53 protein-coding genes, 1 tRNA gene and 1 riboswitch (2 of these 55 running past the window's edge) are annotated in these 57,671 nt (G+C 42.0%); of the genes, 24 read left to right on the forward strand and 30 right to left on the reverse strand.

All coding sequences use genetic code 11. The features are described from left to right. Together FNW02_RS39895 and FNW02_RS08155 are read right to left on the reverse strand one after the other, a co-directional pair. Positions 1 to 1,629, reverse strand: the 5' end (the start) of a protein-coding gene (locus FNW02_RS39895; protein WP_191757039.1) for an FkbM family methyltransferase. 4,080 nt of this gene lie to the left of the window's left edge; 1,629 of the gene's 5,709 nt are visible here — the first part of the coding sequence; its start codon is at positions 1,627 to 1,629; its stop codon lies off the left edge, out of view. Positions 1,630 to 1,737: 108 nt separating this feature from the next. Continuing rightward, positions 1,738 to 2,136, reverse strand: coding sequence for a tetratricopeptide repeat protein (locus tag FNW02_RS08155; RefSeq protein ID WP_191757040.1), 399 nt, complete (start codon positions 2,134 to 2,136; stop codon positions 1,738 to 1,740). Positions 2,137 to 3,029: 893 nt separating this feature from the next. Between FNW02_RS08155 and FNW02_RS08165 the strand changes: the two genes are divergently transcribed. Beyond that, on the forward strand, positions 3,030 to 3,248 hold the full coding sequence (locus FNW02_RS08165) for a DUF4327 family protein (RefSeq protein ID WP_191757042.1): 219 nt from the start codon (positions 3,030 to 3,032) through the stop codon (positions 3,246 to 3,248). 62 nt (positions 3,249 to 3,310) lie between these two features. Here the strand turns inward: FNW02_RS08165 and FNW02_RS08170 are convergent, their stop codons facing one another. The 4 genes from FNW02_RS08170 to FNW02_RS08185 all read right to left on the reverse strand — a co-directional run bounded on the left by FNW02_RS08170 (position 3,311) and on the right by FNW02_RS08185 (position 9,487). Further along, positions 3,311 to 4,579, reverse strand: a complete 1,269-nt coding sequence (locus FNW02_RS08170) for a protein kinase domain-containing protein (RefSeq protein ID WP_191757043.1) — start codon at positions 4,577 to 4,579, stop codon at positions 3,311 to 3,313. A 107-nt stretch (positions 4,580 to 4,686) separates the two neighbouring features. Next, positions 4,687 to 6,654: a serine/threonine phosphatase gene (locus FNW02_RS08175; RefSeq protein WP_191757044.1), complete on the reverse strand. Its 1,968-nt coding sequence runs from the start codon at positions 6,652 to 6,654 to the stop codon at positions 4,687 to 4,689. A 645-nt stretch (positions 6,655 to 7,299) separates the two neighbouring features. Further along, positions 7,300 to 8,682 carry a PAS domain-containing sensor histidine kinase gene (locus tag FNW02_RS08180; RefSeq protein WP_191757045.1) on the reverse strand — a complete coding sequence of 461 codons (1,383 nt, stop codon included), beginning with the start codon at positions 8,680 to 8,682 and terminating at the stop codon, positions 7,300 to 7,302. Positions 8,683 to 8,866: 184 nt separating this feature from the next. Next, positions 8,867 to 9,487, reverse strand: a complete 621-nt coding sequence (locus FNW02_RS08185; protein ID WP_191757046.1) for an rRNA large subunit pseudouridine synthase E — start codon at positions 9,485 to 9,487, stop codon at positions 8,867 to 8,869. A gap of 42 nt (positions 9,488 to 9,529) precedes the next feature. Here FNW02_RS08185 and FNW02_RS08190 point away from each other — a divergent pair, with 42 nt between their 5' ends. The 4 genes from FNW02_RS08190 to thiC all read left to right on the forward strand — a co-directional run bounded on the left by FNW02_RS08190 (position 9,530) and on the right by thiC (position 11,742). Further along, complete coding sequence (locus tag FNW02_RS08190) at positions 9,530 to 9,688, forward strand: phosphodiester glycosidase family protein (RefSeq protein ID WP_191757047.1); 159 nt, start codon at positions 9,530 to 9,532, stop codon at positions 9,686 to 9,688. An 87-nt stretch (positions 9,689 to 9,775) separates the two neighbouring features. Further along, complete coding sequence (locus FNW02_RS39510; RefSeq protein WP_431356800.1) at positions 9,776 to 9,952, forward strand: DUF6888 family protein; 177 nt, start codon at positions 9,776 to 9,778, stop codon at positions 9,950 to 9,952. Next, a complete protein-coding gene (locus tag FNW02_RS08195) occupies positions 9,949 to 10,194 on the forward strand; it encodes a DUF6887 family protein (RefSeq protein WP_191757048.1) in 246 nt (81 codons plus the stop codon). The genes FNW02_RS39510 and FNW02_RS08195 overlap by 4 nt, the downstream gene beginning before the upstream one ends. A gap of 71 nt (positions 10,195 to 10,265) precedes the next feature. Beyond that, a riboswitch (TPP riboswitch) is annotated at positions 10,266 to 10,362 on the forward strand. A 6-nt stretch (positions 10,363 to 10,368) separates the two neighbouring features. Further along, positions 10,369 to 11,742, forward strand: coding sequence for a phosphomethylpyrimidine synthase (gene thiC / locus FNW02_RS08200; protein WP_191757049.1), 1,374 nt, complete (start codon positions 10,369 to 10,371; stop codon positions 11,740 to 11,742). Between the two features lie 105 nt (positions 11,743 to 11,847). On the opposite strand, the gene pyrE is transcribed toward thiC, so the two are convergent. After that, positions 11,848 to 12,465 carry an orotate phosphoribosyltransferase gene (gene pyrE, locus FNW02_RS08205; RefSeq protein WP_191757050.1) on the reverse strand — a complete coding sequence of 206 codons (618 nt, stop codon included), beginning with the start codon at positions 12,463 to 12,465 and terminating at the stop codon, positions 11,848 to 11,850. Positions 12,466 to 12,566: 101 nt separating this feature from the next. On the opposite strand from pyrE, the gene FNW02_RS08210 reads away from it, so the two are divergent. Beyond that, positions 12,567 to 12,998 (forward strand): hypothetical protein, encoded by a 432-nt coding sequence (locus FNW02_RS08210; protein ID WP_191757051.1) that lies wholly within the window; start codon positions 12,567 to 12,569, stop codon positions 12,996 to 12,998. Between the two features lie 173 nt (positions 12,999 to 13,171). Here the strand turns inward: FNW02_RS08210 and FNW02_RS08215 are convergent. After that, positions 13,172 to 13,244, reverse strand: a tRNA-Ile gene (locus FNW02_RS08215). 281 nt (positions 13,245 to 13,525) lie between these two features. Here FNW02_RS08215 and FNW02_RS08220 point away from each other — a divergent pair. Both FNW02_RS08220 and FNW02_RS08225 read left to right on the forward strand, forming a co-directional pair. After that, complete coding sequence (locus tag FNW02_RS08220; RefSeq protein ID WP_191757052.1) at positions 13,526 to 14,224, forward strand: hypothetical protein; 699 nt, start codon at positions 13,526 to 13,528, stop codon at positions 14,222 to 14,224. 202 nt (positions 14,225 to 14,426) lie between these two features. After that, on the forward strand, positions 14,427 to 15,812 hold the full coding sequence (locus FNW02_RS08225; RefSeq protein ID WP_431356799.1) for a hemolysin family protein: 1,386 nt from the start codon (positions 14,427 to 14,429) through the stop codon (positions 15,810 to 15,812). Positions 15,813 to 15,893: 81 nt separating this feature from the next. On the opposite strand, the gene queC is transcribed toward FNW02_RS08225, so the two are convergent. After that, complete coding sequence (queC, locus tag FNW02_RS08230; protein ID WP_191757053.1) at positions 15,894 to 16,568, reverse strand: 7-cyano-7-deazaguanine synthase QueC; 675 nt, start codon at positions 16,566 to 16,568, stop codon at positions 15,894 to 15,896. A gap of 671 nt (positions 16,569 to 17,239) precedes the next feature. Here queC and FNW02_RS08235 point away from each other — a divergent pair. The 6 genes from FNW02_RS08235 to rdgB all read left to right on the forward strand — a co-directional run bounded on the left by FNW02_RS08235 (position 17,240) and on the right by rdgB (position 23,980). Continuing rightward, a complete protein-coding gene (locus FNW02_RS08235; RefSeq protein WP_191757054.1) occupies positions 17,240 to 18,322 on the forward strand; it encodes a Gfo/Idh/MocA family oxidoreductase in 1,083 nt (360 codons plus the stop codon). Positions 18,323 to 18,651: 329 nt separating this feature from the next. Next, positions 18,652 to 19,266, forward strand: coding sequence for a DedA family protein (locus tag FNW02_RS08240; RefSeq protein ID WP_191757055.1), 615 nt, complete (start codon positions 18,652 to 18,654; stop codon positions 19,264 to 19,266). A 292-nt stretch (positions 19,267 to 19,558) separates the two neighbouring features. Beyond that, entirely contained in the window at positions 19,559 to 20,713 is a 1,155-nt protein-coding gene (gene fcmB / locus FNW02_RS08245; RefSeq protein ID WP_191757056.1) for a filament morphology actin-like protein FcmB, read from the forward strand. A gap of 5 nt (positions 20,714 to 20,718) precedes the next feature. Beyond that, positions 20,719 to 21,210 (forward strand): filament morphology membrane protein FcmC, encoded by a 492-nt coding sequence (gene fcmC, locus FNW02_RS08250; protein ID WP_191757057.1) that lies wholly within the window; start codon positions 20,719 to 20,721, stop codon positions 21,208 to 21,210. Between the two features lie 655 nt (positions 21,211 to 21,865). After that, positions 21,866 to 23,302 carry a phosphoglucomutase/phosphomannomutase family protein gene (locus tag FNW02_RS08255; protein ID WP_191757058.1) on the forward strand — a complete coding sequence of 479 codons (1,437 nt, stop codon included), beginning with the start codon at positions 21,866 to 21,868 and terminating at the stop codon, positions 23,300 to 23,302. An 87-nt stretch (positions 23,303 to 23,389) separates the two neighbouring features. Beyond that, positions 23,390 to 23,980 (forward strand): RdgB/HAM1 family non-canonical purine NTP pyrophosphatase, encoded by a 591-nt coding sequence (rdgB, locus tag FNW02_RS08260; RefSeq protein ID WP_191757059.1) that lies wholly within the window; start codon positions 23,390 to 23,392, stop codon positions 23,978 to 23,980. Between the two features lie 295 nt (positions 23,981 to 24,275). On the opposite strand, the gene FNW02_RS08265 is transcribed toward rdgB, so the two are convergent. From FNW02_RS08265 to FNW02_RS08285, 5 genes are all read right to left on the reverse strand, one after another. Continuing rightward, positions 24,276 to 24,614 carry a P-II family nitrogen regulator gene (locus FNW02_RS08265; RefSeq protein ID WP_012410794.1) on the reverse strand — a complete coding sequence of 113 codons (339 nt, stop codon included), beginning with the start codon at positions 24,612 to 24,614 and terminating at the stop codon, positions 24,276 to 24,278. A 349-nt stretch (positions 24,615 to 24,963) separates the two neighbouring features. Next, on the reverse strand, positions 24,964 to 25,569 hold the full coding sequence (locus tag FNW02_RS08270; RefSeq protein WP_191757060.1) for a bZIP transcription factor: 606 nt from the start codon (positions 25,567 to 25,569) through the stop codon (positions 24,964 to 24,966). Between the two features lie 184 nt (positions 25,570 to 25,753). Then, a complete protein-coding gene (thiD, locus tag FNW02_RS08275; protein ID WP_191757061.1) occupies positions 25,754 to 26,575 on the reverse strand; it encodes a bifunctional hydroxymethylpyrimidine kinase/phosphomethylpyrimidine kinase in 822 nt (273 codons plus the stop codon). Positions 26,576 to 26,584: 9 nt separating this feature from the next. After that, positions 26,585 to 28,225, reverse strand: a complete 1,641-nt coding sequence (locus tag FNW02_RS08280; RefSeq protein ID WP_191757062.1) for a hypothetical protein — start codon at positions 28,223 to 28,225, stop codon at positions 26,585 to 26,587. Positions 28,226 to 28,656: 431 nt separating this feature from the next. After that, positions 28,657 to 29,088 carry a hypothetical protein gene (locus FNW02_RS08285; RefSeq protein ID WP_191757063.1) on the reverse strand — a complete coding sequence of 144 codons (432 nt, stop codon included), beginning with the start codon at positions 29,086 to 29,088 and terminating at the stop codon, positions 28,657 to 28,659. Positions 29,089 to 29,208: 120 nt separating this feature from the next. On the opposite strand from FNW02_RS08285, the gene FNW02_RS08290 reads away from it, so the two are divergent. Together FNW02_RS08290 and FNW02_RS08295 are read left to right on the forward strand one after the other, a co-directional pair. Continuing rightward, positions 29,209 to 31,053, forward strand: a complete 1,845-nt coding sequence (locus FNW02_RS08290) for a S8 family peptidase (protein WP_191757064.1) — start codon at positions 29,209 to 29,211, stop codon at positions 31,051 to 31,053. 204 nt (positions 31,054 to 31,257) lie between these two features. Further along, positions 31,258 to 31,491, forward strand: a complete 234-nt coding sequence (locus FNW02_RS08295) for a hypothetical protein (protein WP_191757065.1) — start codon at positions 31,258 to 31,260, stop codon at positions 31,489 to 31,491. On the opposite strand, the gene FNW02_RS08300 is transcribed toward FNW02_RS08295, so the two are convergent. Continuing rightward, the gene (locus FNW02_RS08300) at positions 31,478 to 31,801 is read right to left on the reverse strand and encodes a thioredoxin family protein (protein WP_162395087.1); all 324 of its coding nucleotides are present in this window, start codon (positions 31,799 to 31,801) and stop codon (positions 31,478 to 31,480) included. The two genes, FNW02_RS08295 and FNW02_RS08300, sit on opposite strands and share 14 nt — an antisense overlap. A gap of 1,798 nt (positions 31,802 to 33,599) precedes the next feature. Here FNW02_RS08300 and hetF point away from each other — a divergent pair. Further along, positions 33,600 to 36,158 carry a cell division protein HetF gene (gene hetF, locus FNW02_RS08305; RefSeq protein WP_191757066.1) on the forward strand — a complete coding sequence of 853 codons (2,559 nt, stop codon included), beginning with the start codon at positions 33,600 to 33,602 and terminating at the stop codon, positions 36,156 to 36,158. A gap of 34 nt (positions 36,159 to 36,192) precedes the next feature. Here hetF and FNW02_RS08310 read toward each other — a convergent pair whose 3' ends face one another. Both FNW02_RS08310 and FNW02_RS08315 read right to left on the reverse strand, forming a co-directional pair. Then, entirely contained in the window at positions 36,193 to 36,852 is a 660-nt protein-coding gene (locus FNW02_RS08310; protein WP_191757067.1) for a SanA/YdcF family protein, read from the reverse strand. Between the two features lie 191 nt (positions 36,853 to 37,043). Then, a complete protein-coding gene (locus FNW02_RS08315) occupies positions 37,044 to 37,841 on the reverse strand; it encodes a type 1 glutamine amidotransferase (protein ID WP_191757068.1) in 798 nt (265 codons plus the stop codon). 451 nt (positions 37,842 to 38,292) lie between these two features. On the opposite strand from FNW02_RS08315, the gene FNW02_RS08320 reads away from it, so the two are divergent. Continuing rightward, complete coding sequence (locus FNW02_RS08320; protein ID WP_191757069.1) at positions 38,293 to 38,694, forward strand: hypothetical protein; 402 nt, start codon at positions 38,293 to 38,295, stop codon at positions 38,692 to 38,694. Positions 38,695 to 38,791: 97 nt separating this feature from the next. On the opposite strand, the gene FNW02_RS08325 is transcribed toward FNW02_RS08320, so the two are convergent. The 3 genes from FNW02_RS08325 to FNW02_RS08335 form a co-directional block, all read right to left on the reverse strand. Further along, on the reverse strand, positions 38,792 to 38,935 hold the full coding sequence (locus tag FNW02_RS08325; RefSeq protein WP_225225511.1) for a four helix bundle protein: 144 nt from the start codon (positions 38,933 to 38,935) through the stop codon (positions 38,792 to 38,794). Between the two features lie 128 nt (positions 38,936 to 39,063). Next, positions 39,064 to 40,401, reverse strand: coding sequence for a MurT ligase domain-containing protein (locus tag FNW02_RS08330; protein ID WP_191757070.1), 1,338 nt, complete (start codon positions 40,399 to 40,401; stop codon positions 39,064 to 39,066). 371 nt (positions 40,402 to 40,772) lie between these two features. Further along, a complete protein-coding gene (locus FNW02_RS08335; protein ID WP_191757071.1) occupies positions 40,773 to 41,651 on the reverse strand; it encodes a bile acid:sodium symporter family protein in 879 nt (292 codons plus the stop codon). A 429-nt stretch (positions 41,652 to 42,080) separates the two neighbouring features. On the opposite strand from FNW02_RS08335, the gene FNW02_RS08340 reads away from it, so the two are divergent. Further along, positions 42,081 to 42,668 carry a thylakoid membrane photosystem I accumulation factor gene (locus FNW02_RS08340; protein ID WP_191757072.1) on the forward strand — a complete coding sequence of 196 codons (588 nt, stop codon included), beginning with the start codon at positions 42,081 to 42,083 and terminating at the stop codon, positions 42,666 to 42,668. A gap of 206 nt (positions 42,669 to 42,874) precedes the next feature. Further along, the gene (locus tag FNW02_RS08345; protein ID WP_191757073.1) at positions 42,875 to 43,483 is read left to right on the forward strand and encodes a hypothetical protein; all 609 of its coding nucleotides are present in this window, start codon (positions 42,875 to 42,877) and stop codon (positions 43,481 to 43,483) included. Positions 43,484 to 43,748: 265 nt separating this feature from the next. Here FNW02_RS08345 and FNW02_RS08350 read toward each other — a convergent pair whose 3' ends face one another. Together FNW02_RS08350 and FNW02_RS08355 are read right to left on the reverse strand one after the other, a co-directional pair. Then, positions 43,749 to 44,759 carry an SPFH domain-containing protein gene (locus FNW02_RS08350; protein ID WP_191757074.1) on the reverse strand — a complete coding sequence of 337 codons (1,011 nt, stop codon included), beginning with the start codon at positions 44,757 to 44,759 and terminating at the stop codon, positions 43,749 to 43,751. Between the two features lie 239 nt (positions 44,760 to 44,998). Then, the gene (locus FNW02_RS08355; RefSeq protein WP_191757075.1) at positions 44,999 to 45,430 is read right to left on the reverse strand and encodes an NfeD family protein; all 432 of its coding nucleotides are present in this window, start codon (positions 45,428 to 45,430) and stop codon (positions 44,999 to 45,001) included. A gap of 233 nt (positions 45,431 to 45,663) precedes the next feature. Between FNW02_RS08355 and FNW02_RS08360 the strand changes: the two genes are divergently transcribed. The 3 genes from FNW02_RS08360 to FNW02_RS08370 all read left to right on the forward strand — a co-directional run bounded on the left by FNW02_RS08360 (position 45,664) and on the right by FNW02_RS08370 (position 48,960). After that, positions 45,664 to 47,643, forward strand: a complete 1,980-nt coding sequence (locus FNW02_RS08360) for a protein phosphatase 2C domain-containing protein (protein WP_191757076.1) — start codon at positions 45,664 to 45,666, stop codon at positions 47,641 to 47,643. Between the two features lie 96 nt (positions 47,644 to 47,739). Continuing rightward, positions 47,740 to 47,988 (forward strand): hypothetical protein, encoded by a 249-nt coding sequence (locus tag FNW02_RS08365; RefSeq protein WP_191757077.1) that lies wholly within the window; start codon positions 47,740 to 47,742, stop codon positions 47,986 to 47,988. A gap of 750 nt (positions 47,989 to 48,738) precedes the next feature. Further along, the gene (locus tag FNW02_RS08370; RefSeq protein WP_191757109.1) at positions 48,739 to 48,960 is read left to right on the forward strand and encodes a ferredoxin-thioredoxin reductase variable chain; all 222 of its coding nucleotides are present in this window, start codon (positions 48,739 to 48,741) and stop codon (positions 48,958 to 48,960) included. Positions 48,961 to 48,964: 4 nt separating this feature from the next. Here the strand turns inward: FNW02_RS08370 and FNW02_RS08375 are convergent, their stop codons facing one another. The 8 genes from FNW02_RS08375 to FNW02_RS08410 form a co-directional block, all read right to left on the reverse strand. After that, complete coding sequence (locus tag FNW02_RS08375; protein ID WP_191757078.1) at positions 48,965 to 49,186, reverse strand: hypothetical protein; 222 nt, start codon at positions 49,184 to 49,186, stop codon at positions 48,965 to 48,967. A 120-nt stretch (positions 49,187 to 49,306) separates the two neighbouring features. Continuing rightward, positions 49,307 to 50,098 carry a YdcF family protein gene (locus FNW02_RS08380; protein WP_191757079.1) on the reverse strand — a complete coding sequence of 264 codons (792 nt, stop codon included), beginning with the start codon at positions 50,096 to 50,098 and terminating at the stop codon, positions 49,307 to 49,309. Positions 50,099 to 50,437: 339 nt separating this feature from the next. Next, on the reverse strand, positions 50,438 to 50,938 hold the full coding sequence (locus FNW02_RS08385; RefSeq protein WP_191757080.1) for a hypothetical protein: 501 nt from the start codon (positions 50,936 to 50,938) through the stop codon (positions 50,438 to 50,440). A gap of 13 nt (positions 50,939 to 50,951) precedes the next feature. Continuing rightward, entirely contained in the window at positions 50,952 to 52,496 is a 1,545-nt protein-coding gene (locus tag FNW02_RS08390; protein ID WP_191757081.1) for a bifunctional aminoglycoside phosphotransferase/ATP-binding protein, read from the reverse strand. Positions 52,497 to 52,577: 81 nt separating this feature from the next. Next, positions 52,578 to 53,171, reverse strand: coding sequence for a 50S ribosomal protein L25/general stress protein Ctc (locus tag FNW02_RS08395; RefSeq protein WP_191757082.1), 594 nt, complete (start codon positions 53,169 to 53,171; stop codon positions 52,578 to 52,580). Between the two features lie 136 nt (positions 53,172 to 53,307). After that, entirely contained in the window at positions 53,308 to 54,660 is a 1,353-nt protein-coding gene (locus tag FNW02_RS08400; protein WP_191757083.1) for an adenylosuccinate synthase, read from the reverse strand. A 214-nt stretch (positions 54,661 to 54,874) separates the two neighbouring features. Then, positions 54,875 to 55,069 carry a hypothetical protein gene (locus FNW02_RS08405; RefSeq protein WP_225225512.1) on the reverse strand — a complete coding sequence of 65 codons (195 nt, stop codon included), beginning with the start codon at positions 55,067 to 55,069 and terminating at the stop codon, positions 54,875 to 54,877. Between the two features lie 269 nt (positions 55,070 to 55,338). After that, entirely contained in the window at positions 55,339 to 56,331 is a 993-nt protein-coding gene (locus tag FNW02_RS08410) for a hypothetical protein (protein WP_191757085.1), read from the reverse strand. A gap of 853 nt (positions 56,332 to 57,184) precedes the next feature. On the opposite strand from FNW02_RS08410, the gene FNW02_RS08415 reads away from it, so the two are divergent. Then, positions 57,185 to 57,671, forward strand: the 5' portion of a protein-coding gene (locus FNW02_RS08415) for a class I SAM-dependent methyltransferase (protein WP_191757086.1). The gene runs 338 nt beyond the window's last position; only the first 487 of its 825 coding nucleotides appear in the window; the start codon lies at positions 57,185 to 57,187; its stop codon lies off the right edge, out of view.

A 57,671-nucleotide genomic window follows, 5' to 3' on the forward strand; every position in this document is an offset into this window, starting at 1 on the left:
AGTAATAATAATTCTGTTTTCTAATTCTTTAGCTCGATCTATTTCCGCAAAAATTTCTTCATATTGCCATCCTTTTGTACCTATCAATACTAGATTAAGATCATCAATATGCTGTTTTTTAATTAGTGTCAAAAAACAACGGATAACATGAGCTATATTTTTTCTTGGCTCTAGGGTTGATAAAGTTAAGAGATAAGGTTGGTCTGGTATTTCATATTTTTGTTTCGTTTTGATAATTAATTTCTGATCATCGCAAGGATAAAATTTTTCTTGATCAGCCGCTAAATATGTAACAAATACTTGCTTTTCATCAAGATTTGGTTGATATTTACAAATATCTTGTTTTGTTGATTCAGAAATACAGCATACAAAATCATTCTTATCTATTTGATCTATAGTATTTATAACTAAGTGCTGTGAATTATGAGTAAAATACTCTGGAAAAAGAATAGGAATTAAATCACAAACAGTGACAATTCTGGTAGCAAAGTAAATATTATTGGGCAGTGGATAATGTGTAGATTGATAAATATCTATATTTTGATATTTGAGTTCTGATAAGTGAAGTAAAGGAAGATTTTTATATTCAAAATTTTGATTTATATAACTTTGACAAGCATCAAATAAATCATGAATACTTGTACATAAATAAATCTGATACTGAGGATATTTTATTAGTCCTTTTAAAAGATACTCTGTTACTCTAAAAACTCCTGTTTTGGCAGTTTCAAACATAGTTCCTAAACCTAGTACAGCAATATCTAAGGCTATTTTTATTTGCCTTCTGTTATTTACAACTGGTAAATAATATTGTCTATTTAAAGATTCATATATTGTTGTTATTTTTCTAGACTCAGATGTAATTAATCTTTCAAAATGTGTATCTATATTATTTTGACTACTTAGTTGTATTACCCTCTCTGCTATTTGTTTTTCGATCAATCTGGAATCTATATAATCATCTAAAGCATTAACAGGAAAAGAGAAATAATTTGCTAAGCTGCCTGATTCTTCAGATACATAATAATCATTAATTCCATCAAAAAAAACTTTTTGATAACCTTTTCCCATTAAAAAAATAGGAATATTCTTTTCACAGCGAACGTTCGTACCTGGTAAAGTAGTTTCTATTACTAATATTGTTGGTCTAAATCTCTCCCAATTACCACCTAAAACAACTTGATCTTCTACTCCTTCAACATCAATTTTGAGAAAATCAATTTTTTGATTCACATATTCTCTACATACTTCTGCTAAAGTTTTAACGAAAACAGTATATTGAGAAATATCTAAACCTTTATCCTTGGCAAGTTTATAAGCTATTTCTTTATTTAAAGTAGAGTTACCAGGTTGTCCTACTATTTGAAAAAACTCTAGATACCCTTCTGAATTACTTAGAGCAACATTCAGATTAATATCTCTCGGACGCTCTTGCTCAAATAAGTTATGGCATTCTTTTATTGGTTCTATATTTATTCCTGACCATCCAAGATCATAAAAAGCTTTGGTTACTGAACAAAAAGTTGGATGCAAAGCTCCTACATCAATATAAAACCCCTTTGTTTTATGTTTAAATACTCTATTAAGTAAAACATCTTCAAAATTTTGGGCATAAGAAATAAATGTCATTTTTACTAACTTCGCTCCTATAAATGTTCAACACTTAATTTAGTGATGATAATTTTAGTTAAATAGTCTAATTAGACAATATCAGTGAAGTTTTTTTTGGCTATTTGTCTACCGATCGCTCTTACTCTCTTGCTTCTTAATCTGCTCCAATACAACTTTGTAATCTTGTCGATTCGGGTGCAACTTCACCAGCTTCTCTAAAAGTTCCATCGCACCTTTAGCATCTTTCAATTGCAGCCGCAGCAAAGATAGTTTCTCCAATGCTGTTCGGTTTTCTGGTTCCCGCTGTAAAACTAGCTCGTAACCTCGCGCCTGTTGCTGTAATGCTGACTCAGCAGAAGGAGATGCAATTGCTGACTTAGGTTGGCTAGCTTGTTGGATTGCAGGAATTACTGCAAACACCGTAGAACCAAGGAACGATATTATCGAGACTATTGTTAAAAACTTTTTTCGCCGCTCAATCTGCTTTTTGCGGGAAATTAAGTATTCTTCCCCCGGATTAGGCATGTCTCAATAGCTGCTGTGGTAAATACTTAGGTAACAGCTAGCCTCCCGTTCTGAGGATACCCACCCGCTCAACAGAAACTATCATCTTGGCTGCAAATTTTTTACACAAAATTCAAAAAACTAATTCTGAATATAAGAAAGCTTTATGGTAATGCAATGATGCACCAATATCTTTGTCATGCGATCGCCTCCGGCGGGGCGTAGCCCATCGCCCCCATCCTACCAAGGCTTTTTCTTTGAGAAAATCCCTTCCTACGTGTTTTCTACAAGATTTATTCTTCAGGTAAAGTATTAAAAATATATAAAGTTTTGCTTTGAATTTGTCTAATTCCCGATGTTTGCGATAATCTAAAGAACATTTTAATAAAAATAAAAAGTTTAAAATCAATTGCAAATTTCACCGTTAGCCAAAAACATTCAAAATAGCCCGTATTGCATAGATTTTTCAATAAGCAGACATATTGTGACTAAAACAAATATAAGTTTATCAGTCGTATTTGGCTGCGCTACTGGTGCAAGTTCCCGGATGGCTAGATTTTTTCGCTTGGCGTCCATGAGAACTTATACTTTCCCTTATAAGCACTTCTTATCTCTTTTTTGAGTTGTGTAAAGGTTAAGGCGTAAGGAGTAGATTTCAGCCTTTCCCCTTTTCCCTTTCCTTCTTAACCGAAAGGTGTTGCATGAGAACTGCTTTGCAAAATTTAAGTTTTCTGGTGGTGATTACCGTACAAAACCGAAATTAAGAGCAAATTAATAGAGTTTGTTATGGTATAGTTAAAAAGTTAAGACTAGCTTTACCAAAATACAGCACTCTACGGGCCGGCAACAATTGCAAAACGGAAAGCAGTTTTGATTAAGTATTTACCAAACAAAATCTGAATTCAATCGAGGTTATGACTCAGCAAGTGATTCACCCAATGGTGAAATTGCAGCGTAACGTGCAATCACTCGTGGAATCGAATATTATCAAGCAAACTGATAGTATCTGGAAAATTGCCTTACTCTACGGCAATGAGTGGCAGCACTGGAAACAAGAACTGCAAGACTTTGGGTTTAGTATGCAAGATCCAATTAGCGAATTGCTAGCTGTAGAAGCTTGGGATGAAGAATAAAAACTGGAGATGAGGGGGATAAGGAAGAGTAATAATTGCTTCCCCTGCTCCCTCATCGCTCTTTATTGGCAAGCAGCTAACGCAGCAGCCAAATGCTTTGCAGTTTGATAGCGATCGCGTGGCAGTGGTTCTGTAACTTTGTCAATAATATCTCTTAATTGGGAACTAATAGTCGGAACCTTTGCCACATCAAATTTGAAATTTCGTCCCCGTTGGCGATAGTACTTAAAAGGGTTTTCGCCAGTGAGCAGAAAAATTAACGTTGGCCCAATCGCATATAAATCAGATTGAGTCAAAGGCTGTCCCCGTTCTTGTTCGGGAGCACAGTAACCTTCTGCACCAATACGAGTTCCAGGTGCCGTACCAATTTCCTTAACAGCGCCAAAATCCAGTACTACTATACGATTATTAAAATTCCGCACCATTAAGTTTGCGGGTTTGATATCGCGGTGAATTAATGGAGGTTCTTGGCTATGAAGATAGTCTAAGATATCACAAGTTTGAATCATCCAGGCGATCGCTTGGTTTGGCGTCACTGGCCCAGTCGTATAGACACGTTTTTCTAAATCTTGTCCGTGGATTAACTCCATTGCCAAGTATTTTTTTCCGTCTTCTACAAAAAAGTCATAATACTTAGGAATTCCAGGATGGTTAAGGGATTTGAGAGTGTGCGCCTCGCGTTCAAATAACTCTTGAGCTTTGGCAATCCTAACCATATCAGCATTCATCTGCTTCAACACCAGCAGTTGAGGGATACCCGCAATTAAACCTGCTGCATCCCAAGCAAGATACGTAGTACCCATACCCCCTTGTCCCAGGGTTCGCAACACCTGATAGTAGCGAATCGTCTGTTGTACAGACAGGGGTTGACCACAATGGATACAAAACAAATTGTTTGCAGAGTTTCCCTCGTGCGTGCAAGTGCTTGCAAGGTTATTCTTTGAAGAGAGTGTTGCAGTAGCATTTTCCACTGTCTCTTGAATATCTGGCGATCGCGACCAAGTATTTGATTTTGTTACCTGCTGTTGGAATTGTAATATTGGGCCTCCTTGTGCCAGTTGCAGGAGAGAATTATCTGGTAGCGGACTTTGAGTAACAAGCACGCCATTGAGAAAAGTCCCATTTGTACCTGTACTAGTTACCTTCCAAGAAACGCCATTGCTAACAGAACTGACTCGCTTAAGTTCTAAATGATGCCGAGAAACCAAATTATCAGTCAAAACAACGTGATTATCCGCTGCTCGGCCAATCCGAATCACAGAGGAATTTTCAAAGCACCACTGCTTAAGCGGCGTTTTTTGTTGCGGTTCCAACAGTGTTAGAGTAACCACAATACGACCTAAAAGGTAAAAGGATAGGAATTGACGATTGGGGACTAGGGATTAGGATGAGGTATTAGGCATTAGGAAAACTTTCCCCAGTCCTAGTTCCCTCATTACTAACTTTCCAGATTTGGGCGCACTTTTGCCCGGATCAGTATACCAGTAATATTGTCATGACCATTGTATTGGTTTGCCAAATCAATTAAGTCTGTGACGCCTCGCTCTAGGTTTGCGCCAGAACTAAGCAAGGGTTCTAAGTGAGTCTGCCAATGGGTTTCTAGCAAATTATTATCTGATAGACCATCGGATACCAAAAGCAGAATGGTATCTTCATTTATCTCAAAAAACTCCACATCGGGATTAATCGAGTGTTTATCACGGGGGCCCAAGGCTTGGGTAAGTTGGTAGGCATCCGGGCGGGCATAAGCTATGCTCTCTTCAACTCCTCTGGCTATTTCTCGTTGACCAACTTCGTGATCTACAGTGATTTGTTCTAGTCCTTGCTTGCGCGTCAGGCAGTAGAGGCGGCTATCTCCCACATGAGCAACTGCTGCTTGATTGCCTTGAATTAACAGCATCACTAGAGTTGTACCCATGCGCCCGACTCCAGAACGAGCATCTTGTTGATTGAGTTCGTAAATTGCTTCATTAGCTAAATAAACTGCTTCACGAATGCTATGTTCTGTTGGCAGTTGGTTAGTAATCCAGTGTTGTTGAAAATATTGCCGCAGGGTGTTGACTGCTAACTCACTAGCTATCTCGCCACCGGCGTGTCCACCCATACCATCGCAGAGAATATATAAACCCTGTGCTTGGAGGATGCGGCTTTTGGGAAATTCTAGCTTGTGAATTTTAGTTTCAATACCAAAGTAGTCTTCATTATGATCACGTTGTCGCCCTACATCTGTACGTCCTGCGTCCTCCAAGCTGCTTAATTGCATTGCAAGCACGATTGTTGGCAGCTCATCAGTTCTGGCATTGATATCTTCTGGCTCATCTAATTGCATGATTGTAGGCGCAGTAGGATGTTTCTGTTGTGTTGCAGGTATTGCATCGGATGCTTCTAATTCTGAGGAAATTGCCTCCAAACGCGATCGCAACTGTGCGATCGTCTTAATATTACCCAGTTCCAAATCCCCCAACATCTGGACTACAGAACCAAATTGAGTGCGTTGAGACTGTCTAAATAGTGCCTGCCAAACCCGCCCCAAAGCTTGGATTGTTAACGGCGGTTCTTGTTGGGCTTCTGTATCTTCTGGTGATTCAGTAGCAGGCTGAGAATTCCATGGTTCCAGATATAACTGTCTAATCGCTAGTGTTTGGTCTTCATCCAAGCGTAAATTCGATAAATCCAAAAGACTTTGACGACAACCCACTGGTTCCAGTAGTACCCAGAGTTGAGTCATCTGATAACACCAGTGTAAAAGCTGTAATAAACTCGTTGACTCTTCTTGCCACAGATCAAGTAAATACTGCCAATTCGAGCGGTCTTCAATTAATACCACCTGGGTATCACCCTGCTGCCAAGCATCGTGAATTAGCGGTATTTCTGGATGAGTTTGAGATTGTAAGTCAATATAAAGTTTAGCAAGGCTAGGTATTTCGTTTGCTCCCTCTGATAGTGCTATCACTCCCTGTTGCTGATTTCCTAGCATTGCCTCAATGAGTGATATTTGATACGGTTGACAATCTAAAACTCGCACACACACTTCAGTAGGGGTTGCAATTTCCTTTTGGCTCAACGGCGGATCTAACAATTGATAGCGCTGCTGAGGGTCTAAATAGGAGCCAACCAAGAGTTCAGAAAAGGGGTTAGGAGGAAGAGAAGATGAGAGGGATAAGCTAGGATTTTCTCCCCCTGCTTCCCCTGCTCCCCCTACTTCCCTCCCTCCCAAAGCTTTCTTGGCAATAATTGCCCACCACACTGTTCCGCACTCCGCGCCGCAGTTTTGACAACTTTGTGCATCTACGGGTACTTCAGTACTGCATTCAGGACAAACTTTGTGAGTCAGAGACGTACCACAGTTTTGACAAAATTTGTTTGTATTGGGGTTTTCAAATTTACACTGAGGGCAAATCAGCATAGTGGAAGTTCCTTAATTCCCGTTCCAAAGTGCTTTTAGCCACTAAGATCCAAAGTGCCACAATTGGCTACCCCTGCCTACATCAGACCTACAAGAGATTGTGGTTTCACCAGTGAATTTTGGTGGCAGTATTAATTGTGACGCATATTAGCTAAATATTTCAGATATTGGCATTTAATTCCTCACAAATGCGAGAACACAGAAGTATGGGAAGGGGGAGTAATTTTGTATTAGGACTTACGCACACTCTACGACTTCTTCTCTACGAGAGGCTTCGCGTTGGCGGAAGCCTCTCGTAGAGAAGGCGTCTTGGCGGTATGCCTCCGGCACGCTACGCGAACGATAAATTAAGCTTTTGGGCGATTTTTGCGTAAGTCCTATGTATTTTAAATGAGTGGGCGATTTTTAACAGTTATCAGTCAAGAATGAGGTGTTTATCCTTGGGTTTAAGTCCCCCACCAATTGGTGGTAGGTATTGTTTGACAGTTATTCAGTCAGTCATCAGTTTTTTCTGACCACTGTTTACTGTTTACTGTTTACTGTTGACTGTTGACTGTTGACTGTTGACTGTTGACTGTTCACTGTTTTAAATTATTCCTTTCCCCTTGTCTTTCCATCTCCCCCTCCTCTTGTGTGCCTCACCTTTCAGTTCATTGCTAGTTGGATAATAAAACAGGTACGGTTTGACCCACTTTCAACCTTAATTGTTCCTCCCATGTGTTTGATGAGTTTTTGTACTAGTGCTAACCCTAATCCTGTGCCACCCTGCTTCCAAGGATCATTACTGGGAATGCGGTAAAATTTCCCGAAAATGCGTAATAATTCAACGGCAGGAATTTCAACGCCAGAATTAATCACTTGGAATTGGATGTTTTGAGATTTTAGTTGAGCAATCACGGTGATTTCTGCATTTGGGGGGCTGAATTTGCAAGCATTGGTGAGTAGTTCTATCAAGATACGTTCTAGACTAAATGGATCGCACGCAAGTAGAGGAAGATTAGGAGCCACCTGGAGGTGGAAATTTTGCTGATGGGAGTTGCGCTTTCGTGCTTTAAACATCTCTAGCACCCGCCAAAGCCATTCCTGTACTTGAATTGTTTCCAGTACCCAGGGTTTAGCGCCTGCATCTAGCCGTTGCAAATCTAGGAAGTTATTAATGAGATTAATTTCTCGCTCACACTCGTTGTCTAAAATTTCAAAATAGCGGGAAGCTTTCGAGCGTTCTGCTTGTGGCTTTGCCATTTGTGACAAAAAGTTTTGCTCTTGATCGAGTGCGATTCCTAGCATTTGAATCGCCATTTTCATATTAGTTAATGGTGTGCGTAATTCGTGGGAAACTGTACTGAGAAATTCATCCTTTAAGCGGTTGAGGCTGTTGATTTCCTTTAATTGCGATCGCGCCACTTCCTGAATCTGTTTCAAGGCATCTGGAAATTTGTGCTCTGTGATGTCAGCAGCCTTAGTAATAGGATCAAAGCTTTGTTTGCTTTCTTTTAAAGCATCTTGCGTCTGCTTGTGAGCAGTGATATCCTCACAAACCATAAGAATGACTGGATTTTTATAATGTCCCTCGCCAGTAGGCAATATTCGCATCACGATTCTTACCCAGACAATCTTGCTGGCTGGGCAATTCAAGCGAAATTCCCAATTAGCAACTTCACTATTGGGCAAAGCGTTAAATAAATTTATAAATGCATCAGAAAGCTTTTGTTGATCTGATTGATCAAACAAATTAAAAATAGGTTTATTGAGCAATTGTTCAGAAGTGTAACCAAGACAATTTGCACCAAAGTTGTTTACAGACAAAATTATCCCTGTCGCATCTAGACTAAAGTAAATAGAGGGGATATTTTCATAAAGCCTACGATACCACTGAAGTTCCTCTTGAGTATTACGCAAGGTTTCTATTGTGCAAAGTTCTGAATCGGTAGCTCGTTCAGGCACAAGTTCTAGGCGTTTAGGTATTGTAGATAAAATATCTTGTTGTTGGCGATTGTGATACCAGATCGATTGCTGATTACGGCTCATAAAACTTCAACTTGCACACAAGCGCTGATTTTTACTAGGTAGGAATAAAAAAATAACATCATACTGCTTTTGACTTAAATTGTGTCATTCGCTAAACACTTATTTCAGTAGTGCTGAGTATCGTTGGCGTAGCCCTGTTGAGAAGCCGACTGTGTAGGCAAATCTCACTGCTGGCTTTTAGCAATCAGAACTTTAGTAATTTAGAATTGCTTTTATGTGCTTTAGGGGAATTATGCAGCGATTTGAGTTCAGATGATGTAAGGTCACGCCATTGACCAGGCTGTAATCCATCTAGTTGTAGGTGGACGATGCTCACCCTGATCAATCGCAATGTTGGAAAACCCACAGCCGCAGTCATTCGCCGCACCTGGCGGTTTTTTCCCTCTGTTAAAGCCATTTCCAGCCAAGCTGTCGGTACATTTTTGCGAAATCTAATTGGCGGATTGCGATCGCATACTAGTGGTTCTTGTAACAATAGCCTCACTTTTGCTGGTAGAGTGCGGTAATCTTGAATTTCCACACCTGTTTGCAACTTGTTTATAGCATCTGCATCAGGAATACGCTCTACTTGCACCCAGTAAGTACGTTCATGCCCAAACCGCGGATGAGCAAGGCGATGTTGCAATTGTCCGTCGTTCGTCAACAACAAGAACCCTTCACTGTCCCAGTCCAAACGTCCCACAGGATAAACATCAGGCACATCGATATAATCTTTCAGAGTGCTATGTTTGGGTGATTCCTGTGTAAACTGGCTGAGAACACCGTAGGGTTTATGAAAAATAATATATCTATAGTGATTAGTCATTTGTCAGTAGCAAGAAACAAACAACTGACAACTAACTAGCCAATGCAGACTAGGCATCATAATAAATTTGATAGTAGGCTAACTTTACAGCAACTAGCAGAAGCGATGAAAGCGCTCGGCTGTTACGAAACAATGAACTTAGATGGCAGTGCATCAAAAACCTTAGCTACCAACAGTAAAATTTTAGTCCCTGCTGGATGACCACTGACTAACGTGATTGTATGTATCGCTTTTGCTCCATTAAATTACTCTAAAATATAGATCAGCTTTTATATCAAAGGCACAGCTATTCTTCCTACAGCAGCACAAGCCCTAAAATGTGTCTACCTGTGTCAATTATTGACGACTGTCTACAAACCAATTTACATGGTGCGTCTGGATGAGCGCACTGGAAAAATATTTATCTTGGCTGGAGAAGATATAAAAATTCTGATTAGTCGTGATGGCAACTGGGAATATCCATGAGCAAACCAAACTTTGATGCTATGACCAAGGCAGAATTATGCGCCTACGTTATTGCACACCAAGATGATCAAGAAGCTTTTTACGCACTTGTGGATCGTTTAACAGCAAAACCACCCTCTGGGACTTATCCCGCTTCCATGACCCCAGAAGAAATCCACAAAGCAATATTAGACATTATTCAACAGAAGCAGCGATGTCTACGACGGGCTGCGCCTACGCAAGACTCCGAAAAAACTGCTTAACACCCACCGCCTTCACCTCAAGGAATTGTTAACACCTTTGCTTGCAGCCACATCCAAGGTGGTACAATCAACAACCATGCTAGGGGTGCCTACACAATCAGGCTGAGATCACACCCTTAACACCTGAGTCTGGGTAATACCAGCGGAGGGAAGCTGTTTATTGAGGATTTTAATATGCGGATAGAATGGGTTGCTAAGCGTCGTGGGCAGAGCAATGTATCTCAAATGCACTATGCTCGCCAAGGTGTCATCACCGAAGAAATGCACCATGTCGCCCAGCGGGAAAATCTTCCCGCTGATCTCATTCGTGAGGAAGTAGCGCGGGGACGAATGATTATCCCTGCTAATATTAATCACACTAACCTAGAGCCGATGTGCATTGGCATCGCCTCCAAATGTAAGGTAAATGCTAATATCGGCGCTTCACCCAACTCTTCCAATCTTCAAGAAGAGGTAGATAAGCTGATACTGTCGGTGAAGTACGGTGCTGATACCGTCATGGACTTGTCCACAGGTGGCGGTAACTTAGATGAAATCCGTACTGCAATTATCAAGGCTTCGTCTGTTCCCATTGGCACAGTTCCAGTTTACCAAGCCTTAGAAAGCGTCCACGGCACAATCGAAAACCTGACGGCTGATGACTTTCTCCATGTCATCGAAAAACACGCCCAGCAAGGAGTAGACTATCAAACTATCCACGCCGGGATTTTGATTGAGCATTTACCCTTAGTGAGAAACCGCATCACTGGTATTGTCTCTCGTGGCGGCGGTATTTTAGCGCGGTGGATGCTACATCATCACAAACAAAACCCGCTTTACACCCACTTCCAAGACATCATTGAGATTTTCAAAAAGTACGATGTCTCCTTCAGTTTAGGGGATTCCCTGCGTCCTGGCTGTACACACGACGCTTCAGACGAAGCACAATTAGCTGAACTTAAAACCCTCGGAAAGCTAACTCGCAAAGCCTGGGAACATGACGTACAAGTTATGGTAGAAGGGCCCGGACACGTTCCAATGGATCAAATTGAGTTCAATGTCCGCAAACAAATGGAAGAGTGTTCTGAAGCACCTTTCTACGTGTTGGGGCCATTGGTGACAGATATTGCTCCCGGTTATGACCATATCACTTCAGCGATCGGGGCAGCGATGGCTGGATGGTACGGTACAGCAATGCTATGCTATGTCACACCAAAAGAACATTTAGGACTACCCAATGCCGAAGATGTACGAAATGGGTTGATTGCCTACAAAATAGCAGCTCATGCAGCAGATATTGCTAGACATCGCCCTGGAGCAAGAGACAGAGACGATGAACTTTCACGCGCTCGTTATAATTTCGACTGGAACCGTCAGTTTGAATTATCCCTTGACCCAGAAAGAGCCAAGGAATATCATGACGAAACCCTGCCAGCAGACATTTACAAAACGGCTGAGTTTTGTTCCATGTGTGGGCCTAAGTTTTGCCCGATGCAAACCAAAGTTGATGCTGATGCGCTGACAGAACTAGAGAAGTTCTTGGCGAAAGAAAAAGTGCCTCAAGGTTAACTGCCTTTTAAACGCAGAGGCATGCTGAGGAAATCGCAAAGGTTCGCTAAAAGTTCCTCTGCGTTACTCTGCGCTTACCTCTGTGTTCCTTTGCGTTTAAAAAAATTACTTAATCTGCTGATACCGTTGTTGAATCTCCTCAATCGAAAACAAAGCTTCAAATTTCAAACCAGCTGACTGGTACAACTCTGCTCCCCCTTGCTGGCGATCTACCAGTGCAATTACTTGATTTACGGTATAACCTGCCGCTTTAAGCCGTTCAACTGCTTTCAAAGCAGATTGTCCAGTAGTGACGACATCTTCCAACACCACCACTTTCGCACCTTCTGGCAAAATAGGCCCTTCAATATAAGCCTTCGTTCCATACCCCTTGGCTTCTTTACGAATAATCAGCGCTGGTATTGGTCGGTTTTCATAGACAGAAACCACACTCACTGCTGTCACCATTGGGTCAGCTCCCAGTGTTAAACCCCCAACTGCCTGGGTATCTACAGATAGCAGAGGGAACAGCAACCGTCCAACTGCCAAAGCACCTTGGGGATGGAGTGTTACTTGCGTCTTGTTGACGTAATAAGAGCTACGCAGCCCAGAAGAGAGGACAAAATCACCCTCTTGATAAGCAAGTTGGCAAAATAAATCTAGTAACTTGTGGCGCAGGGTAGTTAAATCAGCGGTAGCTGCCCAAATATCTGAGTGGGTAAGAGTTTCAGTAGGATACGTCATTACAAAACATTAAAAGTTGTGCTACACCAAAGGTTGAACTCATAAGAGTTCTGAAATTAAGCATAAGTTAAGATTCACCCATAAATTGAGGAGTAAAGAACATGGGTATAAAATTAAAAACCCTGAGTGGTTTATTGGTACTAACTGTTGGTATTGCTTTTCCCTCTGTTGCATCTGCTCAGACGGAAACACCCAATTATGAAACTACGAATGATGTATTTGAACGAGCTTTTTTTCGACACGATCGCAATTTCTACGACAACGGTAGTCTCAGGCGTCAGCTAGATTCGTTTCTTGGCCCTGGTTCGGGTTTCCGAAATTCTTTCCCAGAAAATGAAATTGCCCGAGATGCTGAATTGGTTAATACTGTCTATCACGATGTCCTTACTCAGCAAGTTGGCAATGATCCATATATTCGTACCCCCGATTTACCAAATCCTTACGACACATCTCTGTTGATGTCTCCTCGCTTGAATACCAACAAACTCAAAGTCGGGACTGAATTTCGGTTTGAAACTTTACCACCTCGATAACGTCCTAGGGTTTAGTCATTAGTCTTTGTCATTTGTCAGCAACTAATGACTAAATTACCAAATTTAGTTTTTCTTTAGAGACTAAGAATGTTAATGTTCAATAGAATTTAGTATTGTTTCGTCACAACCATCATTGGAGTTAAATAATGGATTGCTTTTTATAATTTAGTTAGTGCGCCCTGCTGGAATCGAACCAGCCTGAAGGCGAATTATGAGTTCGCTGCCTCCCCAATCGGCCAAAGGCGCTTGCTTTGTTGGGTTCTAGGTTAGTATAAATTGATTTACCTAAATTTTTAAGTTAACCCTATTGTGAGTATGGTACTTCACACAACTAATAACCCAATTTTATTATTTTAGCATGATTTTGTAGCTTGTAAATACTCGAAAATAATTTGCTATATTTTTATACTACATAATTTAATAATGAAATAGTGCAAACTAATATTTATTAAGTTCCTTGAAGGATTGAGGTAACAGCTTCAATACTCTTAAGTAGACCAGCATTCTTTTGCAATAGCTTGTCAGCGATGAAACTAAATTCCACTGTACTTCTTACATTGATTTTATTAACCCTGATGTTGGGAGCTGGTTCTGTGAGTGCGTTTTTAGGATTTAATATAGGGAGTTCAGCACTCAAAGGTATTACCACACCAGACGGTCGCCCCGCAACTAAATTTGCTAGCAGCAAGACTAACTCTCAACAAGGAGGGTTAGCGCTATTAAAAGAGCAAGAGATCCTGAAAATTGTCAAGGCGCGAATTGAAGGTAAGACCAAAGCTGCTAAATCAGAAAACCTAGAGGAAGATGATGAAGAAACTAATAGCAGCAAGCAAAAACCAGAGGAAAAACCTCCAGAAGTGACTGAAGAAAAACTTCAACCTGGTTTTCCGATTACCGCCCAGAGTGAAGGCGTCACACTCTCTGTACAATCTGCTCGCTACTCTGGCGGTGATTTACTGCTGAAAGTAAAAATGCAGAATAAAGGTACTGATTCTGTACGCTTCTTGTACAGTTTTTTGGATGTCACAGATGACAAAGGGCGAACTCTGAGTGCTAGTACAGAGGGTTTACCAGCAGAATTGCCTTTAAATGGGCCAACATTTTCAGGTACAGTGAGTATTCCCACAGCTTTATTAGATGATGTAAAGAAGGTATCACTTGCTCTAACTGATTATCCTGCTCAAAAATTGAAGCTAGAGGTATCAGATATTCCTGTAGAAAAGTAGGAGTCTGGGGACTGGGGACTGGGGACTGGGGACTGGGGACTGGGAACTGGGGACTGGGAACTGGGGACTGGGAACTGGGAACTGGGGACTGGGAACTGGGAACTGGGGACTGGGTGACAAGGTGAATAAATAATCAATACCCAATATCCAATACTCAATATCCAATCCCTAATACCCAATACCCAATCCCTCTCAATGGGGCGTGAGTATTACACGAGCTTTTGTAGTGAGTGGTTTTCCTAGATTGATTTGGACAGATGTGGGGCTGCGATTGTTGTCGGTGCTACTGTTGATTGCGATAAATGCCTTTTTTGTAACGGCAGAGTTTTCGATGGTGAGTGTGCGGCGATCGCGCATTCACCAGCTAGTTGAGGCTGGTGATATCCCAGCGATCGCTGTCGAAACACTGCAACGCAGTATTGATAGACTGCTATCTACAACCCAGTTAGGAATCACCCTCTCTAGTTTGGCGTTGGGATGGATTGGAGAAAGTACTATTGTCGTGCTGGTGGATGCATGGCTAAAATCCTTGCCTTTACCCAGTGGAATGAGTACCTTCATGGCTCATTCTTTATCAATTCCGATCGCCTTTTTTTTAATTGCTTATTTGCAAATTGTTTTAGGAGAACTATGCCCCAAATCGTTAGCTATGCTCTACTCAGAAGAGCTGGCTCGGTTTCTGGGGCCTTCAGTAAAAGCGATCGTACGTTTTTTTAGACCATTCATTTGGATTCTTAACCAATCAACCCGCTGTCTATTACGAATTTTTGGCATCCAATACACAGGTCAAAGCTGGAGACCACCTGTTACTCCAGAAGAATTGCAACTGATTATTTCTACAGAACGCGAATCTACTGGTTTAGAACTCTCAGAGCGAGAACTGCTCAATAATGTCTTTGAGTTTAGCGATGTAACAGCGCAAGCTGTAATGATTCCTCGCACCAGCATTGTAGCACTGCCAAAAGACGCTACTTTCCAGACATTACTCACAGAAATGGCTTCTACTGGTCACTCCCGCTATCCTGTGATTGGTGAATCTTTAGATAACATTTGTGGTATTGTCTACTTTAAAGATCTGGCAAAACCTCTTGCTGTAGGAAAGTTATCTTTAGAAACACAGATCCAACCTTGGATGCGTCCCGCTCAGTTTGTACCAGAACACACGTCCTTGAGTGAACTTTTGCCAATGATGCAGCAAGAGAAATCAGCTATGGTCATGGTAGTAAATGAATTTGGCGGTACTGTGGGACTGGTGACAATCAAAGACGTTATTGCTGAAATCATTGGCGATGCTAGTGAACCAGAAAGCAGCGATGACTTGCTAATCCAGATGTTAGATGAGCAGAAATTTTTGGTACAAGCGCAGATTAACCTCGAAGACCTCAACGAAGTTTTGCATCTCAATTTGCCTTTGACGAGAGAATACCAGACATTGGGAGGTTTTTTGCTCTACCAGTTGCAGAAAATTCCCGCCAAAGGCGAAACGTTATTCTATGAAAATCTCGAATTTACTGTGATGTCTGTTGTTGGGCCACGTCTGCACCAAATTCAATTGCGACGTTTGGAGGAGAAAGGAGACAGGAGTTAGGAGGTAGGAGCTTGGGTGAGTGGGGAGTGCGAGAGTGCGAGAGTAGGGGAATAGGGGAAGTTCATACTCATCACTCATCACTCAAGCATAGGGAAGCGGGTCTTTTAACTGCAATTCGGCAAAAGCTGCTAATCGTAAGCGGCAAGAATCACAGACACCACAAGCGATATCACCACCGGCATAGCAAGACCAAGTGAGTTCCCAGGGGACGCCCAATTGGTTGCCCAATTGGATAATTTCGGTTTTTTTCAGATTTATTAGGGGTGCAACAATACTTATTGGTTGTCCTTCACGCCCTTGTTTGGTTCCCAGACGAAAAACTTCTTGCATTGCTTGGATATAGTCGGGACGACAGTCAGGGTATCCAGAGTAGTCTAAAGCGTTAACACCTATATAGACACGTTCAGCAGCGATCGCCTCGGCGTAGCCAAGAGCAAAGCTTAAGAATATAGTATTACGAGCAGGCACATAGGTAACAGGAATATTTTGAGACATTTCATCTAGGGAACGCTCCTGGGGTAAATCAATAGCGTCGTCTGTAAGTGCAGATCCACCCCATTGCCGTAAGTCAAAATTAACTACCTGATGTTTTACGACTCCAGCTTTTTGAGCAACGAGAAGGGCTGACTGTAACTCTCGCCGATGTCGCTGCTGGTAATCAAAGGAAATAGCATGGCATTCACAGCCATCAGCTTTCGCTTTGTACAAAATTGTGGAAGAGTCTAATCCACCCGACAACAGAATTACAGCTTTCATCTCAGTTTTCAATTTTGGATTTAAAATCGCTCAATCACACTTCAAGAAAATGCCGAAAACTAATGCTAAAGACGCTTTAAAACTAGTATTAATCAAGGAAACTATCTATACAAGTTTCTCTCAAAATGTGGTGCGATTATCTTTGCCACTGCACCTTGGGCAATCGCTGGATACTGCAAATAATTATGCAAGAATAATTTTAGGTATTAACCGCGGCCATTCATCATACAAGCTCACTGTATAAACTGATTTCGGTGTGTTATTTTGATTGTTTTGTGATTTTACTAACAAACAATTTCTCCATTCTAAATAGTGTTAATTGAATATTGAGTCTGGCAATTAATTATCTAACTTTCAACTAAAGAAAAGTTAAATATAAAACTTTTAGTGAGTATAAATTTAGAAAATTTTCCCTGAGGTATTACGTACTTTTAAAAGTTAATAAAGAGACATCTAGTTTTTGTACTTCATACAAAAAATTGCTTAATCTTGACTTGTTTATACAAAAGACAGTCAGATTGCGGGAACTGATCGCAAACTTTGAAATTCTTCATAAACAGAGCCTCTATGTTACCATCTGGATGGTTTTAGACGGATCACAACTGGCCGTTTAAGTATAAACGCCAACGACCGTAGCGTCTCTAAATTTGGTGGTTGAGGAGAGAATAATAGTGCAAGATAGCATGTCAGTGGCAGAACCGAATCCATATACACAGCGCAACCAGCCACGACCGATCCGCATAGGCGTGATTGGAGTGGGTAACATGGGACAACATCACGCTCGCGTGCTCAGTTCAATGAAAGATGTTGAACTGGTCGGAGTGGCAGATATCAACGTCGAGCGGGGGTTAGAAACCGCCAGTAAGTACAAAGTGCGTTTTTTTGAAGACTATTGTGATTTGCTGCCCCTTGTGGAAGCAGTTTGCGTAGCCGTTCCAACTCGCCTGCACTACGCTGTAGGCATTAACTGTCTTTTGGCAGGAATTCATGTTTTAGTTGAAAAACCGATCGCTGCAAGTATTTCTGAGGCAGAATCCCTGGTAAATGCCGCAGCTGAATCTCAGTGTATCCTGCAAGTAGGTCATATTGAGCGTTTCAATCCAGCATTTAGGGAACTGAGCCAAGTGCTGAAAACTGAGGAACTGCTGGCGCTGGAAGCTCATCGGATGAGTCCTTACTCAGATCGGGCAAATGATGTGTCGGTTGTGTTGGATTTAATGATCCACGACATTGATCTGCTTTTAGAATTAGCCGCCTCCCCAGTAGTAAAATTAACAGCTAGCGGTTCTCGTGCCCTAGACTCTGGTTATTTAGATTACGTCACTGCCACTTTGGGATTTGCTAATGGCATTGTCGCTACTTTAACTGCCAGTAAAGTAACTCACCGAAAAATCCGCCGGATTGTCGCCCATTGTAAAAACTCATTTACTGAAGCAGATTTTCTCAAAAATGAAATTTTGATTCACCGACAAACAACAGCTAATTCTCTGAACGACCACCGACAAGTACTTTACAGGCAGGATGGTGTGATTGAAAAAGTCTACACCAGTAACATTCAACCTCTAAGTGCAGAGTTAGAACATTTTGTCAACTGCGTACATGGTGGCAATCAACCCTCAGTGGGTGGTGAGCAAGCTCTTAAAGCTCTCAGATTGGCAAGTTTAATTGAGCAGATGGCTTTGGAAGATCGAGTTTGGAATCCATTAGACTGGCAATCGGAACAGAGAGTACAATCGTTGACGCCGACAGTCTAAAAAAGAAAGGGAAGATGGAAAGATGGAGAAACATAGTCGCTATCTACTTTCCTCTCCCATAACTCCAGTCTCAGAAAAACTCTGGAGTATATTTTCAAATTTTCTGTATGTTAGATCCCCCCTAGCCTTTTTAATGAAGTGGGCTAAGGGGGATCTAAGTTTTGAAACTAAAACTACCTTTCCACTTCCTTCCTCTATGTCTGAGGTCAATGCCAATTTGATTGCAGCTAAGTTACTTTGACTCTAACAAGCGTGGATGATTAACTTTTACGAAAGCTAACACTGAATTTAACAATAAAATTAGTGCAACAATTTTAGGAATTGTTTCGATGCTTGAATGGATAACCAATACTATCAACTACATGGGTTATTTGGGAATCGCCCTGCTGATGTTCGTAGAGAACCTCTTTCCCCCCATCCCTTCAGAATTGATTATGCCACTGGCAGGATTTACAGCACGAGCAACTCCAGACAAGCTCAATATCATTGGCGTATTTTTGGCGGGGCTGGTAGGTTCTGTGCTGGGGGCATTAATTTGGTACTATCCAGGTAAATTCTTAGGTGAAGAACGTTTGAAAGCCTGGGCTGATAAGTACGGCAGATGGCTAGCTATATCCAGCAAAGATATTGCCAAGGCAACGCGCTGGTTTGATAGACGAGGCAACAAAGCAGTACTTATTGGTCGGCTTGTGCCAGGAATCCGTACCTTGATTTCCGTTCCAGCAGGTATCACCAATATGCACTTGCTGCCGTTCTTATTTTATACAACCCTAGGTAGCGCTATCTGGGTAGGTTTGCTAACATACTCAGGGTACGTATTAGGTAGTCAGTATGAACTTGTGGATAAGTACCTTGCTCCGGTATCTAAAATCGTGCTTGGGAGTCTGGTTCTAGTATTTGTTGCTTGGATACTCAAGCGCCAGTTAAAACGTATTAGAAGATGAAACACAGCCGCTTTTGCTTTGAAGGCAGGGGTTACATCCGGCCAAAATTCGCATACACTATGCCAAATAATACTAAATGCGTGTTGACATCCACTGTATTCCTTCCCTACGGAACGCTGCTCGAATGGGGAAGCAAGCTACGAAGCAGCGTCTCGCAGAGAAGGTATCGCCTAAATTAATTTTTGGCGTGTTTCTAGCTACACTTGACGCAACCAAAAATTTCTGGTTGCTCGCATTTTTGTAAGATGAGCATTGACAACTTTTTACAGTTAAGTTCAGACTAGGAGCTTTCATGACAGACCAACCTTCCGCCGCTACCCCAATGAATGCCGCAGCTATACCAATGAATAGAGTATCGGCGTCTACTCCCATAAATGCTGTTAATACTCCCAAGCCAGGCGGCGGCATCGGTTCCGGGAAAACTATTCTCAGTGTTGATTTAGGCAGAACTTCGACAAAGACTTGTGTAAGTCGCGAACCTAATAGTGTGGTGTTTATACCTGCCAACGTCAAGCAAATGTCGATAGAACAGGTGCGTGGGGGCGTTTTTGAAGCTAGGGCTACTGACCCTCTAATGGATTTGTGGCTGGAATATCAAGGCAATGGATATGCTGTAGGTCAGCTGGCAGCCGATTTTGGAGCGAATCTAGGAGTCGGACAATCTAAGGTAGAGGCTGCACTAGTAAAAGTCTTGGCATGTGCTGGCTACTTCAAACTCAAAGATGAGATTTCTGTTGTACTTGGTCTACCTTTCCTCTCGTTGGAGCAGTTTGAAAAGGAAAAAGCACAATTAATCAGCCAAGTTGGTGGCCCTCATGTATTGAACTTCCGAGGCGAATCTGTGTCTTTGAACGTCAATAAGGTATGGGTAATGCCAGAAGGCTACGGCAGCCTACTGTGGTCTGAAGCTCAACCGAAAAAGAGCACTACCGTTCCCGATTTTACGAAAATATCGGTGGCGATCGTCGATATTGGGCATCAAACCGTCGATCTTTTGATGGTAGATAACTTTCGCTTTGCACGAGGTGCTTCTAAGAGTGAAGACTTCGGAATGAACAAGTTTTATGAACTGGTAGCTGCCGAAATCCAAGGAGCAGATAGTCAATCTTTAGCATTGATTTCCGCTGTTAATAAACCCAGGGGAGAGCGTTTTTATCGTCCTAAAGGCGCTAGCAAGCCCGCCAATCTGGATGATTTTCTCCCCAACCTCACAGAGATGTTTTCTCGTGAAATCTGTAGCCGCGTGCTAGCCTGGTTGCCAGAGCGCGTCACTGACGTGATTCTCACTGGAGGAGGTGGTGAATTCTTCTGGGAAGACGTTCAACGTCTGCTCAAGGAGGCAAAGATTAATGCCCATCTAGCCGCACCTTCTAGGCAAGCTAACGCCTTGGGGCAGTATATTTATGGAGAGGCGCAATTGTCCGCCGTTCGCGCTGCTAGGGCATAAAACTGATGTTCCAATGGTCAAAAAAGGTAGTTAAATCCGTCACGTTCAACCCAGGGGTTGCTGATGAAAGCTTGTTAGCACAAGTAGAAAGCCATTTAGAAAAACAACCCGACAAGACTTTCAGTGACCTCTGTAAAGAAGCCCTTTGGCAATCTTTATGTGTACCGGAATCTGGAAGACCTGGTTCAAAAACCGCAGCAACAGCATCGGTTGAACAACAAATCGGTGAACTGCAACGTCAAGTGGCTGGCCTTGAAGAACGTTTTTTTGCCAAGGAATCCAATCGTTTGGAGGCGATGGAACGCCATATGATGCAACTTAGTCAACAAGTTGCACAATTGGCGCTCATTGTCAACGAGCGATCAATTATTCAGTCCTCAAGTCAATCAGTATCAGATGTATCAATAGCAAATAATACTTCTTATACTGCTGCTACCCCTCCTCAAGAGGTTGACCCTGTCATCAGTCGCCTTAGCCAGTTTCTTGATGATTTCTAAGGAACAATTAGGTTTGTAAGCATCTTTTGCTCTAGTCAACAATCCTTAATAGTAGATACTATTAAGGATTATTAATATTTACTATATAAATTATTTTAGAGATGCCATGTTTGGCGATAAGCTGCTCTATGTTTAAGTGCATAGGCATCTCATCACATGATAGAAAAGAGCAATTATACAAAAAAGGAGTTTTGGAATTGTTAAAGTTTTTATAGGTGTAGTGATCGCTTACAATAACAAATCATTAAGATCATCTCAGTTTAATTGTTCGACTATGCCTGTTATTTGATCCCAAAGTCCTATTAAATAACAAATTTTGGATAAATCTAAATCTTCATTAGTTAATCACTTCAGACCTCTTGTCATCTTCTCAGAGCGGCGACCCTTTGCACAATTAATGCTGACGACTACTATGTAGCTATGAGCCGACATACATTAACTATTTATACTAATTAAAATACAGCATACATGAATACACTAAATATTACAATAAACTTGCATTTACCAGGCGATCGCACTTAAATATTGCACAAATCTGCTTATTTTCGTTTCAAAACAGCCTAATCTTATCCGTACATATTTTTACTATATCTTTTTTTTACATTGCACCCTGTATAAATGCTAAAATCTTCAAGTAGACAGTTAGGATACTTAGATGCCAGTTGTAGCTAACTCAATCAAGTTTGGTACAGACGGCTGGCGGGGCATTATTGGTGATGAATTCACCTTTGAACGTCTAGCCCTGGTCGCGCCAGTCGCAGCACAAGTATTATATAATACATATTACTCTACGGTCGGTAGCCGGACGATTATTGTCGGTTATGATCGCCGATTTATGGCGGAAGACTTTGCTCGTGCTGTTGCCGATACTGTTACTGCTATCGGATTTGATGTTTTGCTCAGCGAAACCTTTGCCCCAACTCCAGCATTTAGCTGGGCAGCAAAGCAACTTAATGCTTTAGGGGCGTTAGTAATTACCGCAAGTCATAATCCAGGTACATATTTGGGTTTAAAAGTCAAAGGTTCTTTTGGTGGCTCTGTACCGCCAGAAGTTACTAAAGAGATAGAAGCGCTGTTGTCAGAGGGAGTTTCACCAACAGCTACCCCAGGTAAGCAAGAGAAATTCGATCCTTGGCCTAGCTATACCGAAGCATTAGAACGTAAAGTTGATATTGCCAAGATTCGGGAGGCGATCGCCTCTGGCAAACTAACTTTATTCGCTGATGTCATGCATGGCGCTGCTGCTGGCGGACTACCAAAATTACTGGGCGATCAAGTCAAAGAAATCAACAGCGAACGTGACCCCTTATTTGGTGGGGGTGCGCCGGAACCCTTGCCTAAATACCTTTCGCGTTTATTTGAAGTCATTAAAACTCACCGAGAAACAGATAAATCAGGTTTAGTAGTGGGGTTAGTATTTGACGGGGATTGCGATCGCATCGCCGCTGTGGACGGAGAAGCTAACTTCTTGAGTTCCCAAGTGTTAATACCGATATTAATCGACCACTTAACTCTGCGGCGCGGCTTCAAGGGTGAAATAGTTAAAACTGTCAGTGGTTCTGATTTAATGCCCCTTGTCGCATCACTACATAATTTGTCAGTATTTGAGACAGCAGTCGGTTATAAATACATTGCTGACAGAATGTTAGCAGCAGAGGTATTACTAGGCGGCGAAGAATCGGGAGGGATTGGTTACGGTAGCCATATTCCTGAACGCGATGCACTGCTATCAGCATTGTACGTACTAGAAGCGATCGTCGAATCGGGGTTAGATTTAGGTGAGTATTATCGTCACTTGCAGAAACAAACAGGGTTTAGCTCAGCGTATGATCGCATTGATTTGCCTTTAGCAAGTATGGAAGTGCGATCGCGTCTTTTGCAACAACTGCAAACCCAACCCTTAACAGAAATTGCAGGTAAAGCAGTGATTGATTGTCAAACAATTGACGGCTACAAGTACCGTCTAGCTGACAAAAGCTGGTTAATGATTAGATTTAGCGGTACTGAACCAGTTTTACGCCTTTACTGTGAAGCCCCTACACTCGAACAAGTGCATCAAACTCTTGCTTGGGCAAAACACTGGGCAGAGTAAAAGTAAAATTAGTCAAGAGTCAAGAGTCCAAAGTCCAGAGTTTTCTTGCTCCTTGACTCTTGACCATTGACCCATGAATCTTGACCAATGACCAAACTACTCGTAGTAGCAACAGGAAATCCAGGTAAATTGCGGGAAATGCAAGCTTACCTGGAAAATTCTGGTTGGGAATTAACTCTCAAACCTGAAGAATTAGAAATTGAAGAGACAGGCGACACCTTTACAGCCAATGCTTGTCTTAAAGCTTCCCAAGTTGCACAAGCAACAGGACAGTGGGCGATCGCCGATGATTCTGGTTTGCAAGTAGATGCTCTCGATGGCGCACCAGGGGTATATTCTGCACGTTATGGCGAAACTGACTCAGAACGCATTGCTAGGGTATTGCGGGAGCTAGGCGACGCAGAAAATCGGCAAGCCCAATTTGTTTGTGTAGTGGCGATCGCTAGTCCTGATGGTGCGATCGTATTACAAGCTGAAGGTGTTTGTGCTGGCGAAATTCTTCATGCACCCCGTGGTAATGGTGGTTTCGGCTACGATCCAATTTTTTATGTTCCAGAGAAGCAATTGACCTTTGCTGAGATGACACGAGAGTTGAAGAGGTCAATTAGTCATCGGGGTAAGGCTTTCACAGCTTTACTTCCTCAACTGGATACAGTACTTAGTTCTGAGTCAGGGTGAATATAAGCCACCATCTGGCTTTACTAAATTTCAGGAATAAAAAACTATCGGAGAATTAATATTTTCGGCATTGCTTAATAGTGAACTCACGAATAATAAATTACATTCAACTAAATCAACTGCATAGTGACTAAGTAAGAAACTCTTATTGCAAGTTTTTACTTGTTTCGCGATTATTCCCAAATCAATAGGAGACGTTGCTGATTTAAGAAATGAAAAACTATCTGAGAGTTAGCACTTTCGGTTCATCTCACTATTCAGCAACGCCACCATCTAGCCACTCAGTACTCAGTACTTAAACTGCTTCTGTGTTCTTTTCGCCAGTACGAATCCGAATCACTTGCTCAACAGGCGAGATGAAAATTTTGCCATCGCCGATTTCGCCAGTCCGAGCAGCGGCGATAATCTTGTCTACCACCATATCAACTTGATTATCGTCAACGACAATTTCTACTTTGAGTTTTTGCAGAAACTCAACGGTGTACTCAGAACCACGATACCGTTCAGTTTGACCTTTCTGCCGTCCAAAACCCCGGACTTCAGAAACAGTCATGCCGACAATACCAGCATTGACCAAGGCAATTTTCACTTCATCCAGCTTAAATGGGCGGATAATAGCTTCTACTTTTTTCATGTCTTAACTCCTGACTTCTACTAGGTTCGTTTATATATCTAACCAGATCCGCTGTCTGAAGCTGTAACTAGCAGCGCTTTTCCTAAAACATATGTAATAATTGCCACTTTTTTAAAATAATGTAAACGCTTTGTCTGACTACTTCCGACATAAAAAACAGCAAGGATTGATTCATTGGATAAACCTTAAGGTTCTAACATGAGGGAGTTGCAGTCAAATTAGCATTTTTTATGTGTGTTTTGTAACTTAAAAATAAATAAATTCCGCTGCTAAGTAGATATGCTCAGATATTAGAGAAAAATTACCAGGTAGTCCAAAAGCTCACTGTTGCTGACTGTGGGAGTGTCAACTAACGATTTTGATGTTCAAACAGGGGACGCACCACCAAATACCCAGCACCAAAAGCGGTAAGCATAATTAATACAATGGTGATTACTAACCACCAGCCACTTAGTTCTTTTACTTCTGGCTCAGCAATGGGATAGTAGCGTACTTGTTGCTCCTCTATAAAGACTGGTTCTGGCATCGGGAAACCCATTTCCACACCAGGTACAGAGAAGTTCTTGCGACGGCTTTTTCCGGGAGGTACTTTCGGCGTTACGGGTGGACGTGGACGCGAAACCTGCTGACGTTGACGTGCTTCAGTTGGTGACTTGGCTGCACTTTTCACGTCGCCAGAAGTATGATTAGCTTGGTGATAACTGGGCGTAGTATGGGAATCTACATAGTTTTGCAAGTGTAAAAAAGATTGAACGACTTTGGTAATTTCTTGGCGCAGTAGTTGATTTTCTTGTGCTAGTTGCTGATTTTGGGCAGTGAGTGCATTTAACCTTGCCTGTGTTGCTTGCAACTCAGTTGACAATTCTCGGTATACAGATAGTGGTACAGAGGGACGGTAGGCTTGAGTGGTCGGTATTGATGAATTCCGGTGAACGGAACCTGTGGTTGCTCGCATCGGGGGCTTGGTATTAAAAATCAAGGTTATTAGATCGTACAGAGATGCTAACAGACTATTAAGTTAGCCCTGAAACTATGCCCAAGAATAATAGAAAAATTCCCAGAGAGCAAAGTTTTTTTGGGATATGGTCTGTAGTCAGTGAACAGTAAACAGTTTGATAACTGATAACTGAATCAATAAGTTAATTTCGTAACAATGGGAAGAAGTGTCCTACGGGGCCTTGCCCTTTGCCAATGTCTAGGGCGTAAGTGAGTGCAGTTGTAACATACTCTTTTGCCTGTTGTACTGCTTGCCACAAGTTTTTTCCCATCGCCAGATTAGCAGCGATCGCAGCAGATAGGGTACAACCAGTACCATGAGTATTTTTTGTCTCTACTAATTTTGTTGTCAAAGTTTCGAGCTTTTGCCCATCAAACCAGATATCAACACCACGTAAATTTCCCTGCATCCCTCCACCTTTAACTAAAACAGCTTTCACACCTAAATTTTGGTGAATGATTTGGGCAGCAGATTGCATATCGTCTAGAGAATGAATCTGTAAACCGCTAAGAATTTGGGCTTCATAACGATTTGGCGTAACAATAGCTGCCTTGGGAATCAAAGCATTACGAAGCGTTTGCACAGCGTCATCATCAATCAATTGTGCCCCTGCGCGTGATACCATCACAGGATCAACCACTAAATTATCGATTTGTAAAGCTTCTACCTGCTCGGCAACAGCAGAGATAATTTCCTGGTTAAGTAACATTCCCGTTTTTGCAGCTTGCACGCCAATATCCTCAACCACTGCTCGAATTTGCGCTACAACAGCCTCGATTGGCATCGCATCAACCCGCGCTACCCCTAAAGTGTTTTGTGCCGTAACGCAAGTTATAGCGCTAGTACCGTGGACACAGTGAAAGGCAAAGGTGCGTAAATCAGCTTGAATTCCCGCACCGCCACCACTATCTGAGCCAGCAATAGTTAAAGCAACAGGCACTCTGGATATTGTTTGAGCGTTCATAAGTGAAAATTACTTGCCAGACGGTAGTTGCTTGATGATAGCTTCCAAAGGATTTGGTTGTGGGTTTTGCGGTTTTTCTTGCGGTACAACCGTTAAGTAGGGTTGAAGCTTGGCTTCATCAACCCAACCAGAGTAATATTTTACGCTGGTTGATTTTGGAGAAAGTTGAAGTAACTCTAAATCGCCACGCATGGCATTCCAATTGATGGGAGGTTCCGCTGATTGACTAGAACCAATGCCTTGAGGGCCATTGCCAACTAAATTTAGAGAAACCTCATCCAATCCTCGCACAAAGCGATTACCATTCCAATGCCATTCAAAACCAGGCCAATTAACAGCAGGTTTTCCTGGCGGCAAAGAACGCTTAAACTCGTAAAAACTTGCACCTTCATCCAGTTTCACTGTGAAGCCTTGAGGATATCTCACTTCATAGCGTCCCTTTTGAGTCTGGAAGTCAATAGGACTCCACCACAACACTTCTACAGTTTTCTCACCGTTGTTAGATAAAGATACAGCAGGAGTTTTATTAGTCAATTGGCTATAAAGCGGTAAACCCTCTGATGGGAATTTAGTCATTGCTGTAAATCGCCAACAATACCAACTCTCAGGATTATCAGCAGCTTGCCAATTAACTTGACAAACACCGTTAGCGGTACTAACCCAAAGCTTATCGTTTTCCAACCTGAGTTTGTCAGGAATTGCACCAATCAACGGACTATTGTGAACAGTGTAGGAAGTCAAATAACCAGAATTTAGGTTTTTTAAATTGGGACGATAAGCAACTAAACCTTTAGCAGGAATGTAAAAATTACCTTCTCCACTAATATTAGTACCCATCCAAAAAGTAGGATTATTTGCATCTCCAGTTATGGCTAAATCAGTAATTTGTGTAAACCAAAGTTCTTCTGGTTGAATGAGCGTAAATTTATCATTTTGTGGGTCATAACTAATAATAGTCGCAATGCCGTTGTTACCTTCACCTTGCTCAAAAGCAACTGACCACCAAATACGATTCTGATAAATTACGGATGCTGTAATTTGGGGAAACCCCAGTTGATTTCCTGTTGCCGAATATCCCGCTTTTACTGCTACGTCTTGCAAATCATTGAGAGTATATAGCGTTTTTTTCTGTGGCTTTTTACTCTTAGGAGTAACTAGCTCAAAAACAACTTTGTCATCGGCTGGCTTTGGTTCAACTGATCTTGATATATTGTTGTTTTCCCCCAAAGAGAATTGTGGCTCTCTGACGACTCGATACTGATAAGTTTTACCTTGAAAATCAAGATTTTTGAACTTAGGATTTACTAAATCTTGTGCAAATGCCACATAGTTACTTTGCGGCTGCAACTCTTTGGGTAAAGTTCCAGGTTGTACTGTCCAAGTGTTGTTACTCCGGCAAAAAACAAAGTCTTGCTTTAAAGCCTGAAACTTTACTTGATCAGCATCGGCTACAATATTGCGGATATGATAATTAAAGTTGTCATAAAAGCTTTCATTTTTATTGGGGACAGCTAAAGAAACGACTGTAGCTTTTGGGCAGTTTTCCGCTTGAGAGTTGACATCATTAGTAGTTTGAGAAAAACTTTTAACGCTTGAGACACAGGCGCTAAGCATCAAAACAATCCCAAATATTGGAATAATTCGTTTCATAATAAATATTACCCTTTAAAAAGAGCTAGTCTTTTTGAAACTCACAAAAATAACTACAAAATCTATTGATAAAATTTCTAATTTTTAATGTTTTTTGGAATAGTTAATATATTCAAAATCTCTAAATACAGCAGTTGGCATTTTCACGAATCACACGTAGAGAGACGTTACATGTAACGTTTCTACAAGGTTTCGGGTTTTATTTATGTACTTCATCTACCTGAAATCTGCTGTATTAAAAATAAAATAGTTTTGATAGCACCAAATCTATGTTTTGTAGACAGCACTTTGGTGATACAGAGATTCAAGCCGAAAATGGTAAAATTTTCTGATTTTAGGCTATCACTTACTGCTAGTTCAAGCCTTAAAATAAATTTTGGGCTTTGTAGAGACGCAAAATTTCGCGTCTCTACATAACTAATGACTATTAACTACTGATTTTGTTCCGATCGCAATTGCAATGCTCTTTGTAAATACTTGCCCCATTCCGCTGCTAAAGGGATTTCTGTAAACGGAATACGCACTGAGTTAGCAGGTTCGGTAAACACAAATTCTAACTCAATAACCCGACCTTTTTCAGGTATATTTTCTAAATCTACTGGCTTGCCATCTACCAATAGACGGGTTTTTTGAACGTCAAGCAAAGAGAATGTTTCTAGCTTAATCGGGCCTTTTGGAGTGGGTTTTCCCCAAGTAATATTGTTACCTTTTTGACCCAATACTGAATAAATATCATACTTAGCCCGTTCAAATTGCTCTGCCCAAGTGCGGTAGGCTTCAACTTTTTGATACTCTTTCGAGCCTTGCCAAGCCAACCAGAAAAACATTGCTAACAGCGGCAACCACAAAAGACCTCGTTCCATTGTTTAAAAAAGTCCTGAGTCCTGAGTGAATATTGTAACTAAAGCGCAAAATACATCAAAAAGAAACGGAGATTAAGTTATGGTAGTGAACAAACTGGCAAAAAGCGGTGATGAGTTAATATGAGAAGACTTATATTATTGTGCTTGTTTGTCATTGGGTTGGGAGCTGCCATATTTGGTTTCCTGAATTTTCAGGGACTAACAGCTAAAGGCGAATTTGAGACGATTTTGCTCGATTTTCGGGAAGATATTCCCCAAGAAGTAGTGCAGCAAAATCTCCAAGCGATCGCTAAACAATATAACGTTACACCCCAATTAGACAACAAATTTTCGGCGAAGGATAATGTATATATTATCGAGGGCGATCGCCAGCGACTCAAAAAACTAAAAAAATCTCCATTCGCCCAAATTACAGAATTAATCGAGCCAAATTATATCTACAAGATTCCCAATCCCGGTAAAACCGCTTGGTTGGGAGAATTTTTACGCCCGCAAGCAGACGAAGCAAATCCCTCGTTAGTTGGGCCTAATGACCAGTATTACAGCAAGCAGTGGAACCTGCACAAAATTGGCGTTGAAGGCGCATGGAGTCAAACTAAAGGCAGCGGCATCACCGTTGCTGTGATTGACACCGGAATTACGCGTGTGCGGGACTTGTATGAGACAAAATTCGTCAAAGGCTATGACTTTGTTAACGACAAAGAAGAAGCTAAAGACGACAACGGACACGGAACTCATGTTGCTGGAACTATAGCCCAAGCCACTAATAACAAATATGGCGTAGCTGGAATAGCCTACGAAGCCAATCTGATGCCTTTGAAGGTACTCAGTTCCTATGGCGGTGGTACAGTTGCCGATATCGCCGAAGCGATTAAGTTTGCTGCGGATAAAGGCGCAGATGTGATTAATATGAGCTTGGGTGGTGGTGGTGAGAGTCAGTTAATGAAGCAAGCGATCGAGTATGCTCATAGAAAAGGTGTAGCGATCGTTGCCGCAGCTGGGAATGAAAACACTAATGGGGCAAGCTATCCAGCCCGTTATCCCCACGTCATTGGCGTTTCAGCATTTGGCCCAGACGGAGAAAGAGCACCCTATTCTAATTTTGGTGCAGGGGTGGATATCTCTGCTCCGGGTGGCAGTGAAGCTGGTAAGATTCTGCAAGAAACTATCAACGAAGAAGGTGAAGGAGTGTTTCTTGGCTTTCAGGGTACAAGCATGGCTTCCCCTCACGTTGCTGGTGTTACAGCATTAATCAAAGCCGCTGGAATCAAAGAACCAGATGAAATTTTAAAAGTCCTCAAACAGTCAGCGCGAGTTATCCAAGATGATGGTTTGAACTATTATGGCGCTGGACAACTCAATGCAGAAGCAGCAGTCAAATTAGCCTTTGGAGGGCAAATCAGTTTCCCAGATTTCTTTAGGTGGTTACGAGATAACGGCTATCTTAACCCCGGCTTTTGGATTGATGGTGGTGCAGTAGCACTAATACCCAAGGTTTTAATGGTAGTTGGTTCCTACCTACTGGCTTGGTTTTTACGGGTTTACTTCCCCTTCTCTTGGAGTTGGCCGTTATCCAGTGGCTTAATTGCTGGCAGTTCTGGATTATTTTTTCTCAAGGGAATCTATATCTTCGACCTTCCCCAGTGGCCTTTCCGAGTTTTGGGTAGTTCAATTCCCGAATTAGGCAATACGCTTCAGGGAACTGATGCTTTTAATCCTCTATTTGCCAGCGTGCTAATTCCCATTGTGTTAATGGCATTGCTGCTAGGAAATTCCAGTTGGAAGTGGTTTGCAATTGGTTCAACCCTAGGTATAGCTGCATGTTTGACAGTAAGCGCAGTTTACGACCCGGCAGTTTGGGGATTAGGAAGTGGTAACATAGCACGCGTCTTTCTCATAGTCAATGCCTTACTTTGTTACGGACTTGCTCGTTTAGCATTGAAAAATAACGGGCAATCAGCATAAAAGAAGAAGGGGAGCAGCACTTCCCTGCGGGATGCTACGCGAACGGCTACGCTCAGTGACCGAGGAGCAGGGAAGAGAAATTCTAACTCCTCACTCAGCACTGGCTAAACTATAGCTATCCGCGCTTCAGCACTCCTCACTTAGCACTCAGTACTCAGCACGGGCTAAACCATAGCTATCCGCTAACAGCACTCAGCACTTTTTATGAGCATTACAGTTACAGGAACAATTGAACGCCGTGACATTGGCACAGGCACATGGGCATTACTCACCGACGAGGGCGTTACCTACGAAATCCTCAAGGGTGCTGACAAGAACTTACTTAAAGCTGGACAAAAAGCAAAAGTTAAAGGACAGGTACGTGAAGATGTCATGACAATCGCCATGATTGGCCCCGTCCTAGAAGTCAAATCCTTTGAGGTGATTAGTTCTGACTAACTGTAGAATTCAGAACCTCTTGTAGACGACTTCTAAATTCGCCTTTGGGATGACCTCCTTTTACTTCACCCACAATCTGAAATTCTGCTTCTGGAGAATCACAGATAATGTAGGTAGGCCATCCCATTTCGGATTTATCAGGATACTGAGTTAGTAATATCTTGCGATACTTGCGGTAAGCAGCCGTATCCTGCATTTTTACATCGATAAACTGCAAACCTAATTCCTCAGCCACCTTTTTGTCATAAAAGGACATTTTGTGGCAGATGCCGCACTCTTCTGAAGAGAACTTAATCACAGCTAAATTCATGGACTGGTCAATCTCTTGGCTTTAGGCAAAGTATTTTAGCATAGACCATGAACACTAGTATATTGCTGCAAGACTAAACAATGAGAGTTAAGTAGTTTAACGCCAAAATATAGAAAAAAAATTAAGAATGTGATTAAATATCACAGCAATCATTTTTGGTTGGCATCTCTGGCTCACAATATTAGGAAAGCGATTTAGGAAATGAGTGAGCAGTTTGCGCTCTTGGCTGACAACAGGACATTCAAAATGTACTAACCATGATGACAAGAGTGGTGATGACAGACTTGTTACAGGGAAAACAAGTATAAAAAAACCCCCAGTCGGTGTTAGCCAACTAGGGGAGTGAGTTATCAGGGTGCATCTACCAATTAAATGTTCTCAGGTTAAACGCCATTCTCCGGATAAATTTGTAGAAACGCAGGCTGTTTTTTTCTAAAATAAAAAAACCCTAGTCGGTGTTAGCCAGCTAGGGGAGTGAGTTATCAGGGTGCATCTACCAATTATCTGTTCTAGGGGCAAGCAGTATCTCCCGGATAAAAGTGTCACAATTAATCGATGGTGATGCCAACCAAAAAAAACCCTAGTCGGTGTTAGCCAGCTAGGGGAGTGAGTTATCAGGGTGCATCTACCAATTATCTGTTCTAGAGGCAAGCAGTATCTCCCGGATAAAAGTGTCACAATCAATCGATGGTGATGCCAACCAAAAAAAACCCTAGTCGGTGTTAGCCAGCTAGGGGAGTGAGTTATCAGGGTGCATCTACTAAATTAAATATTCTAAAGTTAGTCACTATCTACCGGATAAGTTTGGTTAGATATGATATACTGCTTAGCTCTCAATCAAACCTGATAAATCGGTTTTATGGATGAAACATTTAGGTTTTCGGGTTTAGCCAATTGCAAGAAACCTAAGTTTCTGACTGGTGCAAGATGTGAGTTAGATTGAAAATGTTGCTTTCTGCTCACCAAAGAAAAAACTCTTAATGGGTGTTAGCCAACCAGAGGAGTTAGTTATCAGGCACTTTTATCAACTTAAAGTTAAAGCCAGTCTAGAAACTGCTTCTAGAGATTGTTTTGTTCCTAGTTTCTAACTGGAAATGCCTATGAGGAGGGCTACCGCCTACTGGCTTGCGGCAGGGCCGCATTGACTACATTTTCAGGTAGTAACCTAGAAATGAGAATTTTGAGGGGTTGGGCTTAAGTTGACACCAATGGTTATCAGGGTGCATCTACCAATTAAATAACTAGTAAGCTCCGGTAAAAAATGGATATGTTGAGAGTTTTTGCTGGCTCAACAAAAAAACCCCCAGCAAGTGTTAGCCAACCAGGGGAGTTAGTTATCAGGGTGCATCTACCAATTAAATGTTCTAGGTCTAACCCCCATTCTCCGGACAAATTTACTAAAAGACCGATTGTAGTTGTGTGTCAAAAAAATCTTAATGGATAGTAACTGACTGGGGAAGTTGAAGATCAAGGTGCATCTGCCAATAAAGTATTCTAGGGTTAAGCACAATTTTCTGCTCTAGAATAACTGCGTCAGAAGTTGCTGTTGTTTGCCAAAATTAAAAAAACCCCCAGTGGGTGTTAGCCAACTAGGGGAGTTGAAGATCAAGGTGCATCTACCAATAGAGTGTTCTAGGCGTAAGCAATCCGATCCGGATAAAGTTGTAAAGGCAGAAAAAGCAAAGCGACTGAAATTAGAAACATTCAGTGGCGGGATGCATCTAAGTTATCAGAGGGAGTGAAAAATCGACTTGAAACTTTTGCGTTTCAAACCAGATTTAGGAGGCGAACTGAAACTGTGACCCAGGAATTTCACATTTCCGTAACCCCAGTAGGGCAAAATGACTACTTGGTGCGGACGGAACAGGTCGCGCCTGGGGTGCCATTGGCTGAAGAGTTGGTGACTTGGCCTGTAGCTGATTGGTTAGCTGCTGCTGGGCATTTGATGAACGACCCTTTGAAGTCTGTGTTACAGGGAGATGCGATCGCTAGAAACTCTGTAAACTTGGTGGCGTTGGGTCAGCAATTTTATAACGCGCTGTTTCAAGGCACTCTCAGAGATAGTTGGATTACTGCCCAAGGTATTGCCCAGAACCACCAACAGGTATTACGCTTGCGTTTGGGGCTAAAAGACACTAGGTTAGCTCGTCTGCCCTGGGAAGTGATGCACGCAGGCGACCGCCCTCTGGCTACTGGGCCTTATGTGGCTTTTTCACGATTTCAAAGTGGAATTCTCGGTGCATCTCGTTTGCGCTCAAGAAATATCCCGTCACCGCTGGAAGAAGGTGGTGTGAAAGTCTTGATGGTAATTGCTTCCCCTACAGATCAAGTCCGTCTTGACTTGCTAAAACAAGAAGCTATCAAACTGCAAGCTGAACTCCACCGTCGAATACACCGACCTGTCGAAAATGGCAATCATTTACCAGAAATTGAGCTTGCTCTGTTAGATCAACCAGGGCGCGAAGAATTGACGCAGGCGCTTGAACAAGGAAGATTCCACGTTCTGCACTATTCTGGTCATAGTAATTTAGGTTCTAATGGCGGAGAAATTTATCTTGTCAGTAAGAGAACTGGCTTAACAGAAACTTTGAGCGGCGATGACTTGGCTGGCTTGCTCGTTAACAATAATATCCAAATGGCAGTGTTCAACTCCTGCTTGGGGGCATATACAGCTACATACAATGCCTCTGGAGATACTGGTGAACGCAATCTCGCCGAAAGCCTAGTGAAACGAGGACTGCGGAGTGTTTTGGCGATGTCAGAACGGATTCCCGATGAAGTGGCAGTGACGCTCACACAGTTATTTTACCGTAACTTGAGTCAGGGATATCCTGTGGATTTGTGCGTGAGTCGGGTACGCCAAGGATTGATTTCCGCCTATGGTTCTCACCAGATGTACTGGGCATTACCCATTTTGTATCTCCAGCCAGAATTTGATGGTTTTCTCAGCCCGGAAATTTACTTATCTGATCCAGAGTCACTAAATCAGTATAATAATTCACCTCTGGCGGCAACTCCCAGTTCAATGTATTCTGCTGTGGCAGATGATACTGAGGTGCCATTAGCAATCGAGGAAATGATCCCTTCTGGTTTAGCACGCGATTCTGAGATGGACTGGCTAGGTGAAGATACCTGGGGCGATCTCGTTGATGAAATTGAGTATGATGACTCAAGCTATGCAGAAGATTCTGCTATAGTTTCGGATTTGTTTCGCCAGCTAGATAACCAAAAAGCCACACCTGAAAAAACTTCGATGAATGCGGAACTGGTGCAACAGATTCAAGAGGATATGTTGGAGGAAAGGCAGGTTTCGGAACAAATGACTTCTCAGGAGCAAGAAGCAGAGTTATGGGGAGAAAACCCTGCTACGGAAATTCCCGCTGCTGGGCACTTTGAAAGAGATCGGGATTCTCATCTTTTGCGTAGGCGTAGCCCGCCGCAGCGAAAAGTCAGAGCGGCGGCTTCCGCCGATCTGAACTTTTCAAGACAGGCATTGCAGCAACTAATTCCAGGAAAAAGTCGTAACCAACGCCGCAAGCTGTGGCCGATTGTTGGGATTGTGGGTGCAGGTGCGATCGCCACCATTATCGGTTTAAATCTGTGGGGGCAACGACCTCAAGCAACCTTACCTGAGATACCATCAATTCAGTCTCTACCCATCCAAAAGCAACCGATTATCGATTTAAATACAGCTGCAACTGGAATTGTCACCGCCACCGCCACAGAAAAATTGAGCCAGGGTGACTTACAAGCTGGGCTATTAGCTGTAGAAGAACTACTTAATCGTGGCGCACTTGCTGCGGCTGAAGCTGCCCTGAAACTGGTTCCCAATAAACAAATCGGTGATCCATCCGTCAACTTTTTCAAGGGACGATTGGCGTGGCAGTTTATCCAAACTGGAGACAATAAATATAGTGTCGATGATGCCCGCCGTTATTGGGAAAATGCTGCAAAAGCCAAACCAGAATCACTTTTGTATAATAATGCTTTGGGATTTGCCTATTACGCTGAAGGCAATCTAAATCGAGCTAATGACTCTTGGTTCAAGGCTTTGAATTTAGCTCTAAAACAGCAGAACACACCCTCTAATGCTGCTGTATCGATGACAAAGACGGTATCATCTAAGGATGCTTTAACTTCCTATGCTGGTTTATCTTTGGGATTATATAAATCTGCATTGAATCAACCTAATTCTAAACAGACACAATATATTAGTGAAGCAATAAAGTTGCGACAAATGGTGATCAATTATGATCCGATAAATTTTCAAATAGATAAATTGACTAACAATTGGCTGTGGACAGAGCAAGCAATTACCGATTGGCGATCGCTTCTCCAGGAGAAAGGTGAAGGATAGTAAAAACAAATAACAAATGACAAAACCTACTTAACTATTTAATTCCTTCAAAAGGGCCTAGAAAAGTTGGTAAAGGGCGAGTGATGTGAACTTCCCACAACGCTTTGAGAGTAGACAAATTTTCCCGTAATGTATAGTACATAACAGTTTCAAAACTGTAGCTTCCCCAATCTGGTGTTCCTAAACCGATGACTTTTATCCCAAGCTGGCTACAAGTATAAATAGCGCGAGGTAAATGAAATTGTTGGGTAATTAAAACTGCTTGTTGTACTCCAAAAATATCTCTGGCGCGATAACAACTTTCATAAGTGCTGAATCCAGCATAGTCTAATGTAATGTCTTGAACAGCTACGCCGCGTTCTACTGCGTAACTCTGCATTGCTTGGACTTCGTTGTAGTCTGGGCGGCTATTGTCGCCTGTCATTAACAGCTTTTCAACTCGTCCCAATTTGTAGAGTTCTACAGCAGCTATTACGCGATCGGCTAGCATTGGTGATGGTGTACCATCTACCAAAACACCTGCACCAAAGACAATTGCAACGCGCTGATCTGGAATTTGTACTAAGTTAGTATGACAGCGACTTTTAGTAACTGCATTTACATAAAAATTCAATACTACTGGACTGATTGTTGCACTGAACACTAGTAATCCTAATATGAGTCGCAAGTGTGGCAAGAACCATTTACGCAGCATAGTTTTAATTATTAGAATAATTCTGTTTTAGCAATAGACGTAGTATTGGTAGCGATGTTGCAGTTGAGGCGATCGCTTTTGATTTTGAATAACAAAAGAAATTTACTATTCTATTTTTTGGTAAAACAAACTAATATTTAGATTCAAGAAGAGACGTTGCAATGCAACGTCTCTACATGGTCTATCTGTTTTTAAAGTGGTATAACTTTTAACCGCTTAAACATCGCTTCTCGCGCTTGCATAGCTAAGGTATCATTTAACGGTTGCAGTGCGATCGCCTGCTGATACTTTAGCCGCAGTGCTGTTTGAATTAACCAATCGGCGACAAAGGGATTTTTGGGTAACAAAGGGCCGTGAGAATAAGTAGCGATCGCATTCTGATAAAATGCTCCTTCTGTCCCATCTTCACCATTGTTGCCTAAACCGTACATAACTCGTCCTAAAGCTTCCACTTTTCCTAGCTTGGTGCGTCCGCCATGATTTTCAAAGCCAACTAAATATGGTGTGCTACCCATCATCTCTTCTAAATCTTGCGCTAAACGTGAAGCTGTAACTTCAATTACCAAGTTACCAATACAGCGCTTAGTATTTTCACCAGGATGTATGGAAACTAAATCGAGTATTCCCAAACCTTCAATACGTTGTCCAAATGCTGGTTCATAGTAATGTCCTAGTAATTGAGGTGAACCACAGGTAAACACTCCCGGTGTCCCATTTTCGATTTTCTCGCGCATGGCGTCGGCTTTTGCACCCTGCAAATCACGCATGACAATTTCTTGCTGGCGGTCTTGTGCGCCACCACCAACTATTACATCTACAGTTTTAATATCTGCGGCTGTGGCGTTTTGATCTAGGGGTAATACTTTAACGGTGTATCCGCGCCATTGGGCACGACGTTCTATAGTAATAACATTGCCGCGATCGCCATAGGTACTCATTAGCGTTGGATACAGCCAACCGATTGTTAATTCTAACTGTTGAGAACTCATAACTCCTCACTCATAACTGATAACTTATAACTTTTTCTTTCTATACTTTGAGAATCCGGTGTATATAATGAATCTGTTCTCGGTTGCGTGTTAGCGTGTAAAAAAGTGTATCACTGACTAGTCAAATGAGTAAGTATAAATCTTAGCCTGATTCACCTAATGAATTTATTTCGTCAAGAAATCTTGATAAGAACTAAAAATTAAGGATTTGATAGTTTAACGTTGTAGCAAACCTTTTACCTGTATTTAAGTCTATTTTACAGATTTATTTAACTCTAAAAACAAGTTATTTTAGTATTTTATGTGACAGTTTTTTAGTTAGACTTTCACATTTTCTTAAAAGAGCTATTGACAAATTTGAATAAATATTTCTTTATCAGTTTAAGTCTCCCTATTTAGCCATAAGATTACAGGGTTGTAAGGTTTATTTGATAACCTAATAAATTGCCCTATGGATTGTAAAACAGCTACTTTGGTCTACCAAACTGAAAATCATCTAGAAAAGATTCGTGAGATTTTTCCAGAGGCTTGGAAGTTTTTAGAGGAACAATCTTTTGCTTATATTCAGGGGAAGGAAGACAAGTTTGATTTGGCAGTAAAAGATTTAATTGGTGAATCAAATTTCAAATATAGAATGGTTCACCGTGATGACAAAGACCAATTAACGAAAGATCTAGGAGATTTATTAGGTGATATTACATCGCGGTTACTTCTAGAGAAATATTTTTCAGAACTAGTTGGTCAGCAACTTTTCTTTAGCACTATTTGTTGTAATAGTCATATTACCGCTGACCACGAAATGAGTTTAGAAGAGGTTTTACCAATACAGTGTGCAGCAGTCAAGTTGCAATAGGATTGGGCATGGGATACTGGGGACTGGGGACTGGGGACTGGGGATTGGGAGTAGAAAAGAATTTTCCCTACACCAAGTACCAATATCCAGTACTCAATTACCAATTAGCTGCTCTTCGTAATTGATCGCTCAAATTGAAACGCTCAAAATCTGGCAAACTATCTGCTAGTCGATAAGCCGCTTTTAGCAGCTTGAGGCTATCTTGATAGAAGTCTAAAGACTCAAAACCTCTATCTCCCATATCATCCCAATCTAAAGTCTCTCAATTCTACGAGAGATTTTTGCCCAGTCCCCATTGCCCCTTATCCCCAGAGGGGGCCCCGAGTTCCCCAGTCCCCAATCCCCAGTCCCCAGTCCCCAGTCCCTAACTTAGAGAATTTTACGACCAGTTAATACTTCTCGCACTTCTAGCATGGCTGAATAAGTTGGCAGAATGTGTAAAGTTTCATTCTTTGGTGTATGCTCTAATGCAGTCGCGATCGCCTGCTTTAAATCTTCTTCGACAATCAAATTTAAGTTAGTCGGAGTGGACTTTTCACTATAGCGTAAGCGTAGTGCCATATCATAGACGCGATCGCCACTTACTACTAAAGTCCCCCCGCGTTCTACTAACTTCTCTGTATCAACATCCCAAATCCAGGATACATCAGTACCATCGGGCGTGCGATCGTTCAACACCAGTAGCGTAGTTTTATCGGTACTTTGAGTAACCACGCGAATTGTTTCATTTGTGCCCACGGGGTTTTTTGATAATAGAATCCGTACCCGTTTACCATTTATTACCAAATCTTCAGCACGACCAAAAGCAGCTTGGAAGTTGTTAATAGTATCTCTGATTGTCGCTTCATCAACTCCTAATTCTTTGGCAGCAGTAACAGCAGCTAAAGTATTATATTTATTGTATAAACCGACAAGAATTTGTTGCCATTCGCTGCTTTCTAAAGTTGGTTTACTTTTACTAAAGCCGCAGTTAGGACAGGTAAAATCTCCTAAGTGCGACAAATAGACACCTTGATAATCTAAGGAATGTCCACATCTAGGACAATATATAGAATCAACGGCGTGAGGAATTGCTTCTAGATAGTGTTTTGGTTCATTCAAGCCGAAAAATAACACGCGTTGAGGTAACTGCTGACCGAGATAAGATAAAGTTGGGTCGTCAGCATTTGGAATTACCACCGTTTCTGCTGGTAGAGTAGAGATTACCTTTGCCCAACGCTTACTAATTGTGTCTACTTCTCCGTATCTATCAAGTTGATCGCGGAACAAGTTTAAACAGAGAATGATTTGCGGTTGGAGTGGTGTCAATACCTTCGGTACAATATTTTCATCTACTTCCAAAATGGCATAATCAACATCCAGCGTACCCACTAAGTTGGTGTTCTCTATAAATGCTGTCATTAAGCCATTTTCTAAATTTGCACCTGTAGAGTTATGAGCGATGCGGTAGCCTTTGCGTTCTAGAATTGTGCATAAAAGCAGCGCTGTGGTAGTTTTGCCATTAGTACCAGCAATCAAAATCACCCCGTTTTTCACTTGCTGACTTAATAGTTGCAATAATCGGGGTTCGATACGACGAGCAATTGAGCCTGGTAATACACTAGCAGCACCTAAACGCAGCGATCGCACTAAAAACGTCACGCTTTTTGCTACTGACACCGCTAAACCAAGCCGCAGTCTATCTATGAGTTGTATTTTCTTTACCACATCTGTACCTTAATCCTCTGGGGATTACTGACTAATAGTCTTTAGTTTCAAATTTAATCCTGTGAGTCTAGCGAATCCTGGCTCAAAAAGCCAGTCCTAACTTTATAAAAAGGCGTCGGGAAAACCCATTCCTTCTCGGTAGGTAAAGAAAGACGCCCCGACGCTGTTGACGGTTAACAGTCAACAGTTAACAGTCAACACTCAAAAGTCAACGTGAAATCCATCCCCTTTTAGGGGTGGGATGAGCTTAAGATGATTCGAAGCCGACCGTTAGACTCTCCAAAGCACCGCTTGCCAGAGATAATTTTAGTAAGCGTTATTTTAAAAAATAGTGCGTGGGCGTAATTATAAACTTATGAGGCAAACTATCTTTATTCTTTCAACAGGACTTGGCGATGACTAGCCCACCAAGCAAATCCAGCGCCAGTTACAAACATTAGTAGACCATAAATTGCCCCAGGAATGGCCATTGTAGGAGTATTCAGCAGCGTAGGGGTAGAAGCGATCGCGATCGCCAGAGTCCCATTTTGAATTCCTACTTCTACTGTAATTGCCGTAACGCGTTTTTCTCCTAATCGGGTTAAAGTAGCGATCAAAAAACCTAAAGCCATTCCAACCACATTCAAAACCAGAGTTGCCCAGCCCACATCTATTACATAAGAAACAAAATTATTCCGTTCTCGCAGCAGCACTCCAGTAATTATCACCGCCAGGAAAAATAAAGACAGCCACTTCACAGGTTTATCTACCTTGTCTGCAAGTCCGGGTGCATACCGCTTGGCTATCATCCCAATTGCAATAGGTAGAAGTGTAATCACCGCAATCTGCAAAACAGTACTTAAGAACGGTAACTGTAGCGTTGTTCCTTGTCCCAAAAATGTCTGCATTGACAAATTTATGACCAGAGGAATCGTAAAAACCGTAATGAAACTACTAATAGCTGTTAGCGTCACAGAAAGAGCAACATCACCCCCAGCCAAAAACGTAATCATATTAGAAGTAGCGCCACCCGGACAGGCTGCTAAAATCATCACACCTACTGCTAATTGTGGTTCAAGGGGAAATACCGACGCAATGCCAAAGCCCACAATCGGCAACATGATCAACTGGGCTACTAAGCCAATCACCACCGCTTTGGGATAGATTACAACTCGCTTGAAATCCTCTAGGGTCAAGGTTAACCCCATACCCAACATGATAATAAATAGAGCTAGGGGCAGAAAAACAGCTGTCAGAAAATTTGTTTCCATCCTTAACCCATGTTGGTAACAATAAAAGTTCCTCTGGATTGTACCGTGTTATCGTTAAAATTCTAGTTATTGCTTGTGACAACCTAGCATTCAAACTAAAGCAAAGCGGGCAGGATTCACTGTTAAAATACGAGCAATCTGATTAAACAAGACCACAGCTTAGAATTAACTCAAATGATGCTTCAACTATCATTCTGGGTAAAGTATGGAATCCAATTCAGTAAAATTAGAAACTTGTATTTACAGTAGTTTTCTTTTGCATGAAGTACAAAACTACAGGTTTTGAGCCAGGAGTTACAAACTCTTAATATCTGATTTTGAGTCCTGATTATTGTGCCTCACTTAAAAAGCAAACTGCTGTATATCCAGCCCAGTTTGCCAAATTCAGCACAAACTTACGACAAATAGTAGCTTGCAAGGTTCTCTTTGATGAATAGCATAAAGTTTCTTTTTTTACATAACAAAATTACTGACTGGCGACGGTTGATGTCTAAATGCCTGCTGCTACTTGCTTGCCTGTTTATTCTGAGTACTCAACCTGCGTATGCTGGTATCGAGAACGATTTGTATGACGGCAACATTTTTGTGGTTTATGCTGGCAATGGTTCATTAGTTCCTCCCAGACAGACACTAGCACAAGCTTTAGCAGAACATAAACCCACGGTATTGGCGTTCTATGTGGATGACAGCAGCGATTGCAAAAAATATGCTATTTCGATTTCGCGGATACAGGAATTTTACGGTAGAGCAGCAGAAATTATCCCGATGAATGTAGATACCATCCCATCCAAAAAGACTTATGACTCTACAGAACCAGGATATTACTATTCTGGGGGTGTTCCTCAAATCGTGGTGTTTGATAAGTCAGGTCAAGTAGTTTTGAATCAGAAAGGTCAAGTACCTTATGAGGAAATAGACGATAGCCTTCGGCAAGTGTTTGATTTATTACCTCGCACCGAAACAGCACAGTTAAAGCGGCGTGCCTTCAACGAGTTCAGTAGTGAGTTAGCTAAATAACTTTTGGGGTAGACTCAATAGGTCTGCCCTAATTTTTCGTGCTATGTGCTACTACATTCCCCATTCTGGTAAGAGATAATATTTAAATATCTGCCTGAAATATCTACCATCTGACAACAAGTTAGGAGTTAATCCCTAGTTCATAGTCTATAGCGAATAACTAATGACTGATGACTAATTACTAATGACTAATAGAGTGTGTTCTGATGTCAAAGCTTTACACTACTGAGGAGCTAATCCAAATTTTGGCAGCCGAACGCCAAGCTTGCCTCAAGGGAAAGCGGCTGAAATTAGAAGTCCCGGTTTCTGGAAATCCTGTAATTGATCAGTTTATCAGAACTGATGGGTTGCAACAGTTTACTGCCTATCAAGATTTCAAAGCTGCCATTCACCAATACCAGAGAGAGCATCAAATTTCAGGTATTGTTTGGAAAGAGGTAAAAGTCAAAGGTAAAAGCTTGAAGTATCCAGAAGTGGACACTGAATTAATTGCGTTAACTAATGACTTAGAAGTATTGAAATCTGCAAAAAATTCTATTTTAAAATTTTGGTATGAAGTCACTGAAGGGATGGACTTATATTTGAGTTTTAATAATAGCAAACAATACCAACAAATTATCACACTTGATGTAGAGAGAATTGCTCAAAGAACAGAATGGGCAAGTTTGTGGAAGTGGGAAAACTCTAGCTTTTTGGAAATGATTTTACAGCTAGGATGGGGCAAACCAGAAGAAGCTTATTATAAACGAGGAAGACCGCGATCGGGTAGCGAATATGTTCATGCGGTGAATCCTGGAAATCGCCCTATTGGGTAAAAGGGACTGGGGAACTCGGGGCCCCCTCTGGGGATAAGGGGCAATGGGGACTGGGAATTGAGGACTCTTAAGAGGGGGAAAAGTTTAAAGGGGAAGGGGATAGTTTTTCCCTTTCTCCCTTACCCTTTCCCCAATCCCCAATCCAACCTCTTATACCATCTTGAAAAAATCATGCGACAGATAAACCACTGTAGAGACGTTGCAATGCAACGTCTCTACCAAAGTTGCATTATTATTTACTGTTTACTGTTTACTGTTCACTGATTTAATTGGGGCGGTTATTATTTACCGTTGGCATTTCACCACCAAACAAGGGGTTAGAGTTTCCACCAGTGTTGTCTGAAACAATGGAACGCATTCCCTCAAGAGTAGCAGGGATACTGCGTGGATCCATAAACATCACCTTGCTGCTATCGCTGCTGCCAATCTTTGTTCCCATTTCTAGATAATTTTGGGCTAGCAAAAACTGCAACGCTTCCTTTGCACCTGGTTCAGTTTTCATCGTGTTAGTGATAATTTGCAGTGCCTCTGCTGTTGCTTGTGCTTTCAGAACTTGCTGCTGGCGTTCTGCTTGCGCTTGCAGCACAATCGTCTTTTGTTGCGCTTCTGCTTGGAGAATTGTCGCTTTTTGACGCGCTTCAGCATCAAGAATTTGCGCCTCAGCTTTACCTCTAGCACTATTTACAGCAGATTCGCGATCGCCTTCAGAGGTTAAAATCGCTGCCCGTTTACGCCGTTCTGCCGACATTTGCAATTCCATCGACTCCCGAACCGCTTGAGAAGGAATAATATCTCGCAGTTCCACCCGTGTCACTTTCACACCCCAAGGATCAGTCGAAATATCTAAATCTCGCAACAAAAGTTCATTAATTTGAGCACGAGCCGTAAAAGTTTGATCCAACTCTAGTTGTCCCATTTCTGCGCGAATTTGGGTAAGCACCAAGTTGACCATTGCCGACTGGAGATTTTCTACCTTATACCAAGCTTTTTCCATATCGACTATGCGCCAATAAACCACCGCATCCACCTCAATTCCCACGTTGTCGCGGGTAATACATTTTTGCGGAGGAATATCTAAGACTTTTTCGCGAATGGTTTCTTGGTAAACAGTTTTATCTAAGAAAGGGATTACAAAGTTTAGCCCTGGTTCCAGTTTTTTGTTATAACTACCCAATCTTTCTACTAGCGCCTCATTGCCCTGACTGATAACTCTCACAGACCCAGCTACAGCAGAACCACCAAGGGCTAAAAAGACTAACAAAAATAACTGTTCCATTACGAGTCTCCTGATTTTTAAGTATTAAATGTCATTCAATAAGGAGTAGGGGGAGTGGGAGAACATAGCCCTATCAAGGTGGTGAAAAATCTGCTTTATCGGGATTTTATTTAGTGTCTTTGTGCCTCTGTGGTTAATTAAATTAATTTTTGTCACTACAAAGACACAAAGAACATTAAATGTTGAGCGCTACACCTTGACAGAGTTAGTGGGAGAACCCAATACCCTATGCCCAATAACTAAGAATGCAACAAGTTTTCTGGTATCACAATCAAAGTAGTGCCTTCTCTTCTAACCACATAAACCCTTTGATGGGGTGCTATGTCGATGTCATCGTCACATCGTGCCTGCCAAGAATTTCCCTCGTATAGTACCCGCCCTGTTTTCCCGGCCAGAATTTCTGTTAAAGTTTCAGCCATAACTGCATCTTGAAGTTTCGACTTGCGTCGTCGCGGTTGGAAAAAGCGGCGGGAAAGCACAACTAGCACGGTGGAAAGCAACAGCCAAACCAAAACTTGCAGCCATAAACTCCGCAAACCTACTTGAGACAGCAACGCCACCACAAAAGCGCTGATTCCCATCAAGAAAGCGATAAAAGCTGATGGTAAAAACAGTTCCATTAAACACAGAACTGCTCCTGCTATAAGCCAGATTAAGGTAAAACTTGGCATGACGCCATCCTAGAGACTACATTCACTTAAATGCATTTCTATGATTAGATACACCCAGAGGCTAACTATTTACAGAAAGCAAAACTTGGTCTTTTTACCAAAAATTTTGATTAATTTCAGTAACATGGTGTAGCCAGGGGTACACGAATCCAGTCTATTCTAGCCTTCAAGTCTATGGCTGCTAAATTTAATCGAAATTCACGAGTTAATTAGTTTGTTAAATTTATACCTTTATGATTTCTACTCAACGGGTAATTTATTGTATAAATCCAAGCTGCAATAACCCTATTAATCCTGTAGGAGATAGTCTTTGTACAAGTTGTCAAACTCCTCTAGTCCACCGCTATCTCTGGGCTATTGGTTCCTTTTCTAGAAAAATCCCACCAGGCACAAAAGTAGCAGATAGGTATGAGGTGATTACGTACCAGATTTGGCTGGATACTCAACCCGGACTACCACCTGATGTACCTGAAGAATTGCCAAAAGAAGTAGTTCCTTACCTACGATTATATCAAGAGCGGTTACATATACCCCAGGCTTATGGTTTTGCTCGTTCCTTTGAGGAAGATGGAAGTGATATTCTCTTGCTAGAAAATGTGCCGATAGATGAGACGGGACATATTTACCCGACTATTACTGATGCATGGGAGCAAGCAACAGCGGTACGACAAGTTTATTGGCTGTGGCAAATTCTTCAGCTTTGGACACCTCTATCGGAATTGGGAGTCGCTCGCAGTTTACTAGTGCTGGATAACTTGAGAGTTCAGGGTTGGTGTGTGCGATTATTGGAACTTGTAGAGACGTTTCATGAAACGTCTCTACATGATGAAACGTCTCTACAAAATCTGGGACAATATTGGCAACCTTGGGTCGCATCTGCAAAGACATCAGTAGCCGAAAAGTTAAAGAACATAGTCCAGCAGATGTGTGAAACTGAGGTAGAGTTAGAAGCTATTTCCACTCAACTCAATGAGTTATTACTATCATCCGTAGCAGAATTACCATTGAGCCTAAAAGTGTCTGGGGCTAGCGATACTGGGCCAGTAATGATACAAAATGAAGATAGTTACTACCCCACTGGTTCCAATAACTTAGATCACTCCATACTGCCGCTGTCAATTGTTTGCGATGGCATTGGCGGACATGAAGGCGGCGAGGTTGCCAGTCAATTAGCAGTACAGTCTTTGAAGTTGCAAGTTCGTGCCTTACTAGCAGAGGTAGCAGAACAAACTGAACTCGTACCGCCAAAATTGTTGCAGGAACAATTAGAGGCTAGCTTACGGGTAGTAAATAACGTGATTTATGCCCGCAATCAGGAGCAAAAACGCCAGGGTAGAGAACGCATGGCTACAACCCTCGTGATGGCAGTGCAAGTGCCGCAACGAGTACAAACAACTGCTGGATGGCGCTCAGAAAATGCCCATGAACTTTACTTAGTTAATGTCGGCGATAGCCGTGCTTATTGGATTACTCGCAACTATTGTCAGTTGCTCACAGTAGATGATGATGTGGCGACGCGAGAAGTACGCTTTGCCCGGAGTTTATATCGAAAAGCGCTTCTTAGACCAGATGCTACTGCTCTGACACAAGCATTGGGCACAAAAGATGCAGAATCCCTGCATATCAAGATTCAGCGATTCATTTTGGAAGAAGACGGTATATTGCTGCTGTGTTCTGACGGTTTAAGCGACAATAACTGGGTAGAACAATCTTGGCAGGATTACGCAACAGCAGTATTGACACGTCAACTTACAGTTGAAGATGCTGTTCGCAATTTGATTAATCTGGCAAACACGAAAAACGGTCATGATAATACGTCGGTTGTTCTCACTTATTGCCGTGTTTCATCAGAGTATTTAGTACCTTTTACTCCAACGCAGCAGTCATTAGAGATTGTCGAAACAAAACAACAAGAACAACAAGAACAAGAAGACTCAACTTCTTTCACAGAAAGTTCGCAAGCATTGCTAGATTTAGACCTAGATTTGGATATTTCAGAGGAACCATTTATAAGCCCAAAAATTCCATCAACCTTAATTAGAAAACCTAATCGCAATAAACGCTTGGTAATGCTGGCGAGAGTGTTGGCGTTGCTTGTGGGGAGTACAAGTTTGGGATTATTTGCTTGGTTGCAGCTGAATCCTCAAGGATTTCAACAAATGTGTCGGCAACTTCCCCAAGGAATGCAGCAACTTTGTCTACCTGGGGATTAGGGATTGGGGATTGGGGATTGGGGATTGGGGATTGGGGACTGGGGAACTCGGGGCCCCCTCTGGGGATAAGGGGCAATGGGGACTGGGGAATAGGTTATGCCGAAATATCGCGGTATTAAGGATGAATGTCGCGGTATTGATAATGAAAATCGTGATGTTGATGATGAAAGTCGCGATATTGCTTATGAAAGTCGTGATCTTAAGGATGAATGTCGCGGTATTGATAATGAAAGTCGCGATTTTGATGATGAAAGTCGCGATATTGCTTATGAAAGTCGTGATCTTAAGGATGAATGTCGTGATCTTAAGGAGAAATGTCGCGATTACATTCAAGGTGATGGTTAATGAAGTGGTGATAACTGGTGAGCTGATATAGGTCAGCGATCGCACCACACATAACTCTACATCACATCTTGCACTAACGTAGGAGCGACAATACTACTTGGCAAAACTCAGCGTATGTATCTAGTTAAGTAGAAATGCCTCAACAGTGCATCTGTATAATCTTAGATCTAAACGATCGCTTTGTGAAACCGTCTACTTTTCAAAAAAGCAATTAAAACGAGATATAGCTATGGACTATCTACTACATAGCCAAAAGTTTAACTAATTTTCTACTTAAGTATTACAAAACCTAACATAATTTATATCTGATAAATTACAACTAATTTATTGTATGATATTAATGATTTTCTGGAGGCGTCAGGCTTGTATACGTCAATTAATACTCACATAAAACTAACTGCAAACCAAGAAATATTGATGGCTAAACACGTTAGTTTTGCCAGATATACTGACAGTTGTGGACTAGCTATATGGAGTCAATTGTACAAATATAATTCACTCTTATTAAATAATTTTTTCAATAATGAAGTGAAGCCTCACACTCTTAAGAACCAAAAGAAAGAATGTAGTAAAAAACTTATCGAAGTTGGCACGGATGCCTAAAACGTGCCTGAATTTGAAAGGTTCAGTGCGTCGTCGCGCCCCTTGAAATGTTAAGAAATGGCTGATTACATCAAATCTTAGGCGGTTTAATCGTCTATTTTATAGCAGATACTTGTGGAAAAACAAAAGTTAGGTGTGAATGTTGTTATGAAAGTTGGCGATCGCGTCCGCGTTAAAGATTCGGTAATAGTTTACCATCATCCTGAGCATAAAGGTCAGGCTTTTGACCTCAAAGGTGAAGAAGGCGAAGTCATAGGTATTGCCACAGAATGGCAAGGTAGACCTGTAAGCGCTAACCTGCCAATTTTAGTCAAGTTCAGTAAAAAATTTAAAGCTCATTTGCGTGAGAATGAGTTAGAAATTATCTGAACATTCAGCGGCGGCGAAACCACTGAAAAATATTCAGTTCGCCGCGCATTTTTTCTAAATCTTGGCGGTTGCGTTCTGCTGTTGTGTAATACCATTCACAGTAACTTTGAAACTCTAACCGCGTTTTAACTTCTTGATAAAACTGGTGGGTTGTTTGGTGAGTGGCAAAGGTTTCCTCAGCTTGTGGTTGAGGAACTGGGAGAATATAGGGTAAATTTTGAGACATAATATTAATTGAGTTAAAAGTTAGGAATTAGGAATTTTGAACTTGAAAAGCTAAGTTTTGCATTTAGTAAATTAGCGCATCTAATAATTAATAACTCACAACTCTTAACTCTTAACTGTATTAAAGCCAACCGCGCAAGCGATATATAAAAGTACCAACGTACTCTTTTACAGCGGTGGTAAATTGGTGTAAGTTGTCAGTATCAGGTAACAAATTTAGTATAGCGGCTTTGGGCGTGCTGCCGAGTTCTTGCAGTTCACCTTGACTGACAAGAAAGTCAGTAGGTGCAGGAATGGCATTAATCCCTTGACGTTGGAAAACTTTAAGCGATCGCGGCATGTGCATTGCCGAAGTTACTAACAACACTTGACGAATTCCACGAGATTCGAGAATTTTCTGGACATTTACAGCATTTTGATAAGTGTTGAATGAGTCAGGCTCTTGAACAATTGCCTCAGATGGAACACCAATAGATGTGAGGATATTTGCCATATCTGCCGATTCTGGTGAACCATCGCCGCGCCAATTGACGCGACCCCCACTCAAAATGATTATCGGAGCTTTTTTTTGGCGATATAGTTGCGCGGCGTAAATTACGCGATCGCCTGATTCACTCAAATCAACCGTAGGTCTTGGAGGGAAAGCTGATTTTGTTGCGCCACCCAAAACTACAATTGCTTCTGCATTTGGCATTTGGGCAGGTGGGATATTTTGCCATTCTAGCGATCGCACCAGTGATTTAGCCAGCCAAGCATTACTGCAACATAGCAGTAAAGTTAGCGCTAGAGTAATTGCGATCGTCGCAATGCGCGGTCGTTTCCACAACGTCACCAGTGCAACTACCAAACTCACGCAAGCTAGTCCCAGCGGGTAAAAGAATAGTGGCAATAATTTAGAGAGATATAAAAACATACTGGAGATTGGGGATTGGAGGAGTAGGGGAGTGGAGAAAGAGGGGAGAGACAAAGGAGAGATCTGCTCAATAATTCCTGCTTATTTTCCTAGAGCATCGATTCAGTAATTGCAAAAACCTGATTTCTGTTCGGTAAAACGACCAATTTTCGTTTGTAGAGACGTTGCATTGCAACGTCTTTACGAAATAACAATGCAACATCCCTACGAAATAATCAGTTTTTTTCGCCCCCATCTTGAATACTAAATCGGTGTTCTAGTCCCCAGTACCCAGTCCCCAGTCCCCAATCCCCAATCCCCAGTCCCCAATCCCCAATCCCCAGTACCCAGTCCCCAATCCTACCTTTCCCAAAACTTAAAATTAATACTTCCAGGAGTACGGCGGTAACGACGGGTAGCTTTTCTTTGCTGTTTAGTAGCTCTCTGGTTAATTTGTTCCACTTCGCCATTTTCTGACTCTTCTATTTGCAACTGAGTTCTAGTTTCTTCCTTACTGCCCCACCAAGCAATAATCCAGCCTCCACCTAAAGCACCTAGAGCACCTAGGAAGATACTCATGGGGGCAGGATAGCCTAAAAACACAAAGCCAAGCATAAAAAATAACCAGTATTTTAGTCCTGTATCGACACCATCAGAGGACGCTACAGATGGAGGCTGGCGGCTATTTTTGCTGGCATTTGTGATCCAGCCCAAGGTGAACCCCCCCATGATCCCCAGAAAGATGCTTAGGGCTGGTGAAGACCTTGTCATCAACAATATAAAGGTTAAAAATGCCCCAAATAACAATTGAGAAAAGAAGTCTGGAGAAATACCTAAAAAGTCATTCTTTTTGTCTGCCATAAGATGATAAAGACTATTGGCGAATTATTTGTTTTAATTGTGCCTGTTGTGGTTGAGTTGTATCCAAAATCTTCACGTATGGTTGTTCTTCTTCAGTGAAAGGTTCCGCTTGCTTAAGTTGTGAGGCTAATAAATCGGCAGTGGCATCAGCAATATCACCAGTGCGATTAGCAAGGCGTTCTTGCAAAACTTCTAAAGGTGCTGTGCAGTTGATAATTTGTAGAGGAAGTTGGTGCATTGTAGCTTGGGCGATCGCTTCTTGTCGCAACTGCTGGCGGTCATATTTAGCATCCAAAATCACTGAAAAACCTTGTTTAGCCAATAGAATTCCCAATTCCAACAACCGCCCATAAGTTTTCTCGGTCATCTCAGGTGTATACAAATCATCGCCACCTCTTTCCCACAGAGATATTCCCCCCAAATGTTTCCGTACAGCATCAGAACGAACATGAATTGCTCCTAGTTGACGAGCTAAATATCGTGCTGTCGTACTTTTTCCCGAACCTGACAACCCCGACATCAAAATCAGTTGTCCTTTTTGAGGTTTAGTATACTCCCAAGCTTGTTTGTAATAGTCAGCGGCGGTTTTTGTCGCCTCTTCCTTTACTGTCACAGGTACACTAGCATCGTCTAGCAAAAACGAAGTGACCTTTGCTCGGACATAAGCTTGACGACTCAAATACAAAGGGAGTACTTGTAAGCCTTCCCAGTCTCCAGTTTGCTCGATATAGGAATTTAAAAACGCATTACCTAAGTCGTGGCTTTGTCGCGCTTCCAAATCCATCACCGTGAACGCCACATCATACATCACATCGACAAAGCGAAACGGCTCATTAAACTCAATGCAATCAAACAGCATGATTTTGTCGTGCCACAGAGCAATATTTCTCAGGTGTAAATCTCCGTGACATTCACGAATGTAATTATTTTGAATTCTATGAGCAAATAATTCTGGACGTTCTATAAAAAAGTTATCTGTATATCGTTTTGTTTCAGTAAACTGCGCCTGCGTCTGGGGGCCACCGATATACTTCTCAGTTTGTTGATAATTTTCATCAATTGCAGCCCGGACTTGCGGTACTTCACCAAAACTCCGAATGTAATCATTCGTCTGTGCTTGGGCATGGTATTGAGCCACCACCCGTCCCAACTCTTCTAGGTGTGTCTGGTTTAGCTTACCTTTTTCAAAAAGTGTACTAAATAGGGACTCTTGGGGAAACTGGCGCATCTTCAGCACGTATTCTACAGGCTTCTCTGTTCCCCCTAAATGGTATTGCTCTCCCTCTACAGTTACAGGTAAAACTTCTAAATACAGTTCGGCTGCACCCCGCTGATTTAAGCGCAACTCTTCGTGACAAAAATGCTGCCGCTTCTCTAAGCTGGAAAAGTCCAAAAAGCCAAAATTCACAGGTTTCTTCAGTTTATAAGCATAATCTCCAGTCAGCAGCACATAAGAAATATGAGTTTGAATGAGTTGAATAGGTTCTGTTACTGTATGGGGATAAAATCCAGGCTGCAACATTTGCTGAATTAAAACTGGAAGTGTTGCTTCTGTCATCTGTTTCCTCTGCGGTTCAAATACAAAAAAACCAGGAGTTTCCCCCTGGTATCACAAAAATCATTACATACTTTACGTAGCTTAAGAAACTTCTGTTTCAGTCACAGTATCATCGTTGATTTGTGGTGGTAAAACGCTGGCAACGAGTCGCTCTGGTTCAGCTAAAGCAGTCACACCTTCAGGAAAGACTATCTCATGGATATGCAAACTGTCTCCAATTTGCATATTAGAGACATCAATTTCAATAACATCTGGGATATTCTCAGGGGCACAACTCACTTGTAATTCGGTGATCACGGTGTCTAACACACCACCTTCTTGTTTCACACCAACAGCATTTCCGACAAAACGTAGCCGTACTTCCACGGTGGTGTCGCCGTGACCCGCAACCGCAAAAAAGCTGAGGTGGTAAGGTGTACCTTTTGCTGGATGTATCTGAAGTTCCCGCAGCAAGGTTTTGCCCCGCCAAGGTATATCAGTAACGTTTAAATCAATCAAGGTGTTGTTGACTGAAGCTTTTTTGAGCAAACGCTCAACGGTTTTGGCATTAATAGTCAAAGAAATTGACTCTGTACCTTTATGACCGTATAAATTGGCGGGTATTTCTCCAGAACGGCGCAAAGCTCTGGGTTTGCTACCTTCTGGTCGCTTTTGACATTCGACTGTGAGAGCCATAGGAGTTGTTAGTTGTTATTTGTAGGGAGACGGGAGGCGGGAGATAGGAGACGGGAGATAGGAGACGGGAGATAGGATACAGCGTCTCTGCTCAGCACGGGCTAAACCATCGCTATCCGCTAACAGAATTCAGTACTCAGCACTGACTGGCACTTAGCAGAGAGGCGGGTGTACCGTCGGCGTGCAATAAAGCACGTTTGGGGCCGTGGATGGGGTCTTCTACAATTATGGTTTGATCGCGGCTTGCTCCTAAAGAGACGATCGCGATCGGGACTTCCATTAATTCTGCCAGAAATTTGAGATAGTCCAGTGCTTGTTTTGGCAAGTCTTCCAGGGTGCGGCAGTGGCTTGTTGATACCTGCCATCCTGGTAAAGTTTTGTAGATAGGGCGACATCGGGCAAACCGACGGGCACTGGTGGGGAAATGATCGCAGCGATCGCCATCTATTTCATAGGCGACACAAACTTGGATTTCTTCTAATTCATCGAGGACATCGAGTTTAGTGAGCGCGATACAATCCATGCCGTTAATCCTGACAGCATAGCGACCAATTACAGCATCAAACCAGCCGCAGCGCCGTTTGCGTCCGGTGGTTGTGCCAAATTCGGCTCCGCGATCGCACAACAATTCTCCCAGTTTTCCATCTAGTTCGGTGGGAAATGGCCCCTCTCCCACTCGTGTTGTGTATGCTTTCGACACGCCAATTACCCGGTCAATCATTGTCGGCCCTAGCCCTGTGCCAACGCAAGCCCCCCCAGCAACAGGATTAGAGGAGGTGACATAGGGATAAGTTCCGTGATCTAGGTCGAGAAGTGTACCTTGTGCGCCTTCAAACAAGATATTGCGCCGTCGCAAAATTGCATCGTATATTTTCAACGATGTATCTACAACGTAAGGTCGTAAACGTTCCGCATACCCCAAATACTGGTCAATTACTTCTTTTGTATCTAGGGGCGGCAAGTTGTAAAGTTTTTCTAAAATGACGTTTTTATAATTGATCGTCCACTCTAACTGCTCACGTAGCCCATCAGGATCCATCAAATCTAAAATCCTGATGCCTGTACGTTCAGATTTATCAGCATAAGTCGGGCCGATGCCTCGACCGGTCGTGCCGATCTTATGGCTTCCCCGTCGCTCCTCCGATGCCTGGTCAATCAACCGATGATAAGGCATTGTTACGTGGGCTGTCTCAGATATCAGCAGGTGGTCAGTGGAAATATTTAGTTCTTTTAATTGGTCGAGTTCTGCTATTAAAATCTGAGGATCAATAACTGTCCCACAACCGATAATACATTCGGTATCTGGATACAAGATACCAGAGGGAATTAAGTGCAGTTTAAAGGTCTGACCCTTTACTACAATAGTGTGTCCAGCATTGACACCCCCTTGGTAACGTACCACAACATCTGCGGAACTGCTGAGTAAGTCTGTTATTTTACCTTTTCCTTCATCGCCCCACTGGGCACCTATGACAATGACGTTAGCCAAGCGTTTATATTATGAGGTAAAGTTTCCACAAACTATAATTATGAACATACTATGTGAATTATGTCAATGAAAATGTACAACATTAAACGCCCAGTATCCGCAGAGATTTTTTTAAAGATAGTAGTCAGAACTTACGTACTCAGATCCCCCAACCCCCTTAAAAAGGGGGCTTTATAAATTCCCCCCTTTTGAAGGGGAGCCAGCGCGGTCTTCTCTACTTTGAAGCTGCGCCAAGGGGGTTTCCCCGCCACTCCCCACAACGGATAGCGCAGCGTAAAGCCTTCTGTTCGAGAGGCTTGTCTGCGACACGCTGCGCGATCGCCAACGGCATGGCTTCTCTACTTTGAGGCTGCGCCAACGCTGAGAGCGAGTCTTGTCTGCGACACGCTGCGCGAACGAGCGTCGGCAACCTCCGCAAGGGGGTGGCTCCCCATAAGCGACTGGCGTGGGCTAAGGGGGGTCTAGGTTTCAGCCTTCAGTGCGTAAATCCTAGTAGTAACGCACCAAAAACTAGAAATGGTGCGTTAAGCGCTTTGCGGTAACACACCTACTTTTATATTTAATTCAATCAACCTACTTAATTCAAAATGTGAATCAACTCAAGTCCGCAATCAACGGTTATCGCCACAGTAGACAGGCTGACTGATGCAACTCCTGGCGATGGTCTGCTAGAAAGTTTTAGACTGTGGCAGAGAAATCATAATTCGGGTTGTTGTAACCTGGATTTGATATGGCGGATGTTACAAGGTCAGGACTGCCAAGTAAACTGATGATATCAGTAGCGATCGCTTGGCTGGGAGTACTACTACCTAACGATTTCAATTCGCCACTAGCAGAGAAATTCCAGCCTTCATTACCAACGAGTGTTTTGCCATCACCACTGGCTTCAATCCGGTTTCCAAGCAGATTGCTGTTACTTACATTGGCAGTATTGCCGCTACCAAGGATGTCATTGTTCTTACCAGTCTGTGTATTGGCATTACCAAAGATGTCGTTGTTATTGCCTAAGTTCCAGTTACCATTACCATCGGTTTTGTTATCGCTACCAAAGCCCCAGTTGCCATTACCCTCAGTTTTGCCACCATCACCATAGTTCCAGTTAGCGTTACCGTTAGTTGTGTTGCCACTACCAAAGTTCCAGTTACCATTACCATCGGTTGTGTTGTCACTACCATATAACCAGTTACCGTTACCTTGACCAATGTTGCCGGTAGCGTTTGCACCATCTAAGTTTTGAATATCAGATATCCAGTTGTCACTTTTATAAGGTACAGGTAGACCGTTACCAGTTTCAGGTAGGTTGCTACCACTCTCTTTTGAGGGGGGAGTGCTACCAAATGGTAAGTTACCGGGGAGATTGGCATTGTTAGCACCAGATGTGCTACCACCTGCAAAAGGGTTAGCGCCAGATGCGCTAGTATCACCGCCAACGACTTTGATTAGTTGATTGAACGGATTATTAGTATCGGTGGATGAGTTGCCACCACCACTGAAGGAAGCGAAAGTATTATTACCACTACTAGCGCCACCGAAGCCACCAGCACTACTTAAAGTGCTACCATCACTCGACTGCCATTTGCCGTCACTGAAAGAAAAATTGTTATTTCCAGTTGAATTATTGCTAGTACCTTGTGAACCAACAGTTTGATTGCTATTTTCAGAAGTTGCCATCAGAATTAAATTCCCATTATTCAAAGTGAAATTCCTCTAGGAAGAGAAATATCAACGACATGAATGAAAGTATTTTGTGACTTTCATCTTCAATAAAGAAACATGATTTTCCAACTAGATATCTATTTTTGATAGCTAGTTAGAACTTGCTGGGAAGTAAGTTAAATATAAATTAAAATACTTTGATTTAATCAAACCTCAACTCATTAAAATCAAAGTAAAAAATAGCGAAGACCACACTCAATAAAACTATACAAGATAAAGTTTATATTTCAAATGAACAAAGCTTAGATTTGATTGTTAATTCTTTTGATTTTGTTTAGGCAAAATATCATGCAAGTTAAGAATTCAGATTTCCCTTTGTCCTTGCTATTTATATTTTCAAGATTTGCTCTCTCTCTTGAAGAAGCAATTTTCCAATAAAAAGCTAAAAAAGCCTAATATTATGTATGGCTATTTAAGTTTACAGAGCGGTAGTTATAGCTAATTTGGTGCGTAAATTACTGTAAATTAGCTTTAAAAATGAAGTTATTTCGGGTAAATTTCCGATTGTAGCGTCTAAAAATAAAAATAATGTCTATCAGCGAAATGTTATGGACAGTGATAATATTTTCGATTTAATTTAATGTTAAATTTTTTAGAAGAAATGCTAACTATACCTTAACTTTTTTCATTTGATTAAGTATAAGATATTTCCTATAAAATCAATCGCTCCGGCAAAGTCGAAATCCTAACCCCTCAAGAGATAACCTGACTATTTGGTGAGGTGCTTGGTTGAGCCACGCGATTGGCTTGGTCGCAGCTCACCCTATTCCTTAATATACAATTTTTCCAAAATTGCACGGTGATCCTTATGACTTACTCATCGTTAAGCGCTTACAAACAGCAAATTCTCAATGACTTCAATAGCCGTCTAAACTACGAGAATGAGTTTCATAAACGGGCTGCAACTCGATTAGTAGAGTTAGCAAAATTACAATCAGGTCAGCACGTTCTAGATATCGCTACTGGAACTGGTTTAGCAGCTATTGCTGCGGCGATGGTTGTTGGTTCTACAGGTCGTGTTTTAGGGACTGACTTTGCTTTGAAAATGTTGCAGCAAGCCCAGCAGAAGGTTGAGGCATTGGGACTAACAAATACTAAATTTGAGGTAGTGGATGCAGATGAACAAGAATTGCAGGAGGGCCAATTTGATGCCATCCTTTGCTCATCCGCGATTGTCTACTTCACAGATATTCCGACATCACTTCGTCAATGGTACAATGCTTTGAAACCAGGGGGAGTTGTTGCATTTTCTTGTCTTGCTGAAACCTCTCCAACTGCGTCTGTCTTGTTTCGGA

It is taken from the genome of Komarekiella delphini-convector SJRDD-AB1 (assembly GCF_014831675.1).
GTDB lineage: Bacteria > Cyanobacteriota > Cyanobacteriia > Cyanobacteriales > Nostocaceae > Komarekiella.

What these genes read in the sequence shown, in the direction of transcription:
- thiD (WP_191757061.1), bottom strand. Translation starts at nt 26,575, where the DNA reads ATGAACGCTCAAACAATATCCAGAGTGCCTGTTGCTTTAACTATTGCT.
- fcmC (WP_191757057.1), top strand. Translation starts at nt 20,719, where the DNA reads ATGTTCCAATGGTCAAAAAAGGTAGTTAAATCCGTCACGTTCAACCCA.
- FNW02_RS08340 (WP_191757072.1), top strand. Translation starts at nt 42,081, where the DNA reads ATGAATAGCATAAAGTTTCTTTTTTTACATAACAAAATTACTGACTGG.
- queC (WP_191757053.1), bottom strand. Translation starts at nt 16,568, where the DNA reads ATGAAAGCTGTAATTCTGTTGTCGGGTGGATTAGACTCTTCCACAATT.
- pyrE (WP_191757050.1), bottom strand. Translation starts at nt 12,465, where the DNA reads ATGACGTATCCTACTGAAACTCTTACCCACTCAGATATTTGGGCAGCT.
- FNW02_RS08240 (WP_191757055.1), top strand. Translation starts at nt 18,652, where the DNA reads ATGCTTGAATGGATAACCAATACTATCAACTACATGGGTTATTTGGGA.
- FNW02_RS08255 (WP_191757058.1), top strand. Translation starts at nt 21,866, where the DNA reads ATGCCAGTTGTAGCTAACTCAATCAAGTTTGGTACAGACGGCTGGCGG.
- FNW02_RS08335 (WP_191757071.1), bottom strand. Translation starts at nt 41,651, where the DNA reads ATGGAAACAAATTTTCTGACAGCTGTTTTTCTGCCCCTAGCTCTATTT.
- FNW02_RS08300 (WP_162395087.1), bottom strand. Translation starts at nt 31,801, where the DNA reads ATGAATTTAGCTGTGATTAAGTTCTCTTCAGAAGAGTGCGGCATCTGC.
- FNW02_RS08165 (WP_191757042.1), top strand. Translation starts at nt 3,030, where the DNA reads ATGACTCAGCAAGTGATTCACCCAATGGTGAAATTGCAGCGTAACGTG.
- FNW02_RS08310 (WP_191757067.1), bottom strand. Translation starts at nt 36,852, where the DNA reads ATGCTGCGTAAATGGTTCTTGCCACACTTGCGACTCATATTAGGATTA.
- FNW02_RS08325 (WP_225225511.1), bottom strand. Translation starts at nt 38,935, where the DNA reads ATGGGAGATAGAGGTTTTGAGTCTTTAGACTTCTATCAAGATAGCCTC.
- FNW02_RS08345 (WP_191757073.1), top strand. Translation starts at nt 42,875, where the DNA reads ATGTCAAAGCTTTACACTACTGAGGAGCTAATCCAAATTTTGGCAGCC.
- FNW02_RS08180 (WP_191757045.1), bottom strand. Translation starts at nt 8,682, where the DNA reads ATGAGCCGTAATCAGCAATCGATCTGGTATCACAATCGCCAACAACAA.
- FNW02_RS08385 (WP_191757080.1), bottom strand. Translation starts at nt 50,938, where the DNA reads ATGGCAGACAAAAAGAATGACTTTTTAGGTATTTCTCCAGACTTCTTT.
- FNW02_RS08175 (WP_191757044.1), bottom strand. Translation starts at nt 6,654, where the DNA reads ATGCTGATTTGCCCTCAGTGTAAATTTGAAAACCCCAATACAAACAAA.
- FNW02_RS08360 (WP_191757076.1), top strand. Translation starts at nt 45,664, where the DNA reads ATGATTTCTACTCAACGGGTAATTTATTGTATAAATCCAAGCTGCAAT.
- FNW02_RS08285 (WP_191757063.1), bottom strand. Translation starts at nt 29,088, where the DNA reads ATGGAACGAGGTCTTTTGTGGTTGCCGCTGTTAGCAATGTTTTTCTGG.
- FNW02_RS08290 (WP_191757064.1), top strand. Translation starts at nt 29,209, where the DNA reads ATGAGAAGACTTATATTATTGTGCTTGTTTGTCATTGGGTTGGGAGCT.
- rdgB (WP_191757059.1), top strand. Translation starts at nt 23,390, where the DNA reads ATGACCAAACTACTCGTAGTAGCAACAGGAAATCCAGGTAAATTGCGG.
- FNW02_RS08390 (WP_191757081.1), bottom strand. Translation starts at nt 52,496, where the DNA reads ATGACAGAAGCAACACTTCCAGTTTTAATTCAGCAAATGTTGCAGCCT.
- FNW02_RS08320 (WP_191757069.1), top strand. Translation starts at nt 38,293, where the DNA reads ATGGATTGTAAAACAGCTACTTTGGTCTACCAAACTGAAAATCATCTA.
- FNW02_RS08410 (WP_191757085.1), bottom strand. Translation starts at nt 56,331, where the DNA reads ATGGCAACTTCTGAAAATAGCAATCAAACTGTTGGTTCACAAGGTACT.
- fcmB (WP_191757056.1), top strand. Translation starts at nt 19,559, where the DNA reads ATGACAGACCAACCTTCCGCCGCTACCCCAATGAATGCCGCAGCTATA.
- FNW02_RS08280 (WP_191757062.1), bottom strand. Translation starts at nt 28,225, where the DNA reads ATGAAACGAATTATTCCAATATTTGGGATTGTTTTGATGCTTAGCGCC.
- FNW02_RS08155 (WP_191757040.1), bottom strand. Translation starts at nt 2,136, where the DNA reads ATGCCTAATCCGGGGGAAGAATACTTAATTTCCCGCAAAAAGCAGATT.
- thiC (WP_191757049.1), top strand. Translation starts at nt 10,369, where the DNA reads ATGCGGATAGAATGGGTTGCTAAGCGTCGTGGGCAGAGCAATGTATCT.
- FNW02_RS08295 (WP_191757065.1), top strand. Translation starts at nt 31,258, where the DNA reads ATGAGCATTACAGTTACAGGAACAATTGAACGCCGTGACATTGGCACA.
- FNW02_RS08395 (WP_191757082.1), bottom strand. Translation starts at nt 53,171, where the DNA reads ATGGCTCTCACAGTCGAATGTCAAAAGCGACCAGAAGGTAGCAAACCC.
- FNW02_RS08380 (WP_191757079.1), bottom strand. Translation starts at nt 50,098, where the DNA reads ATGTTTTTATATCTCTCTAAATTATTGCCACTATTCTTTTACCCGCTG.
- FNW02_RS08375 (WP_191757078.1), bottom strand. Translation starts at nt 49,186, where the DNA reads ATGTCTCAAAATTTACCCTATATTCTCCCAGTTCCTCAACCACAAGCT.
- FNW02_RS08265 (WP_012410794.1), bottom strand. Translation starts at nt 24,614, where the DNA reads ATGAAAAAAGTAGAAGCTATTATCCGCCCATTTAAGCTGGATGAAGTG.
- FNW02_RS08190 (WP_191757047.1), top strand. Translation starts at nt 9,530, where the DNA reads ATGCAGACTAGGCATCATAATAAATTTGATAGTAGGCTAACTTTACAG.
- FNW02_RS08365 (WP_191757077.1), top strand. Translation starts at nt 47,740, where the DNA reads ATGCCGAAATATCGCGGTATTAAGGATGAATGTCGCGGTATTGATAAT.
- FNW02_RS08370 (WP_191757109.1), top strand. Translation starts at nt 48,739, where the DNA reads ATGAAAGTTGGCGATCGCGTCCGCGTTAAAGATTCGGTAATAGTTTAC.
- FNW02_RS08315 (WP_191757068.1), bottom strand. Translation starts at nt 37,841, where the DNA reads ATGAGTTCTCAACAGTTAGAATTAACAATCGGTTGGCTGTATCCAACG.
- FNW02_RS08210 (WP_191757051.1), top strand. Translation starts at nt 12,567, where the DNA reads ATGGGTATAAAATTAAAAACCCTGAGTGGTTTATTGGTACTAACTGTT.
- FNW02_RS08350 (WP_191757074.1), bottom strand. Translation starts at nt 44,759, where the DNA reads ATGGAACAGTTATTTTTGTTAGTCTTTTTAGCCCTTGGTGGTTCTGCT.
- FNW02_RS08355 (WP_191757075.1), bottom strand. Translation starts at nt 45,430, where the DNA reads ATGCCAAGTTTTACCTTAATCTGGCTTATAGCAGGAGCAGTTCTGTGT.
- FNW02_RS08270 (WP_191757060.1), bottom strand. Translation starts at nt 25,569, where the DNA reads ATGCGAGCAACCACAGGTTCCGTTCACCGGAATTCATCAATACCGACC.
- FNW02_RS08220 (WP_191757052.1), top strand. Translation starts at nt 13,526, where the DNA reads ATGAAACTAAATTCCACTGTACTTCTTACATTGATTTTATTAACCCTG.
- FNW02_RS08185 (WP_191757046.1), bottom strand. Translation starts at nt 9,487, where the DNA reads ATGACTAATCACTATAGATATATTATTTTTCATAAACCCTACGGTGTT.
- FNW02_RS08195 (WP_191757048.1), top strand. Translation starts at nt 9,949, where the DNA reads ATGAGCAAACCAAACTTTGATGCTATGACCAAGGCAGAATTATGCGCC.